We start from the raw sequence: 57,671 nt of genomic DNA on the forward strand, positions 1-57,671 counted from the left end.
CCCATTTAATTGCTTTTTATTTGGTTCTGGCTTTTGCTCAAGATTAATATTTTTTTCAGTCTTTTTTACATTTTCCTTTTCTTCCATCTTTTTCTCTTTTACTTTTTTTGTGAAATCAGACGTTTCTTGTGAGTGAGCATCTGGAAGAATTTCTTTGTTCGCCTGATCTCCTTGTTTCTTTTCAATATATTGCTCGACAGCCTTTTTCGTCTCTTCTTTAGAAGATGCTGGATTAATTGTTCCTCTTTCTTTCAAAGCTTCCGCTAAACGATCTTCTTGAATTAAATTGTAATCAATTGGCGTTGTAGACACATTCTCTTTCTCTTTTGCTGGCGTTTCTGCATATGCTAACGGCGCACTCATTACAGATGTGCATCCGATAATTGCTGCAATTGCTAATGATGACAACACTTTAAATGGGGCTTTTCTTCTCATTCCATTTCTCTCCTTTTATAAAACTTAAAATTCAGATAAATCGGTGCGTTTTTGTCGAAATCTCTGTTTACTACCCTCCCTATATAAAAAGACATAATTCTATAAACATTAAACTTTCTGTTATAGAATCATGCCCTCCAGTTTTCTGGTCAGACCCTCTATCTGTTTATCCCTTGGTTCAACTACTAATCAGTGTGCTGATGAACAAAGCCCCCACTGATTAAAGTTTCACTTTATATCGAAATATGAAAAATAAAGAGTTATGTGATATATATTAAATATCTTATATAACAAATTTAAAAGACAATATGCAAAATTGCATGAAAATTCTTTTAAATAAAAAAAGAATCCTAGTCAATTAAACTAGGATTCTTGATTTTCTATTATTTCTCTTGTGTTTTTTCCCAATCAGCTAAGAATTTCTCAATTCCTTGATCTGTTAATGGGTGCTTCACTAATGAAGCAATTACGTTTGCTGGGATTGTTGCAATATGTGCACCGTTTAATGCTGCATCAGTTACGTGAACGCTGTGACGTACAGATGCTGCAATGATTTCTGTTTCGATGCCATGAATTGCAAAGATTTCTGCGATTTGACGAATTAAATCCATACCGTTATGACCGATATCATCTAAACGACCTAAGAATGGTGAAACATATGTTGCACCAGCGCGAGCTGCAAGTAATGCTTGAACTGCTGAGAATACTAATGTAACGTTTGTACGAATTCCTAAATCTGAGAATGCTTTTACTGCTTTTAAACCTTCTGTTGTCATTGGAACTTTTACAACAACGTTTGGAGCAATCTTCGCTAATTCTTTTCCTTCTTCAATCATTTTATCAGCTTCTAAGCTAATTACTTCTGCACTTACAGGTCCTTCTATAAAGCTGCAAATTTCACGAATACGCTCATGGAAATCTACGCCTTCTTTTGCTACAAGTGATGGGTTTGTCGTTACTCCAGCTACTACGCCTAATGCATTTGCCTCTTTAATTTCGTTAATGTTTGCTGTATCAATAAAGAATTTCATTTGTTATTCTTCCTTCCTAATTTTCATTTTATATTTATTTATTTTTCTTAATAAGCTCTAATTCAATCGGAATAGATTTGTCCACTTTTTTACCTTGTGTTATCTCTTTTGCTGTTTGCATCGCCTTCTCTCCGATTAATTCCGGTTTTTGAGCGACTGTTGCAGCCATACGCCCATCGTTAACCGCTTTCACAGCATCTTCTGTTGCATCAAATCCAACAACTACCACATCTGTTTTTCCAGCAGACTTCAATGCTTCAAGTGCACCTAATGCCATCTCGTCGTTATGCGCAAACACGGCTTTAATATCACCATTTGCTTGCAAAATGTTTTCCATAACAGATAATCCTTTCGCTCTATCAAAATCAGCCGCTTGTTTTGCAACTACTTTTAAAGACTTATCGGCTACGTTATGGAATCCTTTCCCACGTTCACGAGCAGCAGACGATCCAGGGATTCCTTCTAACTCAGCAACGTTTGCTCCTTCGCCGACTAATTCACGAATGTAATCACTAGCCATTTGACCACCTTCGATATTATTAGATGCAATGTGAGAAACAACCTTACCTGAATTCGCAACGCGGTCTACTGTAATAACAGGAACATTTGCTGCATTTGCCGCACTTACCGCTGAAGCAACAGCATCTGAATCGGTCGGATTAATAACAATTACATCGACACCCTTTTGAATTAAATCTTCAACATCGTTCGTTTGCTTCGCTGCATCATTTTGCGCATCAACAGCAATCAATTCGATGCCGCTATCTTTCGCTTTCTTTTCTGCACCCTTTTTCAAAGTTACAAAGAAGGGATTATTTAAAGTTGAAACAGAGAATCCAACTTTAATAGTTTTATTTCGACCTTTATCGCTAGAATCCTTTGCCCATTCTGGTGGTTCCATTGAACAACCAGCAGTAATGACCATAATACATGCAACGAGTATAAGTAACCATTTCTTCATGAACTGTCCCTCCATTACGCTTCTTTTCGGCGATCAATTAATACAGCTAGTAAGATTACAAGTCCTTTTACAACTTGTTGGAAGAAAGAAGATACACCTAATAAATTTAAACCGTTATTTAGTACACCGATAATTAGTACACCGATGAATGTACCAACAATCCATCCTCTTCCCCCAGAAAGACTTGTTCCACCTAATACAACTGCTGCAATTGCATCTAATTCGTAAGAAGTACCTGCGGTCGGCTGTGCAGAATCTAGTCGTGATGTTAAGACAATACCTGCAAGCGCTGCCAAAATTCCGGAAAGACCGTAAATCATTACTTTAATTCTCGTAACATTAATACCTGATAGTGCTGCTGCTTCTTCATTTCCACCAATTGCAAATGTACGACGGCCAAATGTCGTTTTCTTCAAAATGAAGTACAGTACTGCGAAAGCGATCATCATTGTAACAGCTGGTACCGGAATACCAAGAAAATAACCGCGGCCAAACATTTGGAACATTAAATGATCACCAAGACCAGTGATCGGACGTCCGTCCATATAAACAAGCGTCAACCCACGAAAAATAGTCATTGTTGCTAAAGTTGCAATAAATGGAGCTACTTTTCCTTTCGCAATGATGATACCGTTTACAATTCCCATTACAAGACCTGCTAATAGTCCAACTGCCATTGCAAGGAACGGATCCATGCCACTTGCCATCATTCCAGCAACAAGTGCACTTGATAATGCTAAAATAGAACCTACCGATAAGTCAATACCCCCTGTTAAAATTACAAAGGTCATTCCGAATGCAATAAGCGCATTAATCGATACTTGACGCAGTATATTAAATAAATTTGGAATTTCAATGAACGCTGGATTTAAAGCTGTAATTACGACGATAATTAATACTAAACCGATTAAAGAACCGAGTTGTTGTAATACATTCCCCTTCTTAGCCATCCTTACTCTCCCCCTGTAGCTAGTGCCATAATAGACTCTTGTGATGCCTCATCTTTCCCTAAAATGCCGCCGACTTTTCCTTCATGAATAACAAGAACTCGATCACTCATCCCTAAAACTTCCGGAAGCTCAGATGATACCATAATAACGGCATCGCCTTGCTCAGTAAGCTTATTCATAATAGAGTAAATTTCTTTTTTCGCTCCAACATCGACACCTCTTGTTGGCTCATCTAAAATGAGTAATTGCGGATGAATGCCTAGCCATTTTGCGATTACAATCTTTTGCTGATTTCCACCAGAAAGAGATTTCACTGCCTGCTCTCCGCTAGATGCTTTCACATTAAGAAGCTTCATCATATCTTCTGTAAACTGTTGTTCTAGCTCGTTGCTTAGAACACTTCCCTTTGAAAGACTTTCTAAATTCGGTAACGATAAGTTTTCTCGAATTGAAAAATCTAACACTAATCCTTCAGACTTTCTATCTTCTGTAATGAAAGCAATTCTTTGTCTAATTGCATCTATCGGACTATCAATCTTTACTTCTTGTCCATTTATAAAAATTTGTCCAGAATCTAAAGGTTCATAACCAAATATCGCTTTCATAATATCAGTGCGACCAGCCCCCATCAAACCAGCTACACCAAGGATTTCACCTTTCCTCACTTGAAACGAAACATTTTCAAATTTCCCTTTCTTCGTTCCGTTACGCATTTCAAAAATGACATCACCAATTTGACTATTTCGCTCTGGGTAACGTTCACCAATGCTGCGCCCCACCATCATACTCACTACTTCATCAAATGATGTTTCTGGAATTAATCTCTTTCCGACGTATTCTCCATCACGCAAAATCGTAATGGCATCACATATTGAGAAAATCTCTTCCATACGATGCGAAATGTACACGAATGAAACACCTTCTTTACGTAACTTATTGATTACTGTAAAGAGCGTTTCGATTTCACGATCCGTCAGTGCCGCAGTAGGTTCATCCATAATAATAACGCTCGCGTTTGTCATTAACGCTTTCGCAATTTCGATAATTTGCTGTTGTCCAACCGATAGTTCCTCTGCTAACATAGCACCTCTTACATGCAATCCTAGCTCTGCTAGTTGCTGCTGCGCAATCGCGTTCATTTGTCGAGTGCGTAAAATACCTGTTTTCCCATACATTAACTCTTTACCAAGAAACATATTTTCAGCTACTGTTAAATTCGGCAATATATTTAGTTCTTGATGTATAAATGCGATGCCGTACTCTTCAGCTTCTTTCGCATTTTTAAAGGTGCGCTCTTGCCCATCAATCGTGATTGTCCCACCATCTTTTTTGTATACACCTGTTAAAATCTTCATGAGCGTTGATTTACCCGCTCCATTTTCCCCCATCAATGCATGGACTTCTCCTGTTTCAATCATAAACTGTGCATTCTTCAAAACAGGATTGCCATTGAACGCCTTTGAAATGTTTTTCATTTCAATATGCATTCCCATCACTTCCCTTTATTAAAAAATCACGCCTGCATGTAAAATTACATTTGCATAAGGCGTAGCCTCGCCTGTACGAATAATCGCCTTCGCTTTCTTTGTATGCTCTTTAAATTGTTCATGAGATACATACTCAAATGCTGGCTCTATTAATTTTTGCTCAATCTCTTTATTTACTTCCGCATTATTTATAATGACTTCTTCTGCTAACGTCACTTTTTCGATTGCCATATCATCAGCTACAACTTGTAACACCTCTAAAAAACTCGGTTTTCCAATCTCAACAGCTAAATCAATTCGTTTTACTCCATCCGGAATCGGTAACCCGCAATCAGCAATTACAACCGTATCTGTATGCCCAAGTGAAGCAAGGACTGCCGCGATTTCACTGTTTAATACACCATGCTTTTTCATCCAACAATCACCTGCACTTCACGTACTCGATCTCTCGTTGGCATACCGCCCTGTGCTCCAAGTTTCGTTACAGAAAGACCACCGGCAATATTCGCGAAACGAATTGCTTTTTGAAGTGTCTCTCCTTCAGAAAGTGCAACTGCTAACGCACCATTAAATGTATCACCAGCTCCAGTTGTATCCACTACATCAACAGCAATGCTAGGAACATGTACAATCTCCGTGCCATTATGGAAACGAACACCGTTAGAACCTTCTGTCATCAATAATTTATTTGGATACTTCGCCAATAAATCTTCAATTGGTGATGTAAAATCATCTAATACAATGCGGCACTCATGTTCATTTGGCGTAATATAAGTTGCTTTTTCTAAAATTTCTTCTGATAAAACTTGTGCTGGCGCTGGATTCAACATAACAGGAATATTATGTTCCTCACAAATAGCCAATACATATTTTACTGTTTCAAGTGGAATTTCTAGTTGAAGAACAACCATATCCGCTTTTACAAGAAGGTCTTTGGAGCGATCTACAACTGACTTATTTACAAGAGCATTTGCCCCTTGTACGACAACAATACTGTTATCTTCTTCTGCTAAAACGATATGAGCAATTCCTGTCGTTCTATCTGTAACCGGTACCACATAATCGATAAAAATGCGTTCGTTCTCTAAATTTTTTCTAACTACTGTTCCATAATCATCATTTCCTACCGCTCCAACCATTGCTACATTTGCTCCTAACCTAGCTGCAGCAACTGCTTGGTTTGCCCCTTTCCCTCCTGGGATTGTATGAAACGCTTCACCAATTACTGTTTCTCCTGCTTTCGGCCGTTTTTTTGAAACAGCCACTAAGTCCATTGAAATGCTTCCTACTACTGCAATATTTGGCATCTGTTTCATCTCCTTACTTCGTTGTATTTCGTTCTATAATTTCAATCGGCAAACGATAGTGTTTCTCTTCTAATGTATTTCCTTCCATTTGCTCTAACAACAACTCTGTTGCAATTTTCCCCATTTCATATATCGGTTGTGCAACTGTTGTAATAGATGGATACATCATTTCTGTTAAAGAAATTCCATCAAATCCGATAATTTGTAAATCATCTGGAATGGCAATCCCCTTTTGAAGTGCAGCCTTTACAATACCAATCGCAATTAAATCATTCCCAGCAACAATACCATCAATATGCGGGTATTCTTCTAATAATTCCATCGCTACACGCTCACTATTTGCTGGCTCAAACGTACTCTCCGCAATCATATACGAAAGGTTATTTTGCGTAATAACGTCTACAAAACCTTCAAAACGTTCATTTGCAGTACTCACATCACGTGGACCGCGAATATGCGCAATATGTTTACATCCTTTATCTAGTAACAACTTTGTCGCAGCCTGACTTCCTGCATAGTTATCTGCATATACAGTAGGAATACGCTCATTAAACATACGGTCAATCGCAACAACCGGGACAGATAAATTCATGTAATTAACACTATTTTGTGGATTTGTTGCTACAATAAATCCATCTACATTATTTTGTCTAAGTACATCAATGTATTGTTTCTCTTTTTCTAAACTTTCATCAGAGTTACAAAGGACAACTGTGTAACCTTGTTTATGTGCTACATCTTCTACGGCACGTGCAACTTCTGGAAAGAACGGATTCACGATATTTGGAACAACTAAGCCAATTAAACGAGACTTTTTATTATACAGTGAACGTGCTACTGTACTAGGCTTATAATCTAACATCTCAATTGCACGCTCTACCTTTTTTAATGTATCTTCGTGAACATATCCATTTTTATTTAAAACTCTGGAAACGGTCGCAACAGATACTCCCGCTAATTTCGCAACGTCTTTAATCGTACTCATTCTCTTTTCTCCTCATTTCATGTAACCGTTTACAGAAAATAATATAACGTATTTCTAAAAATACGTCAATCATTTCTCACTAAAAAGCTTTTAAGGTTATACTCAAAAAAGCACCGCCATAAGGCGATGCTTCTTCATTACGAGTATGATACAGTTTTTTCTTTTTCTTCTACAGCAGGCTCTTCAGCATCTTTTTTACGATCTGATAGTTTAATTTTTTGTAAGAAAATCGTAAAGATGGCACCTACTACGATAAATACTAATCCTGTTAAGAATACAGTATGAAGCGAGTCTACTAAAGAGTTTTTCAAAATAGGTACAATGCTGTTAGCAAACGCTTCTGGCATTTGTTTTAATGCCTCTGGGCTAAATAGCATCGAATATAAACCTTGTGGATCTGTGTGAATCATATCTTTAAATTTCGTTACCATTTGTCCCGCTTCTTTCGGGAATGTATCTAATACAGGTACTAATTTATTTGTTAACGTTGTACCTGAAGTGTTATTCATAATTGATCCTAAAATTGTAATACCAAATGTTCCACCAATTTGACGGAAGAACTGACTTGATGACGTTACGACACCAAGGTCTTTTTTCGGGAAGCTTTCTTGTAACGCTAATGTTAATGTCGGCATTACAAGACCCATTCCTAAACCGATAACCATCATATAAGAAGTAGCTGTAAGCTTCGTTGTGTGCATATCCATCGTTGTTAATAACCAGAAACCACCGGCCATAATAAGCATACCTGCGATAATTTGTGGTTTTACACCAACTTTTAATACAAGTTGCCCACCGATAATACTCATTACAATCATTGTAATCATCATTGGAGTCATAATTGTTCCTGATTCAGCAGCACTTACTCCTACAATACCTTGCATGAAGAATGGTACGAACATAATCGCGCCGAACATTCCAATACTCATAAAGAATCCAATCGCATTCAGTATTGTAAATGTGCGATTTTTAAAGAAATGCATTGGTAAAATCGGCTCTTCAGCTTTCGTTTCAACAATAACAAAGCTAACGATACCAATTACAGCTAGTGCGAATAAACCGATAATTTGCCAAGAATCCCATGCATAATCTTTTCCGCCAAACGTTAGCGCAAGTAATAAACTTACAACACCTAGAATCATCGTAAAGATTCCAGCGATATCAATTTTAATTGGTCCTGTTTGTTTATGTGATTTTAATCCCATTGCAATAAAGATTGTTGCTAAAATACCAACCGGTAAGTTAATGTAGAATACCCATCTCCAGTTCACTGCATCTACAATCCAACCACCAACTTGTGGTCCAATTACAGAAGCAAGACCGTATAACGCACCAAAAATACCTTGCCATTTCGCACGTTCTTTTCCCGTGAACATATCTCCAATAATAATCATAGCCATTGGCATCATAATACCGCCACCAAGACCTTGAATACCACGGAAAATAATTAATTCTGTCATACCATTCGCCATACCACATAACGCCGAACCAATCATGAAAATAACTAGCCCTGTTATATATACGTTACGACGACCAAGTAAATCCGCTAATTTACCTGCAATTGGTACAACTGTCGTTGATGTTAACATATAAGCTGTCGTTAACCATGTCATTAAACTTAATCCGCCTAGGTCACCGACGATACGTGGCATTGCTGTACCAACAATTGTTCCATCTAATGCAGCAAATAGCATCGCGATTACTAAACCGATTAACAACAACTTTCTATTTTGATTTTCTTGTTGCTCCATGTAATCTCCTCAATTCCTCTTAGTTATTCTCTTTTTTCTCTTGTGTCCCGCAAATAATGGTTTCTAACTTCTCAAAGAGACGTAATAAATCTTCTCTTTCTTGCAACTCTAAATGTGAAAAGTATTTTGCAATATGCTCGTTGCGAGCTGTCATTGCCTCTTCTACTCTAGCTTTCCCCTTTTTCGTTAACTCGATGATGACAACACGACGGTCATCTTTGTCGTGATAGCGTTCTACAAGTTCTTGATCGATTAGACGATCAATCATCACTGTAATCGCGCTAGGCTTCACATACATCTTTTTTGCTAATGTTGTCGCTCTTGAAGCCCCATAATGATCTAAAATCTTTAAAATATAAAACTGCGGTGGTGTAAGTCCTGTTGCTTGCATTTGTTCTAATAACTCCGTCTGCATTTTCTTTCCAATCGAAAAGGCAAGAGCTTGAATTTTATCGATATGCGTCATATCATTTGGCATGTTATCCACCTCTTATTTAAACAATAAAATATTTAACGTATTTAAATATTAATCCCACGAACAAAATCCGTCAATACTTTTATTCATAAAAACGTTTACATTTTTGTCACAAAGTTGTATAATTTTCGACGAAGTTAATATTGACAGTCACGGAGAAACGGAGTACACGGCTATGAATCATAAAAAAGGAAACTTTTTTATATTTCATGGCCTTTTTATATTCTCTGTCTTAAAACGCTTCGAATTAATTAGGGGAGGATTTTCATTTTATGTTTTTCACACAATTATTTAAACCTGCGCCCCACGCGGAACGCTTACCAGCTGATCGCGTTGATAGCGAATACCGTAAATTACGTTTACAAGTATTCTTAGGTATCTTCATCGGTTATGCAGGTTACTACTTTGTTCGAAAAAACTTTTCACTAGCAATGCCATACTTAATCGAACAAGGCTTTAGTAAAGGGGAACTTGGGGTTATCCTTTCAGCAGTATCTATCGCTTACGGATTAAGTAAATTCTTGATGGGTATCGTATCCGATCGTTGTAATCCTCGCTACTTTTTAGCAGCTGGGCTATTTTTATCAGGTATCATTAATATTATTTTCGGCTCATTTTCTTTCATTACAACGAGCATTATACTTATGTTTGTACTTCAGTTTTTAAATGGATGGGTACAAGGTATGGGATGGCCTCCTTGTGGTCGTACGATGGTTCACTGGTTCTCTATTAGCGAACGTGGTACAAAAATGTCTATTTGGAACGTCGCTCATAATGTCGGCGGCGCGCTTATGCCTTCTCTTGTAACATTAGGCTTATACTTCTTTGCAAATGACTGGAAAAGTATTTTTTACTTCCCAGGTATTCTTTCAATTTTAGTTGGTATTTATGTATTAATTACGATGAAAGATACGCCTCAATCTTGTGGACTACCTTCTATTGAAGAGCATACTGGAGAATATCCACCAGATGAGAAAATAAAAGATCGCGAACGCGAACTTTCGGCAAAAGAAATTTTATTTAAATACGTACTAAACAATAAGTTTTTATGGTACATCGCTATTGCGAACGTTTTCGTATATTTCGTACGTTACGGCGTTGTAGACTGGGCTCCTACTTATTTAGTAGAAGAAAAAAGCTTTACTCATAGTAGCTCACGTACTGCTTACGCTCTATATGAATGGGCTGGTATTCCAGGTACACTTCTTTGCGGATGGATGAGTGATAAACTATTTAAAGGACGTCGTGCACCTGCTGGTATTTTATTTATGGTTGGTGTATTTATCGCAGTTCTTGTTTACTGGTTAAACCCTCCTGGTAATCCAATGGTTGATAGTATCGCACTTGTCGCAATTGGATTTTTAATTTACGGACCGGTTATGCTAATTGGTCTACACGCTCTAGATTTAGCACCAAAGAAAGCTGCTGGAACTGCAGCAGGCTTAACTGGATTCTTCGGTTACTTAGGCGGAGCTGCTTTCGCTAGTGCCGCTATGGGCTTTATCGTAGATGCATTCGGATGGGATGGCGGATTCATCTTATTACTTGCATCTTGCATACTTGCAATGTTCTTCCTTGCCCTTACTTTAAATACAGGGTCAACAAAACAAAAGCAAGCTTAAGTACAAATATTATACTTATCAAAAAAAGAGAGACCATTCTTTCCAGAATGCCTCTCTTTTTTCTACATATAAATCTTTTTTCTTACAAAAGATTTATTTTCCTCTCATATATATGTTAGCGCTTCCAAATTACTTCAACACCTAATACAACTGCATTCCACTTTTATATAAAAAGATTTTTGAATATTTTTTCAACTTATCCTTGTCAAACATTGTCAATTTATATTAAAATAACAACATACAAAATATTTAGTCTTTTCAGAAAAGATGGAGGGATAGCCATGAAGAATTCACTTCTTCGTATTGAAAACTTGCAAACTTCCTTTCGTATACAAGATCAGTATCATGCAGCAGTTGATAATGTATCCTTAACTGTTCATGAAAATGAAATTGTTGCTATCGTTGGTGAGTCAGGATGTGGAAAAAGTGCACTTGCCCTTTCCATTATGCGATTGCATAATGAAGCAAATACAAAATTACAAGGGCAGCTTAACTATAGAGATAAGGATCTACTAACCATGTCCGCCGCAGAGATGAATAAAGTACGCGGATCAAACATCGGTATGATTTTCCAAGAACCTCTTACAGCACTCGACCCTCTTATGACAGTTGGAAAACAAATCGAAGAAAACTTAGACTACCACACAAGCCTTTCAAAAGTTGAAAAGAAAGAACGCACCTTAGAACTACTCCATCAAGTTGGTATTCCAAAACCAGAACTTACATATAAACAATACCCACACGAATTATCTGGCGGAATGAGACAAAGAATTGTTATCGCAATTGCAATTGCTTGTAAGCCTGGACTCATCATTGCAGATGAGCCAACAACCGCTCTAGATGTAACAATTCAAGCTCAAATATTAGACTTACTAAAATCCATTCAAGAACAAACAAAAATGGGCATCATCTTAATTACACACGATTTAAGCGTCGTTGCCGAAACCGCCGATCGTATCGTCGTTATGTATGCAGGACAAGTTGTAGAAACAGGAACAGTAGAAGAGATTTTTAATAATCCTCTTCATCCATACACTCGTTCCTTATTAAATTCAATCCCGTCTGCATATGCAGAAAAAGAAAAGTTACACGTGATTCAAGGGGTTGTTCCTTCGTTGGCGAAGATGCCTCGCACGGGTTGCCGTTTCCAAGCTCGAATTCCATGGATTAGACCTGATCACCACGAGGAAAATCCAATTTTGCATGAAGTAAAGCCAGACCATTGGGTACGTTGTACTTGCTACAAGCATTTCAACTTCCAAGATAAGAAAGGAGATGACGTAACTCATGGCACTGCTTAAAGTAGACGATTTAAAAGTACATTTCCCAATTAAAGGTGGTTTCTTCGGACGTACATTAGATTTCGTGCGCGCTGTCGATGGCGTAAGTTTTGAATTACAACCGGGTGAAACATACGGAATCGTTGGTGAATCTGGTAGTGGTAAATCAACAACAGGTAAAGCAATTATGCATTTAACGAAAGCGACAAATGGTAGCATTCATTTTAACAATAAAGACTTAACAAAGTTAAGTCGCTCTGAGCTACGTGAACAACGAAAAGATATTCAAATGATTTTCCAAGATCCCTATTCATCATTAAATCCGAAAAAACGTGTTCTCGATATTATTGCTGAACCTCTTCGAAATTTTGAGAAGCTCTCACCTGATGAAGAACGTAGAACCGTTCAAGAGTATCTTAGTATAGTTGGATTAAACCCAGAATCTGTTTATAAATATCCACATGAGTTTTCTGGTGGACAAAGACAGCGAATTGGTATTGCACGGGCACTTACATTAAAACCGAAGCTTATTATCGCGGACGAACCTGTATCTGCACTTGACGTGTCGGTACAAGCTCAAGTTTTAAACTTCTTGCAAGATTTACAAGCTGAACTCGGACTAACATACTTATTTATTAGTCATGATTTAGGCGTAATTCGTCATATGTGTGACCGTATCGGTGTTATGTATCGCGGACGCATCGTTGAAGAAGCAACAAGTGCAGAAATTTATAATAATCCACAACATATTTATACGAAGCGCTTAATATCAGCTATTCCTGATATTCGTCCTGAAAACCGCGAACAACAACGTAAATTACGTCGTGAAGTAAGCGCTGAATACGAAAAATCATACGAAAACTATTTCAACGAAAATGGTCGTGCTTACGATTTAAAAACAATCTCGCCAACACACCGGGTGGCATTACCTTAAGGGAGTGATAAAACATGTGGAAGTTTATATTACGGAGATTTTTAGTGATGATCCCGCAATTATTCGTGTTAAGTATACTTGTCTTTCTACTAGCTAAAGCAATGCCAGGCGATGCCTTAACCGGCAGAGCAATGAATCCAAAAGCGGATCCAAAAGTAATTGAAGAACAACGTGAAAAGCTTGGATTAAATGACCCAGTTACAACACAATATGTTCGCTGGATTAAAAATGCAGTCCAAGGTGACTTCGGTATTTCCTATGCACACAAAATGAAAGTAACCGAGTTAATTGGAGAACGCCTTGGAAATACAGTATCTTTAGCACTTGTTATTCTTATTCTTACTTATTTAATTGCCATACCACTAGGAGTTATAAGTGGGCGGTGGAATGATACATGGGCTGATCGACTCATTACCATTTACAACTATCTAGGTTTTGCTACACCACTATTTATATTTGCACTCGTTATGCTCTTCCTATTCGGATTTAAGTTTGCAATATTCCCAACCGGCGGTAGCGTAGATCCTCAAGTTGCAACAGGAACATTTGCTTACTATTTAAGCAAATTAAATCACATGCTACTACCAGCTTTATCAGGGGCATTAATTGCAACAGTTGGTACTGTTCAATATTTACGAAGCGAAATTATTGATACGAAACATAAAGACTTTGTGCGTACAGTAAGAGCAAAAGGTGTTCCAGAATCAAAAATCTATTCTAGACATATTTTACGAAATTCATTCTTACCAATTGCAGCCTTCTTAGGCTATGAAATTACAGGATTAGTTGGCGGTGCCATCTTCTTAGAAAGTATTTTTAGCTATCCAGGAATTGGACAACTATTTATACAATCTATTTCTCAACGTGATTTTAGTGTAATAACTGCACTCGTTATGTTTACTGGATTTGCAACGTTACTTGGAACTCTCCTTTCAGATATTATTCTAAGCATCGTCGATCCACGTATTCGTATTGATTAATGGAGGTGAAGAAACATTATGTTAGCAAAACCCGAAAAACAAACTGAAGTTATTCATTACGAAAAAAGCCCTTCCGGTTTCTCTATTATGTGGCGAGAACTTCGTAAAGATAAATTAGCAATGTTTTCACTTTTTTTCCTAGCAATTTTATTACTAGCAGTCTACGCAACATCTTTTATTATGAAACAAGAAGATATTGTACGAGTTGATTTATTCGCTATTTATGCTCCTCCCTCTGCTGAACATTGGTTAGGAACAGATTACGGAGGACGCGATATTTTCGGTCAACTTATTATTGGTACACGTAACTCATTTACAATTGGATTAGCAATTACTATTCTTTCTTGTTTAATTGGTCTTTCAATTGGATTAATTGCCGGTTATTTCGGAGGAACTATTGATAATATCATTATGCGCGTTATCGACTTTGTTATGGTTTTACCATTTTTAATGCTTGTAATTGTATTTATTACACTTGTTCCTACGTTCAATATTTTCACTTTCATTTTAATTATGAGCGTGTTCTTATGGACAGGAAAAGCCAGATTAATTCGCTCAAAAGTATTAACTGAAAAAGAACTCGATTATGTCTCTGCATCTAAAACTTTAGGAACACCAAACTGGAAAATCATTCTTTTCCAAGTACTACCTAACTTAAGTTCAATTATCATTGTTAGCATTACATTAAATCTTGCTGGAAACATCGGTATTGAATCTGGTCTAACTTTCTTAGGATTTGGTCTACCAGAAAGTACACCAAGCCTTGGTACACTTGTTAGTTATGCTAGAAATCCAGATGTATTACAAGAGAAATGGTGGATTTGGTTACCCGCATCAATCATGATTTTAACATTGATGCTGTGTATAAATTTTATTGGTCAAGCGCTACGCCGTTCGGCCGACGCAAGACAAAGAAAGGGATAAGGGGTGGAAGAAATGACAAATAAGCCAAAGTTTTTCAAAGTATTAAGTACACTTGCAGTTTCAACATTACTACTTTCAGCATGTGGGGGCAGTGGTGGTAGTGAAAAAACGAGCAGCACAAAAAAAGTAGATACAAATAAATTTAGTGCATCTGTTAAAAATGATAAAAAGGAAATTAAAGATGGTTCATTAACATATGGTCTTGTTTCTAACACACCATTTGAAGGACTTTTAAATTTCGCTGTATATGAAGGAGATCCTGATAACCAAGTCATTACAATTTTCGATGAATCTTTATTATCAAATGACGAAAACTGGGAATACACAAATGATGGCGCTGCTACATATGAAATTTCTGCAGATAAAAAGACAATTACACTAAAAATCAAAGATAATGTAAAATGGCATGATGGAAACCCTGTTACTGCTGAAGATTTAGAATACTCTTATCTAGTGATTGGTAGTAAAAAATATGCCGGTTCTCGCTATGACACTCAAATGCAAATGATTGAAGGTATGGAAGATTACCACAATGGAAAAGCCGAAAAAATTTCAGGTATAAAGGTAACGGATCCAAAAACAATTTCGATTACATTTAAAGAGCCGAATCCTTCAGTGAAAACTGGGCTTTGGGCATACCCTCTTCATAAGAAATATTTAGGAGATGTACCAATCGATAAATTAGCAGAATCTGATAAAATCCGTAAAAACCCAATTGGTTTCGGACCTTTTAAAGTGAAGAAAATTACTCCAGGAGAATCTGTTGAATTTGAACGTTTTGATGATTATTATGGTGGAAAACCAAAACTGAAAAGTATGGTTTTAAAAGTTGTTAACCCTTCCGTTGTTAACGCGTCCTTAAAAAATGGTGATATTGACATTGCTGAAGTAAGTGCAGATCAGTATCCAAATGTAAGTAAATTAAAAAATGCACAATTAGTCGGTAAAACCGATTTATACTATAGTTATATCGGCTTTAAATTAGGCCATATGGATAAAGAAAAAGAAGAAGTAGTGATGGATAAGGAGAAATTTAAAGATGTTCGTGTACGTCAAGCGATGGCGTATGCTATTGATCGAAAAGAAATTGGCGAAAAATTATATCACGGCCTACGTTATCCGGCTAACTCACCAATCCCACCATCTCTACCAAAATATCATAACAATAAAATTGGTGCCTATGATAAAGATGTAGAGAAAGCTAAAAAGTTATTAGATGAAGCTGGCTATAAAGATACTAACGGGGATGGATTCCGCGAAGACCCGAATGGTAAAGAATTTAAAGCTAATTTCTTATCAATGAGTGGTAGCGATGTAAGTGAACCACTTGCAAAATTCTTTATTCAATCTTGGAAAGACATCGGTCTAAAAGTAGAGCTTCTTGATGGTCGCTTACATGAATTCAACTCATTCTACGATATGATTAAAAAAGATGATCCAAAAGTTGATCTTTTTGCGGCAGCTTGGGGAACTGCATCTGATCCAGATCCTTCTGGTATTTGGGCTAAAAATGCAGCGTTCAATTACACACGTTGGGCTACTGACAAAAACACAGAATTATTAAAACAAGGTATTTCTCCAAAAGCTGCTGATGAAAAGTACCGTAAAGATGTCTACGATAAATGGCAAAAATTAGTTCATGATGAAGTACCATTAATTCCACTTCATTATAAATTTGACCTAAAAGGTGTAAATAATCGCGTAAAAGATTACAAATATACACCAGAAGATCAATATAAGTGGGGTAAAGTTAGCGTAACGAGCGATAAAGCAGAAACAGAGAAATAATAAAATAGCTCCTGGCACTGGGATACATGCCAGGAGCTATTTTTTATTTACAATCCTTTTCTTACTATTTATAACAACCAATTCCTTCCCTACTATAAAATCAAAAAATTTGATGAAACACCTTTATTAAAACAGCTAACGTAACAGATGCAGCAAATCCTCCTAGACAAATTAAACTTACCCCTTGACTATATGACAAATTTTGAAATGATTTCATTGCTTCCATCCTCCCTCTCTCCCCTTTGATACTTTTATTTTACCAATGGGAAAAATTTCATAACATCGATTTCTCTAACAACTAACTTACAAATTTGTAAGTTAACATCTTTTCAACTTATATATCTAGTATTTCCACAAATGAGAGTTATTTATACATAAAAAAGACCTCAGCTATACTAAGGTCTTCATTACATTCTTTTTTATTTTATAATCATCACCGGACATTTCACTCGTTTTGCTATTTTATGACTTACACTACCAAGTACCATTTCTTGCAGTGTATTTAATCCTCTACTTCCCGCTATAACAAGATCTATATCTCCTGTATTTACATATTGAACAATTGTATCTCCAGGATCACCATGTAATATCGTAATTGTATAAGATATGTTCTCTTTCTTTAATAAAACTTCAATCTCTTTTAATTTATCTTTTCGACTAGCCGATATTGTTTCTAAATCTGTTTGACCTTGTATAATATCTGATTTTGCCGTTCTATTATCTACTACGTACACAACTTCAACATTTGTTTCTTCGCTACATTTCGCAATATATGTTGCATGTTCCGCTGCTCGAAGTGCATGTTCAGAACCGTCACATGCTAATATAATTTGTTTGTACATATGCTGAATCCCCTTTTCGTTATCCTACTCGTATTATATAATAAAGCCTCCTAAAAAGGAGGCTTTTAACTAGCAATTCTTTTATTATAAGTAGCTAAATTTGCAACAAGTTTTGAGCTACGTTCATTTAATCCTGTTATACTTACTTTCACACCACTTTGCTCATACTTTATGATAACTTTATCAATTGATGCCACCGCTGAATCATCCCATACGTGCGCATGAGTAAAATTCATTTCAATTTCTTTTACATCTTCATTAAATGAAAAATTATTTATGAAATCGGCTGTGGATGCAAAGAAAAGTTGACCGTGAATTTCGTATATTTTCTTATTTTCAATATATAAATGTTTCACGTGAATCTTTGCCATATTGAATGCAAATAACACCGCACTAATTACTGTTCCGATAATTACACCTAATGCTAAGTTATGTGTAATTAGGACAATCACAACTGTTACGATCATAACAAATGCGTTTCCTTTTGGTACTTTATGAATCGTTGTTACAGAGTTCCAATCAAACGTTCCGATTGAAACCATAATCATAACCGCAACTAAAGCTGCCATCGGAATATGAACGACATAATCTCCTAAAACGAATAGTAATACGATTAAAAATCCGCCCGCTACAAATGTTGATAGGCGACCTCGTCCACCTGATTTAATATTAATAACAGATTGACCGATCATTGCACATCCTGCCATTCCTCCGAAAAATCCAGCAACGATGTTTGCGATCCCTTGTCCGCGTGCCTCTTTATGCTTATTACTTTCTGTATGCGTCATATCATCTAAAACTGAAGCTGTTAATAAAGACTCTAGTAAACCAATGATTGCAAGCATAACTGCATAAGGTAAAATAATCCCTAATGTTTCTAATGTAAATGGCACATCAGGAATACTAAAGAACGGTAATTCTTTCGGCAGGCTTCCCATATCCCCTACTGTTTTCAACTGTAATCCGCTCATAAGTGCAATGCTCGTCACAATAATAATTGAAATAAGCGTAGAAGGTACAACCGTTGTAATACGTGGAAATAAATATATAATTGCAAGTCCTAATACAACGAGTGCATACATTTGCCAAGTTGCATTTTTAAAATGCGGTAATTGCGCTGTAAAAACTAAAATTCCAAGTGAATTTAAAAAACCACTCATAACAGATTTCGGCACAAACTTCATAAATGAGCTCAGTTTGAACACGCCAAAAATAATTTGGACGATACCTGTTAATATTGTTGTAGCAAATAAATATTGCAAACCATGATCTTTAACAAGCGTTACCATTAATAATGCCATTGCACCTGTTGCAGCTGAAATCATTCCAGTCCTTCCGCCAACAAATGAAATGGTAACCGCAATACAAAAGGCTGCGTATAGTCCAACTGTCGGATCCACGCCTGCAATAACAGAGAAGGCTATCGCTTCAGGGATTAATGCTAAAGCAACGACAATTCCTGATAACACGTCCCCTCTCACATTAGAAAACCAATCATTTTTTATCGTTTGAAACAAAATACCACTCCTCTACTCCTTTATAATTTGATTTTCTCCATAAGAAAATCTAGCCGACTGCACGAAAGCAATTATATAACGAGTAGAAGATTTTTTGCTATGTAAAAGTTTCCTAAAGAAAAAGACGCTACCTTAGTAGCATCTTTTCTCATTTCATTAATGTCCACCGTGTCCTTGACCACTTTCCTGAACAATTTCTAACCTCTCATCTAGTATTCCTTGTGTTTCAAATGAAATATCACTCGTACTTCCTAATAAGAAACCGTGATTATATGGTCCAAGTGTTGGATCATCTTTAAACTTCGGCTGAATGCTTGCAAGGAAGTCATACACTGGTTGTGAAGCTTTACCTTCTTCTAATAATACAACAGGTGCGTGTTTACCCATATGTGAAAAAGGTGCCCCAGCAACTGCTAAATCTGGTGTTTTGCTTGAAACAAATGACACACCGTGACCAGGTTTTGTGAATCCCCAGCCAAATTTTGTTTTTTCATCTTTAAATTTAGCGAACGCAATCGAGTTTTCTGTAGGGGTCTCTCCACTAATACGCGTTATTTTCCCGTATTTGCTTAACTCTTTTTCTACTTCTTTTGAAACAATTTTTTCTGGCCCTAATACATATATATTTGCTTTATCTTTTCTCATTTTTAATGCCTCTATTGTCGCTTCTGGCACTTTATCCTTTTCTGTATAGAGTAGTGGTTCCGGCATATGAGAAATCCAGTTTACAGCGGGTGTTGTATATAAGCGTCCTTCTTCTGCAGATGAACCGATAATAACACTATTTGGGTAGCTTCCTGTTATATCGGCATACTCCTTATCAACATCTTTCGCAAATATAGCTGGGTCCGTTTCTTTTATTTGTTTTACTTTATAACCTTTTAATTGTTCAAGCGCGCTAGTACCTACATCCCCCATCACCATAATTTGTGTTCCATCTTTCGTTCCGATTGGATTTAATCGTTTTATTTCTTTTAACGTCATTTCCGGTATCTTTTCTTTTTCTATAAATAAAATCGGCCCGTTATTCGGATGATGAATAAGGTCTGCACTCGCAATACCTAATTGCCACTCGCTTGCTGGTACTAAAATAACAGCACCCGGCTGGTTCTCTTTATGGGTTGCTGGCCATATCGTTTGCGAAGTTAACACTGCCATTTGCAGGGGATCATTTGTATTTAACCTTGTTACATTTTTTAAACTTGTCGTTAATAAATCATTCGATGCCCCTTCGTTCATTTCTTTTGGCGCCGTTACCTCCTGATTCATTTTCATTTCCTTTTGCTCTGTTTTCTTCTCTTTTGTAGATTCATGGTTTTTATGGTCTGTATTCGTTTGTCCACATGCAGCAAGACCAACTGCTGTAATTATTGTTATCCCAAAAATTCGGGTCATTTTTTTCATTATACCGCCTCCGTATTAATCATTTTTGAGCCAATATGATTACCTAAAATGTAATTTCAACTCCACAATAACAAGCAATTCTGAAGAAATTATGCAGACACATCATAATCTGCACCATTTCTTCATGATTTTGCATTACACTTTAAGTAACGATTATAAATATGGAGGGCTCTCTATGATTGATATACTGCTCGTAGACGATGAACCGAGAATGCTTGAATTATTAACGCTTTATCTTACCCCAATTGGATATAACTGCGTATGTGCGACTTCAGGAGAAGAAGCTATTTTACATATAGAAAATCGAAACTTTAAATTTGTTTTACTCGATATTATGATGCCAAAGATGGACGGATGGGAAACGTGCAAAAAAATCCGATCTTTTAGTAACATTCCTATTATTATGGTTACAGCTCGTGATCAAACAGTAGATGTCGTTCAAGGATTAAAACTTGGAGCCGATGATTACGTAACGAAACCTTTCCATGAAGAAGAACTTTTCGCAAGAATTGAAGCCGTTTTAAGACGTACAAATGAACATAAACAAATCCAATATCACGGTATTGTATGGGATGAAACAAAACACTTCGTTTCTGTCCATAATGAAGAACTCCTTCTCACACCAATTGAATTTTCTTTACTCGGATTATTTTTACGCCATGTGAACTACGTATTAAGCCGTGATCAGCTCATCGAACGAATTTGGGGGTTAAACACAAATACAGAAGATCGCACAGTCGATTCACATATTCGTAATTTACGTGATAAATTGCGAAAAGCAAATTTCCCTATTGATCATCATTTAAAAACCGTGTATGGAGTAGGTTATCGATGGATTAATACTGAACAGTAAGGGGCAAAACGATGAAACGAATTTCAATTCAATTCGGATTTTATTTTTTAATTGTTACACTTTTAATTGAAAGTGTTCTCTTTATTTTGCTCTATTATAGTCTTGTAAACACTAGAGTAAATGAAGAAATGACAGCTTTATTAAAGCGAGGAAATAGTCACAGAGATGTCCTTGAAAAGTATTTTGATAAGCAAACAATCTCCCATGTTGCACTAATGGAATCCGAAGCCGAAACTACTGTTGTTATTACAAATGCAAATAAGGAGGTACTAGCTAAATCCAATGAAATAAATACTACTATAAAAAAGCATATTGAAAAGATGCAAACACGGACAGATCATGACGGAGCAATTATAGAGAATCATTGGAAAACATCTAATTATATATGTACAGTTAGCCCCATTGTAGTGGCTGGAAAAACGGAAGGCTACGTATATATGTTTCTCGGGACGGAATCAATCGAGGAAATGGTTAACGGGCTAACAAGACAATTCATTATTGCCGGAGTCATTACGTTTCTACTAACAGCCATCACCATCTTTCTATTATCACGTTTGTTAACAAAACCATTGTTACACATGAAACATGCAACTGAAAAAATGAGTAAAGGCGATTTGTCCGTTTCGTTAACAACTACTCGAAATGATGAAATTGGTGAACTAGCATCATCTATTCAAACGCTCGCAAATGATTTACATTATATGAAAACAGAGCGAAGTGAATTTCTAGCAAGTGTTGCTCATGAATTACGAACACCGTTAACATACGTAAGAGGTTATGCTGACATTGCTTTAAAAGAAAGCACCCCTCCTGAGCAACGTTTGCGATATTTATCGATTATAAAAGATGAGTCTGATTACATTACGAACTTAGTTCAAGATTTATTTTCACTTGCACAAATGGAACAACATAACTTTTCTATTCAAGTAAAGGAAGTGCATTTACACACCTTCTTTACTCGCATAGCTGAAAAAGTAAACGCCATGTATAAAGAAAGATATATTAAAGTTTCTTTCTCTTGTCCTCCTACACTGCTAGTAAACTTAGATGAACAGCGATTTGAACAAGTTATAGTAAACATTTTAAATAACGCTTATAGACATTCAAAAGAACATTCTCATATAAACATTTCTATTACAGAAGAACATAAACGTATCTCCATTACAATTGAAGATGAAGGCGAAGGTATTCCACCTGAAGACCTCCCTCACATTTTTGACCGCTTTTACCGTGTCGATAAAGCAAGAACACGATCTACAGGCGGAACTGGTTTAGGGCTATCTATCGTAAAAGAAATTGTAGAACTACACGGCGGAAATATTACTGTAACGAGCGAAGTCGATTACGGGTCTTGCTTTATAATTTCATTACCATCCATAAAAAAACACGACTATCATCAATAGTCGTGTTTTTTTATCACTTTACTTTATAATATAAATTTACAAATTGCCCAAAACGTTTCGTATCCGTTAAAGTTAAATTAATTTCCGGATTCTTCTCTTGAAATAACGGAACTCCAGAACCTAATATGTGAGGGGTAATCGTGACAACATATTCATCAATTAGATTATTCTTAAAGAACTCTCTCAGTAGACTCCCTCCACCGACCATCCATATTTTAGATCCTTCTTGCTCTTTCAACCTTTTCGTAAACTCCACTACCTCTTCATTTACAAAATCCACGTGTTCATTTGAACCTTTTTCTGAGTTAGAAAAAACATAACATTTTTTATCTAAATACGGGAATGTTTCCATATGCTCTACTACATAATCATACGTTCTTTTTCCCATAATTATTGTATCAATCGTTTCGTACATTTCTGTATAACCGTTATCTCCCTCTCCTTCCGTTTCCATTAACCACTGTAAATCATCATTTTCTTTCGCAATGTATCCATCTAAGCTCGCCGCAATAAATAAAACTATTTCACGTGACATATCTTTTCCTCCTTGCATCTCATCTTGATAACATATGATGTAAACAATATACTAACAATAAAACACGACAATTTATGTCATGTTTAAAAAGAAAAAAGGTGATACATTTGTCAAAAGCTAAACGCTTATTAGATATTCTTATATTTGCTTCTGCCAAAAAGACATTTACAGCGCAAGAAATAGCTGATGAATTTAATATCTCCGTTCGTACTGTCCATAGATACATTTTAGATTTAAGTGATATGGGGTTGCCCATTTACGCAGAACAAGGTCGTAACGGCGGCTATAAAGTATTAACGAATAGAGTAATTCCGCCTATTTTATTTACGGAAGAAGAAGCAGTCTCTATCTTTTTTGCTTTTCAATCTTTAAGTTACTATCGCGACTTACCTTTTAACACAGAAATCAATTCCGTTACACATAAACTGTATAGCTCCCTACAACATGATGCAAAAACGAAAGTTGATAAAATACGTTCTTATATCGCCTTTTGGAATCCGAAGAGAACAATTGAGACCCCACTTTTAAACGAAGTGTTAACAGCGGCTATTGAAAATAAAAATTTACACTTTCAATACGAATCTAAATCAGGGATAAAAACAAAACATGTTCATCCGATTGGTGTATATGCTCACGACGGGTTATGGTACTTACCGTCCTATGACTTCGGTAGAAAAAAAGTATTACTGTATCGCGTTGATCGTATTCTCTCAATATTATCGATGGAAGAAAATACAGATACATTCATGAATTTAGAAGAGTGGTTTGCCTCTAACTCTAACGTAGTACACAATCCTACTCAGTTACATGTTTTACTGACAACAGAAGGCGTACGCCAATGTAAAAGCGTTCCTTATCTTGAGGAATTCGTTATAGTAAACGAGGATGGGACAGGATATATAAATTCAACAATTAATAAAGGTGAGATTAACTTTATTACTCCTTTATTTTATAGACTTGGAAAAGATGCAAAAGTTTTAGAACCGAAAGAATTGACAGATGGTTTACGTATACGTGCGAAAGAAATTTTACATATGTATGAAGACGAAAAAAGCTGCTAAATATAAGCAGCTTTTTTCGTCTAGTTGTTTCTATTTTTTTGACTGTTGACGAATGAAGAAGTAAAGAAAAGCCCAATTCCTCTATTTCAACTGAAAAATTTGGCTTTTTAATATTAAGATTTCCCTAACATTATAAATCCGCATTTTCCTTACTGTACCCCATCCCTATCAAGCTAACAAAATAAAATCCCCCTAAAATGAAAAAATACGCTATTCTTTCTGTAAAATCATAGGAAAAGATGGCGTTTTTTATGTCTGTTTCTAACGAATTACAACAATTTGCTCAAGAGATTCAAAGTGCCCTATCTCCAAATGTCTTACGGGATCTTGCTAGAGATGTTGGCTTTGTACAACGAACCAGTAAGTACCAAGCAAAAGATTTAGTCGCTTTATGTGTATGGGTGAGCCAAAATGTAGCTATGACTTCTTTAACTCAGTTATCTAGCTGTTTAGAAGCATCAACAGAAGTACTTACCAGCCCTGAGGGCTTGAATCAACGATTTAATAAAGCGGCTGTTCAATTTTTACAACACCTATTAGCTGAACTACTAAACCAAAAACTGACCTCATCTATGCCAATTTCTTATCCATATACTTCTGTTTTCAAGCGTATTCGTATTTTAGATTCAACTGCATTTCAACTTCCGGATACATTTTCATCAATTTATCCTGGTGCGGGAGGATGCAGCCATACAGCGGGAGTAAAGATACAGCTTGAGTATGATTTATTAAGTGGACAATCCCTTCATATTCATACAGGTCCAGGTAAACAACATGATCGAACCTACGGTTCTTTGTGTGTCCCAACTGTGGCAGCGAATGATCTATGTATCCGAGATTTAGGGTATTTTCATTTGAAAGATCTTCAACATATACAAGATCAAAAGGCTTACTATATCTCTCGTATCAAATCGAATACACGTATTTATCAAAAAAATCCCAATCCTGATTATTTTCGAGATGGAAGAATCAAACAAGGTACGGAGTATATACAGATAGATATGGAGGTCTTAATGAACTCTCTTCAGCCAGGACAAACGTATGAAATATCCGACGCTTATGTAGGAATGACTGATAAAGTACCAACTCGTGTGATTGTTCATCGACTAACAAAAGAACAACAACAAAAACGATTAGACGATCAAACGGTAAGAGAAAAAAAGAAAGGAATGAAGTATTCTGCTCGTAGTAAACGACTTAGCGGTATCAATGTATATATGACAAATACCCCTATAGATATTGTCCCGATGGGACAATATCTATAGGGGTATTCTTTACGTTGGCAAATCGAGATTTTATTTAAAACATGGAAATCATTCTTTCATATTCATCATTGTAAAAAGATAAAACGAGAACGATTGGAATGCCATTTGTATGGGCAACTGATTGCCATTCTACTTTGTTCTTCTACCATGTTTCAAATGCGGCAATTACTTCTTATGAAAAAGAAACGAGAACTGAGTGAATATAAGGCCATATATATGATTAAAGATTACTTTTTTCTTCTTTTCCAATCGATACAAAAAGACACCCAAGAGCTATCAAAGGTGTTACTTCGCCTGTTCAACCTCCTACAGCAAAACGGGCGAAAATCTCACAGATATGAGAAGAAAACAGTCTTTGATATATTAGGTGTCGTTTACAATTGTACCATGTCAGATAATCAAGCGGCTTAAATCAAAAAAATGAAACCCGTTAGGGTTTATTTCGTATGCAAATCTTTAAATTGCCTATACGTAGCCTTTAGAAAAAAAGAAACAACCTCTACTATGATTGATGTTGTATGACCTTAGCTTGATAGTGATGGGGTACTGCCAGCATTTCGGAAAAACTCCACGCTAAGAGCATGTAGGATTTTATATAGTTTTTCGGCTAATCCAGTAACAAATGAAAACCTTAAAACCCATGCTAAGATAGGAATATATATATAATGAATAGAGTCATAGAAAAAGGATGTTCCCTAATCTCACAAGGAATCTGCTTTTTCTACGCTATCAATAATGAAACGTTATGTTAACTTTACATGAATATCTTATTTATCCAAATTTGTACAAATTTTCCCTTATTAATGGTACAATTAAATTCACATAAGAATATTATGGGATTTATTTTATATTTTTTTATGGAGTACTGTTTCTTATAATTAGTACAGCATTATTTTTATTTATTATGACTGTATTACCAAAGATTAAGAATAAAAATCTATCATTCGTAATGCTCGGTTTAGAGATAAATATACTTGCCATTCCATTGGCTTTTTTTATAGGAGGGATGTCAACAGATCCACCAGGTAGTACTATGCTCGATTTTTGGGACGGATTTCTCTTTATTCAAGCAATACCCCTCTTTTTACTACTTCTAATTTTGGTTTGGTGGTTTATTCGTCAGAACAAAGAAAAAGTTCGCATGTAGAATTTTAAAATTCCTTAGAATATCAAACAACAAATAGTTATAATGCATAAACTAAATAATATATTTATGGAATTATGATTTATATGGATATTTTTTGTAAAAAAAAAACTTAACTACCTTTTTTTTCTTGATTATGGTAAAATATGAAATGTTATGTTCTTTAATTTAAATAAAAGGAGGAAATGATATGAAAAAGTTTAATTTCAAAAAGATTTTATCTGCTACTTTAGTTGCAGGATCTTTAGCCACAATTGTAGGTGTTCAGACAACACAAGCGGCTTATGACTATAACTATGTTTTTAATGCTATGGGTGGAGCTGATACTACTTATTATGCAAAAAAATACTCTGCTTCTTCTGTTCAGCAAAATATTAATAGCTGGACTAATAGAGGAGAAAACTTTAATGCATGGGTAACTGCAAGAAATAGTTCGAAAGCTATGTCTAAGACAGTAAACTTTGACGATAGTGATATAGGTAAGGCTTACTACTTTAGTAACTATGTTTATGAAAACTATGGTATTACAGATTGTAGAATCAATGCTACAATGTCATCTAATTGGGCATCTAGTACAGTATACGGTACATGGAAACCTGACCGATAAAAACTATATAGCACTATATAATTTTATTAAATAATTTCTTATTGTTCTAAGGTCATAAAATTATTATTGGTACGTTTTCATAAAAAAAGTGCCAATAATAAAAGGAATATAATATGAAATACACTCACATAAAATTTTAAGAATATAACGTTTAAAAAAGTGGTGTAATTTTAACATCACTTTTTTATTTTTTAGGAGTGAAAAAATGAATAATATATTAAAATTTGAATTAAAAAGATCTTTTACTAATTATAACTTTATAATTATCTTTGTTTTACTCACCTTATATGGGCTTTACAATATTTTTTTTCAAATTATACCTGTGTCAAAAATTCAATTTATGACTGTTGAATATAATACTCCCACTTATTTATGGCTTAATACACTTATTACAGATACGTTCTCAAGGATTTTTTTATTTTTAACCCCTATTATAGCTGTTTTACCATTCAGTTGGTCATATGGGTCAGATTATAGTACTAACTATGTTTATTTTATTTATTCTCGATCAAAAAAAATCAATTATATATTCTCTAAATTTATAGCGACCTTTTTATCCGGAGGTGTATTGTTTGTATACCCTTTTATTTTACAATTTATTATTCTAACATGCCTTTATCCTAATTGGCCTTCTTATTATGGAACTTATCCAATACCTAGTGGCTCTATGCTAATTGACTTGTTATATACTAATCCAAATACTTATGTATCTGTATATTTCTTACTCATGTTTTTATATGCTGGCTTGTTTGCAGTAATTGGTTTGATTATAGGTTTATTTGTGTCTAAGAAATTTGTTATCTGTTTAATTCCCTTTTTATTGTGGATTTTTTCTAGTATTGTTTTGGAATTTACTGGTTTTAATTATCTATCACCAGAGCGTTTCCTGAGACCAACTGGAATCTCAGGTTCATCTCTTATATTTGTTATCAGTCTATGGATTATTTTGATGAGTATATGTTTTGGATTATTCTTAAAGGTAGGTACAAAACGTGAATTGGTTTAGAAGAAAATTATATGAACTGAATATGGTTATGATTAATCTTATTTCTGTAATTATTATGTTTCAGGCTATATCTCTTACTATGATCTATCTTATGGAACAAATAAGGAATTCTGATGAATCCACATTTATATTTTTAACAACTAATGAAAATATTGTTTCCTTATTGTTAGTTCCAATCTTTTTATTTTTTATAGCATTATTAATTAGTACCTATCAGGAAGATGTTTTTATTATTCGTTTTAAAACAAGGTACAAATTTTGGAGATCACAATCTATAAAAATAGTTTTATCTTCATTTATATTTACTAGTTTATATGGTATTACCATAGGGGTATACTCTTTACTCTTAAATTTAAACTTTGATGAGAATAACATAGATAATTTATTTCGACTATTTCTCCTTTTCATAGGTCTCACAGCTGTGGGATTATTTTTCTTGTTTATGAAACTATTTATAAATCAAGCTATACTTATTGTTATGATAATTGTTGGATGGTTTATGAGTGAATTATTTATGGTGAATCCTCTAAGATTTTTCATATGGCAAATGACTTTACAAGAAACTGAAAAAGGAAATATAACAACATTCATTCTATCTTCTATATCACTTATATGCCTATGTATTTTCTTCTATATTGTTGGTTCATATATCATTAATAAAGTTTCATTTATAACTAAAAAAATAAGGAGTGAAGAGTAACTATGAATAAGAGAACAATAACAATATCTATTATTATTCTGATTTTAACTTCTCTATATATTTTTCGTTATATGACAGTTAATGTAAATACACCTAAAAAACTCAATGTGATAACCCATAAATCAGGTGATTCAATTGATTTTGAAAATACTACTGTTACTGTAAAAAATGAATCTTCAGATACTCGAATTGATAATATGTTTAGTCATGTTTCTTCTTCAAATGTTCATAAGTATATAAAAGTAAGTATTACTTTTAAGAATAATGGTCAAAAAGAACTAGATCTTAAACCTTTTTTTGACAATGAAGATTTAGTTATAGGAAATAAATTACGAACCATGAGTTTCAAAGATGATAATGAAAAAAACATGAAAGTTCTACCTGATGAAACTAAAACTTATGTGAAATATAGTTTTATTAACAAAGATGAAATAAAATATAAAACTTCTTATATTATAATTCCTACACTTAAACCTCTTGGGTTTATAAGTGAGGGAGAACAAAAAGAGATACTTATTAATCGTCATATATGGCCAATAATTATTAATTAGATAGAGAGGGAATAAGATATTGTGGAAGTTACTTAGGTATGATATACAAGCTGGTTTTTATTTAAACCGTTGGAAATGGATAAGTGTTATTTTTATATTTAGTCTTATAACTATATTATATTCTAGATTAAACCCAAACATAACTAGTAGTGATTTTATCTATAACTTTTTCAGAGGAGCAATAAGAACAGATTACAATATTGAAATACCTTATATGTTCTTACTATTACAAATATATTGCATATTTCTAATCGGTCACTTTGTATACGATGATTATATGACATTTGGAATTTACGTAATTACTAAAGCAGGAACAAAAACTAAATGGTTATTTAGTAAAATATGTTGGACATGTTTTAATATTACTCTATTTTACATATTAATTTTTTTGATTTTTATATCCATTACGGGTTTTAAAATAGAGTGGGGTATATTTACTAACCTTAATATTTCACCATTGAATGCAATATTAAGTATTATGCTTTTATTATATTCGACATCTTTATTTATGGGCCTAGCACATGTCACTCTAAGTTTTATATTAAAACCAATTTATAGCTATATTATTATTTCAGTTTTATACATACTACCGATATTTAGTGATTCAGTTTACATACCTGGTGCTCAAGCAATGTTGACTAGATATTCACCGTTTACAGTTATACCTATATATGAATCCTATATTTTTAGTTTTTTGTTATTTGTTTTTTCTTCGTTCATTTTGTTTAAAATTATTTACATTAAAGATATTATAAGAGAACATGAATAAGGGGGATATAGAATGAGTTTCTTTGTAGAATTAAAAAATGTTACAAAGACAATTAGAGGTCATAGAGTATTAAATGATATAGAATTAAAATTACCTGCAGGTAAGATTTATGGATTTCAAGGAAAGAATGGATCAGGTAAAACAATGCTATTACGTGCGATAAGTGGTTTAATTAAACCTACTTCTGGAGAAGTTTATATAAATCAAAAAAAATTGCATAATAACTTTCCAGAAGATATGGGACTATTAATTGAATACCCAGGTTTTTTACCATCTTACACGGGATTTAAAAATTTGAAAATTCTAGCTTCAATTCAAAATAAGATAAATGATCAAAAAATAAATGAAGCTCTTAAAAATGTAGGATTAGATCCAAATGATAAAAGAAAAGTAAAAAAATATTCATTGGGAATGAAGCAAAGGTTGGGTATAGCACAAGCCTTAATGGAGGATCCTGATTTAATAATATTAGACGAACCTACAAATGCCTTAGATAAAAGTGCTGTAGAACTAGTTAGAAGTTTATTGCTTCATTTAAAAGATAAGGGGAAAACAATTATTATTGCTAGTCATGACCAAGAAGAATTACAAGCATTATGTGATGAATTGTTTACAATCGAAAATGGTGAAATTATTGAGAAAAAAACTATAAAAATATCAGTCTAAATTAGATTATAAGGTAGAACTACATGCCATCAAGCTAAAGTTTTATTAACCCCCAAAACGATAAATAAGCTTTTTTCACAAGAAAGCTTATTTATCGTTTTGGGGGTTACCTGTTTTCTTAAGTTGATGGCCATATGACTGTGCCCCTAGAAATCCCTCTTACGCCTCTTCGGTAAGCAACATTTGCTCTATCGCTTCTTTTAACAAATTCTTTGTCTCTTCAAAGTTATGATTCTTCTTTTCCTCCGTTTGCACCGTATAAAACTCAGCAAACGAACGCTCTTTATATCTTGGTACGACATGCATATGGTAATGTGTTAACTCGCTAAATACTCCACCATTTTGACAAACTGTAATTCCATCTGGTTTATATAATGCCTTAATCGCTTTTGCAATCAGCTTAGAAGCATCCATAATTGATCTTGCTACAACGTCATCTAATTCGTCTACTTCTACAACATGCTGCTTTGGCACAATTAAAGTATGTCCTGGGTAGAAAGGCGCATGATCTAAAAAGCAAGTTACATAATCATCTTCATATACTTTATATATTTTTTTCTCTTCGTTTGCTAATTTACAACCTAAACAGTCCACTACACTTTCCCCTCTTTCTAAAAACATAAAAACGTGAGAATACGGCTCTCACGTTTTTATGTTTCATTTTATTAGTTCAATTGTTTCTGTAACTTTTATACTATCTTTTACAGATTGAACAATCGTGCAATTCTTCACTGCAAGCTGCAATGCTTTGTCCAACTGCTCTTCTGTAATGTTTTCCGCTTTAATTTTATAGTGCAAATGAACACTTTCAACTGGTTTGGATAAAGCTTCACTTCTACCAATTTCAGTTTCGATCGTAAACGTATCGTATGTAATACGTTTCTTTTCTAAAATTGTTCGAAAGACAATTGCACTACATCCTGCGATAGAAGAAACGAGTAATTGTAACGGTGAATACCCGTTTTCTTTTCCAATCGCTAATTGAGCGTACGATAAATCTGCCTTTATATCATCGTGTTTGATTATTAGTTTCATTTGTTTTGTCCATCTCCACTTTCATCGGTTTCTGCTGTTTCTTACTCATATAATAATAATATATATAGCAGAAAATGATAAATGGAATACCGCAGTATAACGCCATTCTTTGTTCAGGAATAAACGCTAAACTAATAACAACGATGCTATTTGTAATTAAAGCTAAAATTGGAACAATCGGATATAGTGGTGTTCTATACTTTAAGTCCTCTAACTTTCCTCCGCCTTTTATATACTGACTTCTAAAGCGAAGTTGCGATAGAGCAATAATGATCCAACTTGAAACAGCCGATAAACCAGCTATCGATAATAAGTACATGTATACTGTATCTTCTGCAAGGAAACTTGTGAATAGGGATAATCCAGCTACCGCAATCGTTACGACTAGCGCTGTAATTGGAATACCACGTTTATTTACTTTCTTGAAAGAAGTTGGTGCCATTCCTTCATTTGCAAGTGACCATAATATACGTGTCGCTGCATATAATCCAGAGTTCGCTACAGATAATAACGCAGTAATAATAACGAAGTTCATAATATCAGCTGCATATGGAATACCGATTTTATCAAATACAACTACGAATGGACTTTCAATTACGCCTGCTTCCTTCCAAGAAATTAATCCTACTAAAATTGTCATTGTTAAAATGAAGAATAACATAATACGCCATACTGTATTACGGATCGCACGTGGAATTGTTTTTTCTGGATTTTCACTTTCTCCCGCTGCAATTCCGATTAACTCTGTTCCTTGGAACGAGAAGTTAACTGTAATCATTGTAAGTAATACGGCAGCTAGTCCATTTGGGAAAAGTCCACCATCGCTTACAAAGTTAGAGAAAAGAGGTGCTGCTTCTTTTCCGTCATACGATATAAATCCTAATAATGCACTACCACCAAGAACAACAAATGCAAGGATTGTAATTACTTTAATACTAGAAAACCAAAATTCTAATTCGGCATAACTTTTTGCCGAAATTGCGTTTGAAGCATATAAAATAACGCCGAATACAAGGCACCATACCCAAACATCAACATTTGGAAACCATCTTTTCATCATTAAACCGATTGACGTTAATTCTAGTCCTACTGTTACTGCCCAGCCAAGCCAGTATAACCAGCCAATCATAAAGCCCGTTCCTGGTCCAATAAACTTCGTTGCATACTTTTGGAAAGATCCCGAAACCGGCATTGCTACCGTTAACTCTCCAAGACAAAGCATTGTTAAATACATAATAAATCCGCCTACTAAATATGAAAGGATGGCTCCCCCTGGTCCAGCCTGATTAATAGTGTAACCTGAACCTAAGAAAAAACCAGTTCCGATTACACCACCTAGTGCGATCATAAATAAATGTCTACTCTTCATCGTACGATGTAATTTCTCATTCGTTGGTTGCTGCATCTAAATCCTCCCCCTACCATACCCCTATGTCTTGTTAAAATTTTCTGATAATAAAAATATACACGAAAGCGATTACATTTTCTATATAAAATTAAAACTTTTCTGATAAAATAATATAAAAAATCTAATTATCGCAAGATTTAGATTCTATTTAGAGGAAAATAAGGATAAACAAGGAAAAAACTCTTACATATATTGTAAGAGTCAACGAAGTTCTAACCTTCTCGATAAAATTGATAAACTATAATTTACGATAAAATACATACAAGCAACTACTATAAACGTCGGAATCATATAATTTACATTTTGCCCGCTAATAATTTGAGCATTATGAATAAGCTCTGGTAGTGATATAACGACTGCTAGCGCTGTATCTTTCAGCAATGAAATAAACTGACTGACAAGTGGCGGGACCATTCTTCTTAATGCTTGTGGCAAAATAATATGCCACAGCGCTTGAACATACGTTAATCCGGAAGACCTCGCTGCTTCGATTTGCCCTTTTTCGATAGATAATAGACCACTTCGAACAATTTCAGATATCATTGCAGCTTCAAATATTGTTAAAGCAACAATTGTAGCTGTTATAATTTCTAATTTCAAGCCTGCTTCTGGAAGTGCAAAATACGTGAAAAATATAATTAACAGTAGTGGTAAGTTTCGAATCACTTCAACGATAATTCCTAATATTTGTGAGACGACAGGTATTTTCGTGTAGCGCAATATTCCTATTACACTACCGATAATAAAGCTAAGTACAATTGCTACGAGCGCTACCTCTAACGTTATAAGTAATCCTTTTAATAAAAATAGAATATGATCCCCTGTAATTGCCCCCTTAAAATCCATTTACACCGCCTCCTTTGCCAAGCGTTTTTCTAAATAACGCACTAGCATACTGAGCGGAATTGTTAATATTAAATAAAACATCCCGACAAATATATAAACATCAAACGTAACAAACGTCTTCGTTGAAATTAAATCTCCTTGATACATTAAATCAGTACCAGCGATAATTCCGAGTATGGAAGAGTTTTTTACTAAATTGAGAAATTGATTTCCTAGAGGAGGAATTACGATTTTCATCGCTTGAGGTAAGACAACATAATACATCGCCTGTACATACGTTAACCCTGAAGACCTTGCTGCTTCCATCTGACCTTTCGCGACTGATAGAATACCAGCGCGAATGACTTCCGCAATAAAAGCTGCCGTATATACCGTAAGCGTAACTGTTCCTGCTACAAAACCATTTAAAGTAATTCCTATTACAGGTAAAGCGAAATAAAATATAAATGCAATTAATACGAGTGGAATATTTCTTACAAACTCTACAAAAGCTGATCCTACCCAATTTAAAATACGAATCGGTGCAATACGCATTACCGCCAAAATTACTCCTAAAATAAAGCTTCCTATTAATGCAATTACACTAGACATAACTGTATACTTAAAGCCTTCTAAATACATATCAATGTTATTCGTTAGTATAGAAAAATCAGGCACATATTCTCCCCTCTTTCTTTACAAGAAGAGGATGAGCATCCCTCATCCTCTCACTCTTATTATTTATTCCAATTAAGTGTCACTTTATTTTTCTTGTTTTTGACCAATCCATTTCTCATACAATTTATCGTATTCTCCATTCGCTTTCATATCTTTTAGCAAGCTATTAATCTCTTTCGTTAAATCATCTGCACCTTTTTGCACTGCAATTCCGTACGGTTCATCCGTGAAAATTTTCCCTACAACTTCATAATTTGAATCTTGTTTTGCCATGCCGTAAAGAATTGCATTATCTGTCGTTAAAACATCACCTTTTCCTGCTTTTAACGCCGTAAACGCCTCACTGTAATTTTCAAATTCTAATACAGTCGCTTCTGGTGACTTTTGACGAATGTTATTTGTAGATGTTGAGCCTTTTACAGCTAATACTTTCACACCTTGTTTTATATCATCAATACTCTTAATATTGCTTCCTTTTTTCACAAGTAACGATTGCCCTGCTTTAAAATATACATCTGAAAAATCAACTTCTTTTTTACGTTCTTCCGTAATTGTCATTGTTGCGATAATTGCATCAATGTCACCGTTTTTCAGTAGTGGAATACGCGTTTTAGACGTTACTTCTTTTAATTCTAGTTTCTTTTCATCTCCAAGGATTTTTTTCGCAAGCGCCTTTGCGATATCAACATCAAATCCTTCTACCTGCCCTGTTGAAGGATTTTTCAAGCCAAATAAGTTCGTATCATTCTTCACTCCAACTACTAGTTTCCCGCGCTTCTTAATTTGTTCAACAGCCCCGCCTTGCTTCGTATTCGTTTCTTTCGCCTCATCTTTTTTACTTCCGCACCCAGCAACGACAAGTACGAATAAACATGAAAATACGATTAACGTAAACAACTTTTTCATTTTAAGCATGAAATTCCTCCTCTAATGATTTAGCACCCGACTTAAAAATAAACGAGCTCTTTCTTGTTCAGGATTTGCAAAAAATTGCGCCGGTGTTGTATCTTCGATAATTTGACCATCATCCATAAATAAAATCCGATCTGCTACCTCACGTGCAAATCCCATCTCATGCGTGACGACGACCATCGTCATCCCTTCTTTAGCTAGCGTTTTCATAACATCAAGTACTTCCCCAATCATCTCCGGATCAAGAGCAGACGTAGGCTCATCGAATAGCATAATTTCCGGCTGCATCGCAAGTCCTCTAGCAATTGCTACCCTTTGCTGTTGTCCTCCGGATAGTTGATGCGGATATACATTAGCCTTCTCCGGGATTCCTACTTTCTCTAAATAAAACATTGCTGTTTTTTCTGCTTCTTCTTTGGAAACTTTATTTACTTTAATAGGTGCTAGTGTAATATTTTGAAGAACCGTTTTATGCGGGTATAAATAAAAATGCTGAAAAACCATCCCGATATTTCGGCGTAATTCATTCATATCTGTTTTTGCATTGTGTACCTCCGTATTTTGTACGATTAATTCTCCGTCGGTAATTGTCTCTAGCTGATTTATACACCGAAGCAACGTGCTTTTTCCTGATCCTGAAGGACCAACTACTACTACCACTTCGCCTTTTTTCACTTGCACATTAATATTTTTCAAAACTTGAAAGTTGCCATAATATTTATTTACGTTACGAAACTCTATCAACATACTCACCCCTTCCCCTAACAAAGCATGTACATTCTTTTTATATTCAAAAACAGTCCCAAAAATAACTTTTAGCTTCAATTTGTCCATAAAAAAAAGCAAAGAGTTTCCCCTTTGCTTCTTCATTTCTATTCTGTTAAGATACTTCTTCTTTCTTATCTTTCCCGTATTCATGCTCCCAGAAATCAGCATTTTTAATTCCTAATTCCTGCGGATCAAATACTGGATCTTTACCTTCTTTTTTCTGCTTTTCATAGTCTTTTAATGCGATCAATGCTGGTTTTTGTAGTAGTAAAATCGCGATAATGTTAACCCATGCCATAATCCCTACACCAATGTCACCTAAAGCCCATGCTGTTGCAGCTGTTTTTACACAACCATAGAATACGACTCCTAAGAATACAAATTTTAGTACGATGGACATCCAAGGACGGTCTTTATCACGATTTAAGTATGCAATATTCGTTTCTGCAATGTAGTAATACGCCATAATTGTTGTAAACGCGAAGAATAGTAAAGAGATTGCAACGAAACCATTTCCAAATCCAGGGAAAACAGATTCTACCGCTGCCTGTGTATAACCAGGACCCGGCTGTGCACCATTTAATTTATTGACGATAAAGTTTTTTCCGCTTGCATCAAATACGTTATACATGCCTGTAATAATCATCATAAATGCTGTTGCTGAACAGACGAATAATGTATCAATGTAAACGGAAAATGCTTGTACTAACCCTTGTTTAGCTGGATGTGATACTTCAGCAGCTGCCGCCGCATGGGCCCCAGTTCCTTGCCCTGCTTCATTGGAATAAATACCACGTTTTACTCCCCAAGAGATTGCTAAACCAATAATTCCACCAAAAGCTGCTTCTAATGCAAATGCACTTTTTAAAATTAACATGAAAGCATCTGGTAATTTTTCAATATTCATAGCAACAATGACGCAAGCTACTAAAATATAACCAAGCGCCATAAATGGCACTACAACTTGCGCTACGTTAACAATTCGCTTAACTCCACCAAAAATAATAAGCGCTAATGCCACTACTAATACCGCTCCAGATACAGAAGTATTAATACCGAAAGCTGTTTCCAAACTTACAGCAATACTATTTGCCTGAACACCCGGTAACAGCATCCCCGTTGCAAGAATTGTTGCTGCAACGAATACTAATGCATACCATTTAACCCCTAACCCTTTTTCAATGTAATAAGCTGGACCACCACGGAATTGGCCTTGATGCTTCGTCTTATATATTTGTGCAAGTGTCGATTCTACATAAGCAGAACCTGCTCCTAGAAAAGCTACCACCCACATCCAAAAGACAGCTCCTGGACCACCAAATGCAACAGCCGTTGCAACACCCGCAATATTTCCTGTTCCAACGCGCCCTGATAAAGAAAGTGCTAACGCCTGGAACGAAGAAACACCAGCATCCGATTTTTCTCCTTGAAATGTAAGCTTCACCATTTCTCCTACATGCCTTACTTGTAAAAACCTCGTTCGAATGGAAAAATATAAACCTGCTCCTAAACATAAATAAACAAGTGCTGGACTCCAAACAATATTATTGATCCAACTTACGATAGCTTCCAACATTCCCCCTCCTCTTTTTATAAAGAATATTCAGAATATATATAAAATTATAAGTGTATACCGAATCTAGGACAATATTATTTTAATAAAGTAAACATATTTTTGTATAAAAAAACAAAGTATATATTTGTTTTATATACTTTGTTTTGAACTAAATGTATTATATATTCACAATTGCTTCTTTTTTGATAATTCTTCCGTATAGCTCTTCCGATAATTTCAAGAAATTATCAGGCATATCTTTCCCTTTAAACTTCTTTTGAAGCGTTCCATATAAACCTATATCACGTAAGCGTAAAAATAGTGGTAACGATTCATACCAACTATCCGCCAGCCTGTGCTCATATTCGTATCCTTTTCTTAACACTTGTAACTGTTTACGAGCGAATGTCGTCTTCTCCTCCACTGTCCACGGTGTAAAAAGGACCGAGTAATAAAGAACCATTGCCAAATCATGAATGAAGTAATTATAGGCCGCATCATCAAAATCAAAGATTGTAAGCTCTTTCCCATCATAATGGAAATTACCTGGATGAATATCGCCATGCATAAGGCCGAATGTTTCTCTTCCAATTGGAAGAGTCTTTATTTCCCCCATTAATACAGCAGCAACCTCTTTCACTTTCTCATCTTCTAATTCATTAACAATTCCACTTTCGTCTTCTTCCCACGTTTCACGGTAGTCTGTTTTAGGATAATCCATTGTAAGTCGATGCAGTTGTCCAATCGCTTTTCCCCACGCTTCAAAATAAGCATTTCCCCAATAAGGCGATTCTTCTCCTTTTACTTGCTCACCTTTTGCATATGTAAATAAGGAAGCGAAAAAGAAAGTCCCATCCTCTGCTGCGATTTCTTCTACAAGATTTTGAGACGTTGAATAAAGAGGTCCTGCTACCTTTGCCCCATTCTCCGCAACATATCGTAAAAAATCTAGTTCAGCCTCTACCTCTTGTTTAGAGCGATGAGAAGAATGTGTTAAACGTAATACGTAATCTTCATCATTATCACCCTTCGCCTTAAAAATATAATTCTCAAAATCTCCAAGTGGCTTTTCTTCCACTGTTACATGAAACAAATTCGCTGCTGTTTTTAAAATCTCTTTTGTAAAAACACGTTCTACAGCTATTTCCATATGTATCCCTCCTATATATCTTCTTAATTCGACACAAAGGTGAGAAGTACTGCTATGAATAATCTAAAAACAAAAAAGGTTGATTCACTAAATCAACCTTTACATTATTAAAAGTTTTATTTATCAATTCTTCATCAATTGATTCTCGTATATAACATTTATTTTTATTTCTCTTCACCTTTTGTCTGCATTGAATTGAAAGTCCAATTTAATTTTAATGAATCTCCTTGAAATACATTTTGCTCTGCATTATTATCTACAAATGTGAACATTACATAGAAAGTATCATCATCACCAGGAGCAAGTCCATTTCCTTCTCGGTCTACAACACCTTTTTGTACAAGATCAGGAATACTTCCATTTTGCGTAGATACCTTTAATTCAGATAATGTAGTAGACCAAATTGGAACCTCATTTTTATCCAAATTCCACAAGAAATCAACACGGATATGATCACCAAAATCAGCATTTCCATTATCTCCTTTAGCATCGATTACACTGTAATCTGTCAGGAGTTTCACATCTCCTATTGCTAAAGTTCCTTTGTTTACTAATTGAAAACCACGCTCCATTTCATCACCTGGTTTAATATTATCGACATTAATAACAACTTCAGGGTTCACACTCAAATCTAAAGTACCCGCTGCAAAAGTGTTTTGTGACACTTCCTTATCACTAAAATACGCATATGTTCCCCCGCCAATTAAAGATAAGCCAAGTGCTGCAGTTACAACACCCATACCAAGTTTTTTCTTAATACTCATTTCACAAGTCCCCCTATTTTTAAAGTTCAAACTACAAACCTTATTTCCATCCCACAAAATAATTTAAGCAACTACCTTGTCCCACAGCGAAAGTGAACCAAATTTAAACTAGTTACTTCATATATCAAAACGACTATTACTTTTAAAATAACCGGTAATGTTACCGTAAATCATTACCGGTTATTTGTTAGCCAATCTCATTTCATTTACTATTCATTGTCTGATTGCATTATTTACTCTAGAAGTTTGCCCACTTATTTTTTTGGTTCTAAGCCAATAGAGCGTAAGATTTTATCTAATGTCACTGGACCTACATTTTCTTTCGGTTTCTGATTTTCTTTAGCATCTGGACTCTTTTTCAAGAAGTTTTTCTCAATAAAACGAATATCTGTTTCATCTACAACACCATCTTGATTTATATCTCCATCTTTTACAGATACTTTTCCTTTTCCATACGATAAAGCTGCTATTCTAGCATCTTGAATGTCTACCATTTTATCTCCATTTACATCACCTGCAAGGTTATCATCCATGTCAACTCTAAAGTTTTGTCCCACTAATTCACCGTCTTGCACCTTCCCTATTTTTGTTGTTAATTTACTATTTAAATGACCTGGCATTTCTACGAAAATATCATATTCTTTATCGCTTACTGGGACACTATGAATTTCAAATTGCCCGTTATCACCAATCGTTCCTGTATATTTCTTTCCATCCTTGCCAACTGCGTACACTTTTGCTCCTAGTTTTGTATAGTCTTTCTTACCTAAATACCCCTCTTCATTCAAGAAAGCTTCCGGGCCAATATACCCTGTAATCGTTGAATGTTTCGAAACAATAGCAAAAGATTTATCTTTAAACGCAGGAATCTCAATGCCTTCTGATGCAACAGCTTTTGTATAAGAGAACTTCTCTACTCCAAATGCAGTTAAATCATTAAAGTATTCATCGTTCGTCATCTCGAATGTAACATCTAAAAATGGTGTATCTCCATCTAATCCTTTAAATTCTTTTCCTTCTAATGATGCCCCAACTTTCACCTTGTTTTCCCAAGCTCCTTCTTCACTTATCTTCGGATCTTCTAATTTAAGGTTCAGTCCATGTTGTTTTACATATTCCGTAAGTGCTGGATTTGGTTTCACATCTGTAAATTTAAAGAGCTGCTTGTAATAAGGAATTTCAAATGTACCTGACATAAGCTGTTTTACATTATTAAGATTCAAAGTTAATGTAATTTTCTCTCCTAATTTGATTTTATCTTTGTCATAACTTGGAACAGCGTATTCTGTCCCTTCCTTTACAAAGACGTAATCTTTATATCCAGTTGCCATATTCCCTGCAGTTGCAAGATCATATCCAAATAATTTTAAATTTAACGGCTCGTTTATTTCCTCTGGAAGTACTCCAAATTTAAAATCACCATTTGCTTGAATTGTATTCAGCCAACCTGATGGAAAGGCTGAGTTTTGATAATATACAATTTGGTTCGCTTTTTGATCATACTGCAAGCCTTTTGCCTTCAATGCATCTACTGTAGAATCATAAATATTACCATGCACCCATAATGCACGTTGGCCGTCTTCTTCTTTAAACATAGAATCATTGACTTCATGTATACCAGGTTGTACATCCTTAAATTTCATTTCCGGTATAACATTATCAATGATAATGCTATCGCCTTTTGTATACGATTTTCCTTCTTTATCATATCCAACGAAGTTCAATTCGTAATCTCCATCAGGCAACATAACAGGTTTATCCCCAATTGGATGAGCTGGATCTCCTGTGAATGGAAGTACATACCCTCCCATACCAGAAAACATCATATATTCAATATTCGGTGTTAGACTACTTGCATTAAGTGTACCAACGACTCCTAATGCCTTTCCTGTCTTTCGGTCCTTCACAACTGCATCAATAGTTTCAAGAGGACTATTTAGTTTAAATGTCAAAGGCGAACTTGGTCTCTCCATAAACGGATGGAATTTAGATGCATCTGTTGCCATTGCATCTCTCAGTAAATCTACAGACGCAATCCCTTTTTCTGTGAATTTAACTGCAAATGGTACTTGATATACTTCTTTTTCATTGTTTTTATTTGAAATATGAATATAGCCCTCATATCTACCAAATTCAGCGTTTTCTGGAATGATAATTTCAGGGCTAATTTCCTCTGATGTACTAGGAGCTACTTTAATAGAATCTGGTACATTTAGCTTCACACCATTCTTCGCTGCATCTTGCACACCTACACTTGTAGATGAAAACTCTACTTCTAATTTAAACTCTTTTCCATCAGTTTTACTGCTGTTCTTAATTAAGACTTTTCGACTATCTTTAATAGGCCCATTTTCAATTTGATTTTTATACCCAAACGCAATAGAACCTGTTTTTTCTTCAATTTCTACTTCTTCATCATCTACAACGTTTGATGTTTTATCGATAACCTCGATAGATGTATCTGCATGAACTGCACGATATGCATCAATTCGTCCAGAGCCCACCTCAAATACAGAACGCTCTTCTTTTAGGTCAACTGCGGTATTCATAAGTGCTTCTTTTACTTCAAATGGACTATAGTTTGGATGTTCTTGTAAAATAAGTGCCGCTACCCCTGCAGTATGAGGAGTTGCCATAGATGTACCTGACATACGTCCATACGCTACCGGATAATTTTCTCCATCTTTTGGATCATTAATATATTCAGGAACAGTTGAGAAAATAGACACACCTGGTGCTACAATATCTGGCTTAATATCATCTGTTTTAGTTGCAGGACCACGGGAGCTGAAATCAGCCAAGTGATCTCCCTCTGTTTTTATATTACTAAGTTCTCCAAATGCTAACGACACATCTCCTTGTACAGCTTTTGCTTGCAATTTCTCACCATCTACTTTTGTTAAGCGGAACGATGGAATAGATGAAGTACTTTCCCCAAGATAACTTGTAATTTCCCCATCTACATTGTTGTATACAATTACCGCCTTTGCGCCTGCTTCCTTAGCATTTTTAATTTTTTCATCAAATGTAATCTCACCACGTTGGATAAGAGCTAACTTCCCTTTTACATCTTTCCCTGTAAAATCACCTGATTTCCCAAGCCCTGCATATACAACCGATAAGGATTGTCCTTTCAAATCTTCAATCTTATCAGTAAAGCTTTTTCCAAGTAGCATCATCTTATCTACATGTACATCACCTGCATCGGCGGAAAACGTTGGAATATTCACTGCAGCGTCACTGGCTCCAACTGTAATTGGAAGTGCTGCTGCACTAGGTGATCCTATAGTACCTTCTTCCGGACCACTATTACCAGCTGCTACTACTGTAACAACACCTGCTAACATCGCATTGTTCACTGCAACAGAAGTAGGATATAAAGGATCATTAATAGACGCTCCTAGTGATAAATTGATAACATCCATATCGTCTTTCACTGCTTTATCAATCGCAGCAAGAATACCGCTTGTTTGTCCACTTCCATATGGACCTAATACGCGATATGAATATAAGTCTACATCTGGAGCAACGCCCTTCACTGCATAATCCACACTATTCTGTTTGTCTGCAGCAATTGTCCCAGCTACATGCGTACCGTGGGATGTATAATATGCACTTCCCTCATAAATCTCAGGATATCCTCCAGAATTTTGCCAATCCTTATACGTTGTCTCCATTGGATCAGCATCATTATTAACAAAGTCCCATCCTTTTATTGAGTTCGGATCTATTTTAGTTGGATCTTCACCTTGTTTTGCACGATACCCTTTATATGCATCTTTCAAATCCGGGTGGTTGTAATCAATACCTGTGTCTAGTACACCTACCTTAATTCCTTTTCCTGTTATTTTTTCATCATGTAGCTTGTCTACACCAATTTGTGGTACACTATCTGCCATTTTTGGTTCAACAGCAGTCTTAGCTGTTTCTTTCGGCAAATCAATTTTAACCTCATGATCTTCCCATACGCGCTTAACGATACCGGTACGAACTAAGTCTTCGATTATATTTGCTGGTAAAGAAATCGCTACACCATTAAAAGCATTCTTATATTCTCTTGTTATCTTTGCAGATTTTACATTTGTCCCTTTCTCTTTATTCTTTTGAAGCTGTTCAAGCTCTGCTTTAAACCCTTTATGTGATGCCTCTACCTTTTGTTCCGCATTTGAAAGAGCTATCTTTTTCCCTTTAGCCGCTTGTTTTAATACCTCAATTTTGCTAGGCGCTTGCTTAAATTCTATAATCACATTTACATTATTAGGACTTGCTGTATTGATACCTGGCGAAATAACAAAACCTGGTTTTGTATCTAACGTTTTTAAGGCATTACGTTGTTCCTTTGTAAGGCCTTTTAAGATAGCATCTGCATCATCAATTCCAGTTAAAGTAGATGTATTTACCTCTTCCGCTAATACGTTATATGGAATCCCTTGAGACAATAACATTCCAACTGTTAACGTTCCAATAAGAACCTTTCCAAATTTCCCTCGTTTCATATTGCATCTCCCCATTATTAATATTATTTTTTGAAACAAATTGATTCTTAAATTCCCATGTAGCATCGGAAACTCTATCAATCTCAATCTTTTGTATCATGAAAGATTTCCAACGCCACTACCATCCCCATACCTCATATAGCTAACCACTCACTTTACTCTTTTTATAAGAGCCCCCCATCATTTATTTCCAACAAAAGATTTTCATAAAATGAATTATTAACAATATTAAAATGTAATTCTATTTTTATTATTTCACATTTTGATTATTCTGAAAATTAAACAAAAGGAGTATCTTTTCTCTAAGGATTCTATGCCTACATAGTACAAAAGAACTATCTTGTCCTTTATTCTTTGTGATACAGAATAAATCGACACGATAGTTCTTTGATAGATTTCTTATTTAATCTAGCGGAACCAATTGATTTCGAACTGCATAAATCACTGCTTGCGATCGACTTTTCACATTTAGTTTTTTAAAAATTTTATTGATGTGTATTTTAACTGTTTTATCACTAATATATAAAACTTCAGCAATTTCTTTATTACTAAGTCCTTTTACTAGTTCAAAGAGAATTTCCTTTTCACGTTCCGTCAGTTCATTTTCATTTGATTCTACTTTCATTTTTTGCTGATGATATGTAATTAATTTTTTAGTCATACGCGGATGAATAACTGAATCACCTCGATATAACATTCGAATTGCTGCTACTACCTGCTCTGATGAGGAATCCTTCAATAAATAACCATCAGCACCGGCCTGAAGTGCATCCATTAAATACTCATCATGTTCATACATTGTAAACACAAGTACTCGGCAACTCGGATAAATTTTTTTCACTAACTCTGTAGCTTCAATCCCATTTTTCCCTGGCAGGTTAATATCCATCAAAATACAATCTGGTCCGCATTCTTCTACTTTTCCCAATACTTCATCCCCAGAGCTAGCTTCTCCAACCACTTTCATATCAGATTCATCTTCTAGTATGCTCCGAATTGCATCCCGTAAAAAAGCATGATCATCTACTACTAATATTTTAATCATTTTACGCACCCCTTGTTTGTGAATCTGGAATTAACAGTGTAATTTCTGTCCCCTTTCCTATAGAACTATCAATCTGTAAAGTAGCCCCTAATTGGTCAGCTTGTTCATTCATATGTAATATACCATAATGTGGCTCATTCTTTGTTTTAACCATAGACTCAAATAGTGAAAATCCAACTCCATTATCCTTAACCCTTAAAAGAACGTGTTCACTTTGATAACTGAGTAAAACATCAGCCTTTTTTGCTTGTGCATGTTTTACAATGTTTTGCAAACTCTCTTGTAATGTATCAAATATAACTCTTTCTTTTGAAAAACTAAGCGCACGTGCATGACCTCTTTCATGATAGGTAATGTCTAGTTCATATTCTCGTTTTAAAGATTTTATTTTACTTGCTATTGCCTGCTTAAGGCCTAATTGTTGTGTCGGATATGGTTTTAAAGCATAAATAGAATAGCGAACTTCTCCTAGACTTCCTCTTAAATCTTTTATGCTTTTCTCAACTACTTGCTGCATATCTTTTGGTTTATCATGGTATTTTTTCCGTGCGGATTCTAGTTGGAATATTACCCCCGCTAATGTTTGCGCAATACCATCGTGAATTTCACGGGCAATTCTATTTCTTTCTTCTAAAATCATCCTTTTTTTCTGTTCAGAAATCAATATCCTTGTTTTAACAACGTTAGCTAATTGGTTAGAAAATGTAGCTAACGACTGTACATCTTCTGGAAAGAAACCCGCATTTCTACTTTTCCCTGCAACAAACATTCCGACTAATTCATCATTTACTATAAGAGGAAAATATACAAGTGAGCGTATAACACTATCAAATATTTCATCTCCAGGAGCCGTACCAATTTTCCAATCATTAAATACAAGATTTTTAGAAAGTTTCTCAAACGCCCTTGATATTTCTGAATCATCAGAAATATGAGAGCGCACTTTCCCATCTTTTAATAGAATACTCCAGTTCCCATCATCTTTTGTCCATATTACATATGCTTGTATGCCAAAAAAACCTTTAAGTGCTTGTTTAATATGTTTCAAATTTCCTCCAGTTAATCCTCGACTAATTTCGGTCGTAATAAGAAATAACTCATATAATCGTTCCTTCTCCATCCTTATCCGTACAGAAAAAGAACTAATAACTGAAGCTGCTACAAGTGGAAAAAAGAAAAACAGTACTGTAATCTCGTTTATTTCCACACTATATATACTAATTAATACATGCATCAGGGCCGCATAAGAGAAACCAAAAGTTTCGCAAAGAAATACCGTTACAGTTTTTTTATACCACTGATATATTGAATATGGCTGTGGAAGAAGTATCATCAACAAATCGTAAAAACGATTGTTGAAAAAACAAAAAAACACGCAAAATAATAACAAAGATATTAAATTTTCATATAGAACTGACATAACTATCTTATTAAGTAATAAGGACATACATTTGTTTGAAAACCATTCGGCCAAAATCAAACTAAGTGCATGCTGAGTACTATTAAATAACATTCTTTGTATCGGTGAACGACGATGCAGGTGAATAATTAGCGTTACGAGTACAATAGCAGTAATAGTTATATGGATTCCAAACTGCCAACTCATAGCATAGATTATCGGAAAAGTAAGCGAGCTAGTTCCTCTCCAAAATCTTACAGGAAAATACTCTGCAATCCCCATAAATAGTAACAACATTATTAGTATTGTTGAATGAGAAGGGATTTTAATTTCAAGTAAAGATATAGTTATAGTAACCAAACCAAGAAAAGAAATAAAATAAAGATAAGAACTAGCAATCTTTTCTCTCATAAAGATAGAATTTACATCCTTCAAAACAACCCCTTCTTTCTTTATAAAAACTTCATTTTCCCTATTATCCAATAAAAAACCGGCACTGGCAAAATGGAAGAACATCCACTAGCCAATCACCGGCTGTGTACTGTACCTAAAAAGGCAAGACACAATACTAGTATTATAAATCGCTTTTCTTAAATTTCCTATTCATCAAATGATGTAATTATGCATCCCGCTAGATTTACTCTCCTATAGTACAAAAGATATATATTAATATCGCAAATATATACGTTCTTTCCATTTCCCTACTTTTCTAAAAAATCCAAGCATAATTTTCTCACAAAAAACAAAAATTAACAGAAATAATTTCAATGTAAAGGAGATGGAAAGTATGACCGAACAGAAGCACTCACAACAAGATAATAACAAAAAGCATATGTTTCCATCACTTCCGGAGAACATTAATTACATTGAAAATAAGCTTTCTCATTCTGATGATATAAAAAAATTAGATTTCCCTTTTCAAAATGGAAAAGGAACAATCTTATATATCGAATCTTTAGCAGATCCAAATCTAATTCATCAGTTAGCTCTTGAGCCTTTATTGACACGGTCAGACTTAGCTTTAGATAAAGCTTTTTCTACATTAAATATGAAAAAAGAAACGAATTTAAATTATGGTGTGCAGCTTTTATTACAAGGTAAATCATTATATTTCCATGAGCAAGTCGAAAGCTTTTGTATTTTTGAAACAGCTCTATCTTTAAAAAGAGATATAACAGAGCCTGATAATGAAGGTATTGTACGTGGACCGCATACTGGTTTTGTAGAAGATTTAGCAACGAATTTAGCCTCTATTCGTAAACTCATTAAGAGTCCAAATGTAGTTGTTAAATATTTTACACTCGGTGAAGAAATGCACACGAAAGTAGCTATTGCTTATATGCAAAACATAGCTAATGACGATCTCGTTACTGAAGTAAAAAGAAGGTTAGAAACTATAAAAACCGATTCCCTTATGGCACCAGGTTATATACAAGAATTTATAGAAGATAATTCTTTCTCACCATTTCCACAACAATTAAATACAGAGCGACCAGATAGAACTGTCGCTAATTTAATGGAAGGCCGAGTTGCTATTTTATCTGACGGAGATCCAACAGCACTTATCGTTCCTGTTACGTTATTCGCTTTCTATCAATCACCAGATGATTATAATAACCGCTGGATTGTTGGATCTTTCGTCCGAATGATTCGCTTAGTGAGTTTCTTAATTGCTTTTCTCTTACCAGCTATATATATCGCAACCGTAGCCTTTCATCCTGATGTATTGCCGCTTGAACTTGTGTATACAATTAAAGCTTCATTAGAGAAAGTACCACTTCCTCCTATTTTTGAAGCTCTCTTAATGGAATTAATCTTTGAATTATTACGGGAAGCTGGTATTCGCTTGCCAAGCCGAGTTGGACAAACAATCGGTATTGTAGGTGGTTTAGTAATTGGTGATGCGATTGTAAAAGCTGGACTCGTTTCTTACACAATGATTATCGTTGTAGCTTTAACTGCAATCTCATCTTTTCTCGTTCCATCAAACGATATGAGTTCAGCAGTTCGAATTCTTCGTTTTCCATTAATGCTCCTTGCTGCCATATTTGGATATGTAGGAATATCATTCGGTCTAATTATAACTTTCGTTCACCTATGTCAGCTTCATTCTTTCCATACACCATATCTTTCTCCTGTTGCACCAATGCGGATTAAAGATATGAAAGATTCTTTTGTAAGACTACCAATTTGGTCATTTTGGGAACGACCACATGATCCAAAACCGAAAAAAATGCAACGCCAACATGTAACGAGAGAGGATGAGGACGGTGACAAACACGCAAAGTAAAATTTCACTTGTTCAATTTACCTTTTTCGTTATTCAATGCCAAATTGGGGTCGGTATACTTTCTTTACCTAACCGTCTTCACCCAATAGCAAAAGGTGGCGGATGGATTTCTGCTCTCATCGCTGGGTTTGCGATTCAGCTTATTATTTTACTTATGTGGCTTTTCTTAAAACGATTTCCTGATGCAGATATGTATGAAAGTGTTTGTATGCTATTTGGTAATAAGTTTGGAAAACTATTAGGCTTTGCTTATGTTTTTTATTTCACACTTATCGGTATGACCGTTATGTTAAATGCTTGTAATGTCATTAAAGTATGGGTTTTGCAAGCAACCCCTTGGTCTGCAATTCTCATACTATTTACAATAGCTTGCTGCTATGTAGCCTATAATACATTTAAAGTAATTGTAAGATTTTATGTCATGGCTTCTATTCTCATTTTGCCCATGGCTCTTTTAATTGCACTAGGGTTTTCACGAGCTGATTTTTCTTATATTTTTCCAATTACAGAAGCCGGATGGTGGAATATTATTCAAGCTTCAAAGGAAACCATTACAGCTATGTATGGTTTTGAAATTATTCTGATCGCTTTTCCAAAAGTAAATGGGAATCCTGTTGCACGGCTAAAGGCCATTTCTATCGCTAATGGATTTGTAACTCTTTTTTACACTTTTACCGTTTGGATTTGCTTTATTGTATTTAGTCCAAAACAAGTTGAGCTTATTCCGGAACCAGTTGCTTACTTATTACGCTCTCTCCATATTGGGATTATAGACCGAACAGACCTAATTTTCATTCCAATTTGGATGATAACTGTTGTAGCCTCCATCGCTAGTTATTATTGTGCTGCTTCAATAGGAATTGGACATATATTCAATCTTGCTAATCATAAAAAAGCTGTTCCAATCGTTGGTATTATTGCTTTTAGTGTAGCCTTATTTATAGATACACCTGAGGAGCTTAAAGTACTTGCTACATTTACTGATAAATTCACCTATATTTTTATAGTAATTCTACCTTTTTTATTTCTTCTCTATTCCTTATTCAGAAATAAGAAAGGAGCTCCATATGCACAAAAAAACAATTAAATTATGTAGCATATTGTGCGCTGGCTCACTTCTTTCTGGTTGTTGGGATCAAGAACCTTTAAGAGATGCGAGATTAGCTTATAGTATTGGCTTTGATATTACAGAAGAAAATAAACTGCAGCAAACCATTGAGCTCGTAAAGAGTTCGAGTGGGGATCAATCTTCATTTAAAAATGAAGTACATTCAGCAACTGGCTATAACATACGTGATACAAGTGATTCTTTGAGAAAAAACGTTACTGGTAATATTCGTTATTTTAAATATGGAGTAGAACTATTGGGAACGAAAATCCAAAAGAAAGGCATACTCCCTTATTTAGACGTTGGATTTAGAGACCCAACAAATCCAACCGCATTAGTAAAACTTATATCAGTAGATGGGGAAACGGATAAAATACTTGCCCAAAAGAAGGTAGGAAATTTATTAATTGGAGACTTTTTAAAGAAAAAAGTACAGAGTTTAGAAGACATGAGTATATTTCCAGAGGAAACTTTAGAAACGGCCGCTACAAAAATGTTAGATCCCGGAAAAGATTTCACCCTCCCATCTATAAAGCTAAAAGGAAAAGAAGTTGTAACCAATGGGATAGCTTTATTTAACAAGGATAAATTAACTGGACTTTTACCTTTACGCCAATCGGTACTCTTCGTATTACTAACTGATAAAATGGGGAAAAGCGCTCGCATAACCCAAAAACTTACAAATAACGATTCATCTAGTACATCTGACTATCTTACAATTGAAGTAAGCAATCGAAAGTTAAAACGAGACTTAAAAATAACAACAGATAAAAAAGGAAATGTTTATGCTCACATTAAGCTCCAACTAAAAGTTATAGCGCTTGAAGCTCCGAGAGATAATCTTTACAAAATGGATGAAAGAAAAAAACTAAATAAAGAATTGTCTAAACAACTTACGAAAGAAGCTAAAAAGATAACGAAAAAGTTACAAAAAGCAAACTGTGATGCTTTCGGTATCGGCAGACACCTTATCGCCTACCACCCTGACTTATGGAAGAAGAAAAATTGGAATAAAGATTATGCAAAAGTAAAATTCAAACCTGAGGTAGAGGTAAACATTTTGTACAGTGGTGTCCTAAAATAAAAGGTTGTATGCCCATGCGGCATACAACCTTTTTATTTCGTATATCGATACACAATTGATTCATATGGTCTTAAGCTAAGTTTTGTAATATCCTTGCTAGCATCTTTATAATTCGACAGTAGTATTTCTTGTTTCATTCCATCTAATTGAACTTGCGCTGGTACAGAGTACGTTATTTCTTCTCCATAGAAGTTATTTATAACAAGTAGTACTTCACTTCCTGTAGTACGAGTATATGCCCAAATTTTAGGATCATTTTTATCCAAAATAGCATATTCTCCTTCTGTAATTACATCATATGTTTTTCTAAGTTCTATTAACTTTTTATAATGATAAAATACGGACTCTTTATCTTCTAATGCCTTCTCTACGTTTATTTCTTTAAAGTTTTCAGCCGCTGAAATCCAAGGTGTACTTGTTGTAAAACCACTGTTCATCGCTTCATTCCACTGCATTGGAGTGCGCGAGTTGTCACGAGATTTTTGCTTTAAAATCCCTATAATCTCTTCTTTTGATAGCCCTTCTTTTAGCTTTATATCGTATATATTTAACGATTCCACATCACGATATTGCTCGATGGACTCAAATTTAGGATTCGTCATACCGATTTCTTCCCCTTGATAAATATAAGGCGTTCCTTGCAGCATGTGCATGGCTGTCGCTAACATTTTTGCAGATTCGTTTCGGTACTTTCCATCATCACCAAAGCGTGACACGATGCGAGGCTGGTCATGATTACACCAAAATAACGCATTCCATCCTCCGCCTTTTTGCATTTCAATTTGCCAGTTAGACATAATCTCTTTTAATTTAATAAAATCAAACTCTGCTTTCGTCCATTTATCACCATTCGGATAATCTACTTTTAAATGATGGAAACTAAACGTCATGCTTAATTCATTACGCTCAGGATTAGAATATTTAATACAATTATCAATTGTCGTAGATGACATTTCTCCAACTGTAATTACATCTTTTCCTGCAAAAACATTTCGGTTCATCTCTTGTAAATATTCATGAACACGCGGACCATCTGTATAATACTTGCGTCCATCACTTGTCGCAGTACTACCTTCATCGTTTAAGAAGCATTGGTCTTTTGAAATTAAGTTAATGACATCTAATCGAAATCCTGTTACTCCTTTATCCAGCCAAAAACGCATCATATCATATACTTCTTCACGAAGTTTTTCATTTTCCCAATTTAAATCAGCTTGTGTTTCATCAAATAAATGTAAATAATATTGCTCCGTCTTCTCATCATATTTCCAAGCAGATCCACCAAACTTAGACTGCCAATTATTTTTTTCATCACGCCAAATATAGTAATTACGATATGGACTATTTTTATCTTCCTTCGCTTCTTTAAACCACTTATGTTCAGTCGAACTATGATTTACAACAATATCAAGCATAATCTCAATGTTACGTACTTTCGCTTCTGCTAAAAGTTCTTCAAACTCTTCCATCGTTCCGTAAGATGGATCAATGCTGTAGTAATCACTTACATCATATCCATTATCATTTTGTGGTGATTGGTATATCGGTGTTAACCATATATAATCCACTCCGAGTTCTTTTAAATAATCTAGTTTCTCTGTAACACCTTTTATATCCCCGGTTTCTCTATTGTAATAACTATTAAAGCTCTTCGGATAAATTTGATAGACTACACTTTTATGCCAATCCTTCATGTTTAACTTCCTCCTACTTCTGTTTGACTCTTTTTGCAAATAACCATGTTAAAGTAAATGGGATTACAACTGCAATAATCATTCCTACAATAAACATTGGAATCGATTTCGGAATGATAGAAATAAATGCTGGCAATCCGCCAATTCCGATAGCAGGTGCTAATACACCATTTAATGTAATGAATATCGCTGCCACAGCAGACCCTATAATCGCTGCATAGAACGGGAACTTATTTCGTAAATTCACACCAAACATCGCTGGTTCTGTAATACCGAAGTATGCTGAAATGGCTGATGTTGATGCCATACTTTTATCATTTTGATTTTTAGAAATCCAGAACATCGCAAGTGCCGCACTACCTTGCGCAATGTTAGAAAGAGCGATCATCGGCCAAATAAATGTACCGCCATGTTGTGCAATCAATTGTAAATCAATTGCAATAAACATATGATGCATACCTGTAATTACGAGCGGTGCATATAACGCTCCAAATAATACTGCTCCAACTACTGGTACTGTTTCATATACACCTACTAATCCTACTGTTAATAAATCTCCAATATGACGTGTAACCGGACCGATAATTCCTAATGCTAACACACCTGTCACAACGATTGTTGTAATTGGTACAACTAATAATTGAATTGCATTTGGTACATGTTTCTTTAAGAAAATTTCCACTTTACTTAATACAAATGCTGCTACTAAAACAGGTAAAATTTGTCCTTGATATCCTACCTTCTCAATTTGGAACAGTCCTAAAATATTGAAGTACTCAATCTTTTGACCCTCTAAACCAGTCGCTGCTTTTCCATAGTCCCAAGCGTTTAATAAGGCCGGGTGCACAAGCATTAATCCCATAACAATCCCTAGTATTGGACTACCACCAAAACGCTTCGTTGCTGACCACCCGACAAGTGCTGGTAAGAATACGAATGCTGTATTGGCCATCATATTAATTAAATCCCAAAGCCCGCCTAAGTTCGGATAAACATCTAATAAATTTTTCCCATCAAAAAATAAGTCCTTTGCCCCTAATAAATTGTTAATACCCATTAGTAAACCAGCTGTTACGATCGCTGGTAATATCGGCATAAATACATCCGAAAATATTTTTACAAACTTTTGAGCTGGATTTAACTTCTGATTTCCAGAGTCTTTTACGTCAGCTACAGTCGATTCTTTCATACCTGCAAGCGTTATCAATTCAGCGTAAACACGATCTACATCCCCTGGACCAATTACAACTTGAAATATACCAGCGTTATGAAACGCTCCTTTCACTAATGAAACAGACTGTAATTTATCATTATCTATTTTACTTTCATCTTTTAAAGCGATACGGAGCCTCGTCACACAATGTGCAGCTTGTTCAATATTGTCTTTCCCACCAATATACTGCAACACTTCCTCTGCTGTTTTACGATAGTCTTTCCCCATATTCCCGTCCCTCTTTTCTTTTTTTGATACCGTTTACAATTACATATTAACTCGTATATATAAGTTAGTCAACACTCGTATATACGAGTTTGTGTTTTTTTTATAAAAAAAAGAGATGAAACAATATTTTGTTCCACCTCTTTACTTCCTGCGTGCCACATCCGAAAAGTGAAAAATATCTAAACGGTGGCGTGATTCTGTATATTCAAACTGACTTCCATCATACAAATGTGTAAAGTTTTTCACAACGACAACATAGTCTGTTCCATTTAAATCTAAATACTTTCTGTCATCCTCTGTACATGGCTGTACTTCTATTACCCTCTGCGAATAACTAATATGTAGCCCAAGCTCTTTCTCGATGTATTTATAAATCGATGCAGTTGCAATTTCTTTCGTTAATCCTGGAATAAACTCAGATACAAAATGATTTATATCTAAAATTACTTTTTCTCCATCAATATTTCGTACACGTTTAATATGGTCAATCTCTGTTTTTTCTTTTACATTTAATAATTTCGCAATTTCTTTTGTGGCTTTTTCTTTGTCCATTTCCACAACTTCCGTAATACAATGACGTCCCAAACGTTCATTTTCTTCTTGGAAACTTACAATACCGCCAAAATTAAATTCAATATTTTTTCGCTTTAAAACAAAAACACCTTTTCCATGAATTTTTTGCACATATCCACGCTCTTGCAGTAAATCTACAGCTTTTCTTACCGTTCCTCGGCTTGCCTCATACTGCTTCATTAATTCTGTTTCTGATGGGATTTTGCATCCCTCTTTTAATTGTTTATTATCAATAGATTTACTGATTTCTGTATAAATTTGTTCATACTTACTCATCATCTACAATAGCCCCTTGTCACCTTCTAATTCTATATGTATTATAACATGCTTCACTCTTCTGCCAATCTCTCACTTATTTTCCAGTACAAGAAAAATATAGGTAAATATTTAATCTTTAAAACGTATTTTTATAAAAATTTTTATATTTTTCTTTTCATTCAAAAAAACATGTAGTATACTAACTTCAAAATCAGAGGAGAAAGGGAGCAAAGAACTATGCTTACTTATACAACAACTGTAGTTACATTTGCACAAAAACATCATCATCATACGTAACCCTTGAAACCTAGCGGAAAAATTACGCGTAGGTACAAGGGTTATTCCCGTTGTACCTACGTTAGGCAAAGAGCCATGTAGGTATTTTTTATCTACATGGCTCTTTTTTTATTGTCAAAAAGCTAGTAAAAAATGATGTTTAAGCAAAACTTACTACAAAGGAGTTAACAAAAATGGAAACGAAAAAATGGGGATTATGGGTTTTAACAGCATTTGTTATCGGGAATATGGTTGGCGGTGGCGTATTTATGCTTCCAGCAAATTTAGCACAAGTATCAGGTCCGATGGGTTCTACACTCGCATGGAGTATTACAGGACTTGGCGTATTTATGATTGCACTTGTATTTGGAAATTTAGCGATTCGGAAACCAGAATTAAAAGCTGGACCACAAAGCTATGCTCAAGCTATGTTTCCTTCAAAAAAAGCTGGTAAAGTTGCAGGATATAGTATGGCATGGGGATATTGGGCTGCTAACTGGGCTGCAACAGCATCTGTTATTATTTCCTTTGCTGGATATTTATCAACATTCTTTCCAGTTTTACAAAGTAAGCAAATTCTTTTTTCAATAAATGGATTTTCACTGGAACTCGGAAAAGGGTTAACTTTCCTCGTATGTAGCCTTATGCTGTGGGGAATTCAATATATTCTTTCTCAAAATATTGATCGAGCTGGAAACATGAATCTACTTGCTACCATTGCAAAAATTATCGGATTTACAATGTTTATTGTAATTACATTATTCATTTTCAACGCCTCTAATTTCGGAGATGGTCAAACCTTTATGAATGAAGCTGGACAATCAATCTCATTAGGTGGACAAATCAATTCAGCTGCTATTGCAACACTCTGGGCATTTATCGGTATTGAATCAGCAGTTATGCTTTCTAATCGTGCAAAATCACAGCGCGATGTAAAAAAAGCTACGATTTTCGGATTAATTATCGCTCTTCTTATTTACATGTCAATTACTTTACTTACAATGGGAGCTCTTCCGCAAGATGCTTTAAAAGAGTCTCAAAAACCTTTAGTAGACGCATTAAATTTAGCAATTGGAAATAAAGGTGCATATATAATGGCTTTACTCGCTCTTATATCTTTATTTGGATCTACAGTTGGCTGGATTGTTGTTAGTTCAGAAGTACCTTACCAGGCAGCAAAGAATGGACTTTTCCCTAAGTTTTTCGGGAAAACAAATAAAAAAGGTAGTCCTTCAAAATCATTATTGATTACAAATGTAATGACGCAAATCTTCTTATTTTCAACGATTTCTGGTACTGTTTCAGAAGCGTATAGTTTTGCTATCGTCGTAGCAACATTAGCCTATTTAATTCCATACCTTGTTTCTACTCTGTACCAATTCAAACTGGTTATTACAGGAGAAACGTATGATATAATGCCTGGTTCTCGAATAAAGGACGGGATCATCACTACATTAGCATTTGTATACTCAATTTGGGTTATCAAAACAGGAACTGCTGACTTAAAAACGTTCTTCTTAGGAATTGGATTGTTCGTATTAGGTCTTATTCTTTATCCTGTACTAATGAAAGACTCACAAAAAACGGATTAAATAAAGAGAAGCTGCTGGCTTCTCTTTTTTATTAAAAATCTGTAATTAACTTTTCTTTTAGCTCTCCTACAGATAAAGGTTTCGCAT

The 57,671-nt window shown here is 35.0% G+C and carries 51 protein-coding genes and 1 pseudogene (2 of these 52 cut by a window edge); 20 read left to right on the forward strand and 32 right to left on the reverse strand.

The features are described from left to right. From inhA2 to IBT51_RS19200, 10 genes are all read right to left on the reverse strand, one after another. A protein-coding gene (gene inhA2 / locus IBT51_RS19155; RefSeq protein WP_075719438.1) for a M6 family metalloprotease immune inhibitor InhA2 crosses the window boundary here: on the reverse strand, window positions 1-435 show its 5' end (the start). Its footprint begins 1,965 nt before the window's first position; 435 of the gene's 2,400 nt are visible here — the first part of the coding sequence; the start codon lies at window positions 433-435; its stop codon lies beyond the left edge, outside the window. 383 nt (window positions 436-818) lie between these two features. Next, window positions 819-1,466 (reverse strand): fructose-6-phosphate aldolase, encoded by a 648-nt coding sequence (fsa, locus tag IBT51_RS19160; RefSeq protein ID WP_000667666.1) that lies wholly within the window; start codon window positions 1,464-1,466, stop codon window positions 819-821. Window positions 1,467-1,500: 34 nt separating this feature from the next. Beyond that, window positions 1,501-2,427: a ribose ABC transporter substrate-binding protein RbsB gene (gene rbsB / locus IBT51_RS19165; protein WP_088022991.1), complete on the reverse strand. Its 927-nt coding sequence runs from the start codon at window positions 2,425-2,427 to the stop codon at window positions 1,501-1,503. Window positions 2,428-2,441: 14 nt separating this feature from the next. Continuing rightward, complete coding sequence (locus IBT51_RS19170; RefSeq protein ID WP_001074641.1) at window positions 2,442-3,377, reverse strand: ABC transporter permease subunit; 936 nt, start codon at window positions 3,375-3,377, stop codon at window positions 2,442-2,444. Between the two features lie 2 nt (window positions 3,378-3,379). Continuing rightward, a complete protein-coding gene (gene rbsA / locus IBT51_RS19175) occupies window positions 3,380-4,864 on the reverse strand; it encodes a ribose ABC transporter ATP-binding protein RbsA (RefSeq protein WP_088022994.1) in 1,485 nt (494 codons plus the stop codon). Window positions 4,865-4,882: 18 nt separating this feature from the next. Next, window positions 4,883-5,278, reverse strand: coding sequence for a D-ribose pyranase (gene rbsD, locus IBT51_RS19180; RefSeq protein WP_000716151.1), 396 nt, complete (start codon window positions 5,276-5,278; stop codon window positions 4,883-4,885). Then, on the reverse strand, window positions 5,275-6,171 hold the full coding sequence (rbsK, locus tag IBT51_RS19185) for a ribokinase (protein ID WP_001132865.1): 897 nt from the start codon (window positions 6,169-6,171) through the stop codon (window positions 5,275-5,277). Before rbsK ends, rbsD begins: the two co-directional genes overlap by 4 nt. A 13-nt stretch (window positions 6,172-6,184) precedes the next feature. Next, window positions 6,185-7,156: a ribose operon transcriptional repressor RbsR gene (rbsR, locus tag IBT51_RS19190; RefSeq protein ID WP_000104051.1), complete on the reverse strand. Its 972-nt coding sequence runs from the start codon at window positions 7,154-7,156 to the stop codon at window positions 6,185-6,187. 137 nt (window positions 7,157-7,293) lie between these two features. Beyond that, window positions 7,294-8,907: an MDR family MFS transporter gene (locus tag IBT51_RS19195; protein WP_000437647.1), complete on the reverse strand. Its 1,614-nt coding sequence runs from the start codon at window positions 8,905-8,907 to the stop codon at window positions 7,294-7,296. A 19-nt stretch (window positions 8,908-8,926) separates the two neighbouring features. Further along, window positions 8,927-9,385, reverse strand: a complete 459-nt coding sequence (locus IBT51_RS19200; protein ID WP_001132365.1) for a MarR family winged helix-turn-helix transcriptional regulator — start codon at window positions 9,383-9,385, stop codon at window positions 8,927-8,929. Window positions 9,386-9,654: 269 nt separating this feature from the next. Between IBT51_RS19200 and glpT the strand changes: the two genes are divergently transcribed. The 6 genes from glpT to opp4A all read left to right on the forward strand — a co-directional run bounded on the left by glpT (window position 9,655) and on the right by opp4A (window position 16,910). Further along, window positions 9,655-11,004: a glycerol-3-phosphate transporter gene (glpT, locus tag IBT51_RS19205; RefSeq protein ID WP_000466388.1), complete on the forward strand. Its 1,350-nt coding sequence runs from the start codon at window positions 9,655-9,657 to the stop codon at window positions 11,002-11,004. 281 nt (window positions 11,005-11,285) lie between these two features. Beyond that, window positions 11,286-12,305, forward strand: coding sequence for an ABC transporter ATP-binding protein (locus tag IBT51_RS19210; RefSeq protein ID WP_053565238.1), 1,020 nt, complete (start codon window positions 11,286-11,288; stop codon window positions 12,303-12,305). Continuing rightward, complete coding sequence (locus IBT51_RS19215) at window positions 12,292-13,218, forward strand: ABC transporter ATP-binding protein (protein WP_064532047.1); 927 nt, start codon at window positions 12,292-12,294, stop codon at window positions 13,216-13,218. The genes IBT51_RS19210 and IBT51_RS19215 overlap by 14 nt, the downstream gene beginning before the upstream one ends. A gap of 14 nt (window positions 13,219-13,232) precedes the next feature. Next, window positions 13,233-14,198 (forward strand): oligopeptide ABC transporter permease, encoded by a 966-nt coding sequence (gene opp4B / locus IBT51_RS19220; protein WP_064532045.1) that lies wholly within the window; start codon window positions 13,233-13,235, stop codon window positions 14,196-14,198. An 18-nt stretch (window positions 14,199-14,216) separates the two neighbouring features. Further along, window positions 14,217-15,122 (forward strand): ABC transporter permease, encoded by a 906-nt coding sequence (locus IBT51_RS19225; protein ID WP_064532043.1) that lies wholly within the window; start codon window positions 14,217-14,219, stop codon window positions 15,120-15,122. A 12-nt stretch (window positions 15,123-15,134) separates the two neighbouring features. Next, window positions 15,135-16,910: an oligopeptide ABC transporter substrate-binding protein gene (opp4A, locus tag IBT51_RS19230; protein ID WP_095691411.1), complete on the forward strand. Its 1,776-nt coding sequence runs from the start codon at window positions 15,135-15,137 to the stop codon at window positions 16,908-16,910. Window positions 16,911-17,010: 100 nt separating this feature from the next. Here the strand turns inward: opp4A and IBT51_RS19235 are convergent, their stop codons facing one another. The 4 genes from IBT51_RS19235 to IBT51_RS19250 form a co-directional block, all read right to left on the reverse strand. Beyond that, window positions 17,011-17,127 (reverse strand): DUF4027 family protein, encoded by a 117-nt coding sequence (locus IBT51_RS19235; RefSeq protein ID WP_000834733.1) that lies wholly within the window; start codon window positions 17,125-17,127, stop codon window positions 17,011-17,013. Between the two features lie 202 nt (window positions 17,128-17,329). Continuing rightward, window positions 17,330-17,752: a universal stress protein gene (locus tag IBT51_RS19240; RefSeq protein ID WP_000278001.1), complete on the reverse strand. Its 423-nt coding sequence runs from the start codon at window positions 17,750-17,752 to the stop codon at window positions 17,330-17,332. 65 nt (window positions 17,753-17,817) lie between these two features. Continuing rightward, the gene (locus IBT51_RS19245; RefSeq protein ID WP_000487918.1) at window positions 17,818-19,269 is read right to left on the reverse strand and encodes a SulP family inorganic anion transporter; all 1,452 of its coding nucleotides are present in this window, start codon (window positions 19,267-19,269) and stop codon (window positions 17,818-17,820) included. Window positions 19,270-19,425: 156 nt separating this feature from the next. Continuing rightward, window positions 19,426-20,673 carry a cell wall-binding repeat-containing protein gene (locus IBT51_RS19250; protein ID WP_200458531.1) on the reverse strand — a complete coding sequence of 416 codons (1,248 nt, stop codon included), beginning with the start codon at window positions 20,671-20,673 and terminating at the stop codon, window positions 19,426-19,428. A 175-nt stretch (window positions 20,674-20,848) separates the two neighbouring features. On the opposite strand from IBT51_RS19250, the gene IBT51_RS19255 reads away from it, so the two are divergent. Further along, window positions 20,849-21,526 carry a response regulator transcription factor gene (locus IBT51_RS19255; protein WP_200458532.1) on the forward strand — a complete coding sequence of 226 codons (678 nt, stop codon included), beginning with the start codon at window positions 20,849-20,851 and terminating at the stop codon, window positions 21,524-21,526. Window positions 21,527-21,537: 11 nt separating this feature from the next. Beyond that, complete coding sequence (locus IBT51_RS19260) at window positions 21,538-22,929, forward strand: sensor histidine kinase (protein ID WP_200458533.1); 1,392 nt, start codon at window positions 21,538-21,540, stop codon at window positions 22,927-22,929. Window positions 22,930-22,942: 13 nt separating this feature from the next. Here IBT51_RS19260 and IBT51_RS19265 read toward each other — a convergent pair whose 3' ends face one another. Beyond that, window positions 22,943-23,464, reverse strand: a complete 522-nt coding sequence (locus IBT51_RS19265) for a dihydrofolate reductase family protein (protein WP_166695359.1) — start codon at window positions 23,462-23,464, stop codon at window positions 22,943-22,945. Window positions 23,465-23,538: 74 nt separating this feature from the next. On the opposite strand from IBT51_RS19265, the gene IBT51_RS19270 reads away from it, so the two are divergent. The 8 genes and pseudogenes from IBT51_RS19270 (at window position 23,539) to IBT51_RS19305 (ending at window position 31,233) form a co-directional block, all read left to right on the forward strand. Continuing rightward, on the forward strand, window positions 23,539-24,525 hold the full coding sequence (locus tag IBT51_RS19270; RefSeq protein ID WP_200458534.1) for a helix-turn-helix transcriptional regulator: 987 nt from the start codon (window positions 23,539-23,541) through the stop codon (window positions 24,523-24,525). Between the two features lie 251 nt (window positions 24,526-24,776). After that, window positions 24,777-26,201: pseudogene (locus IBT51_RS19275) on the forward strand (IS4-like element IS231Y family transposase). 427 nt (window positions 26,202-26,628) lie between these two features. Next, on the forward strand, window positions 26,629-26,937 hold the full coding sequence (locus IBT51_RS19280) for a hypothetical protein (RefSeq protein WP_046946747.1): 309 nt from the start codon (window positions 26,629-26,631) through the stop codon (window positions 26,935-26,937). Between the two features lie 187 nt (window positions 26,938-27,124). Continuing rightward, on the forward strand, window positions 27,125-27,541 hold the full coding sequence (locus IBT51_RS19285) for a hypothetical protein (protein WP_046946746.1): 417 nt from the start codon (window positions 27,125-27,127) through the stop codon (window positions 27,539-27,541). 205 nt (window positions 27,542-27,746) lie between these two features. Then, the gene (locus tag IBT51_RS19290) at window positions 27,747-28,547 is read left to right on the forward strand and encodes an ABC transporter permease (RefSeq protein WP_046946745.1); all 801 of its coding nucleotides are present in this window, start codon (window positions 27,747-27,749) and stop codon (window positions 28,545-28,547) included. Further along, the gene (locus IBT51_RS19295; protein WP_046946744.1) at window positions 28,534-29,247 is read left to right on the forward strand and encodes a hypothetical protein; all 714 of its coding nucleotides are present in this window, start codon (window positions 28,534-28,536) and stop codon (window positions 29,245-29,247) included. The genes IBT51_RS19290 and IBT51_RS19295 overlap by 14 nt, the downstream gene beginning before the upstream one ends. Window positions 29,248-29,249: 2 nt before the next feature. Then, window positions 29,250-29,798 carry a hypothetical protein gene (locus tag IBT51_RS19300; protein ID WP_046946743.1) on the forward strand — a complete coding sequence of 183 codons (549 nt, stop codon included), beginning with the start codon at window positions 29,250-29,252 and terminating at the stop codon, window positions 29,796-29,798. 781 nt (window positions 29,799-30,579) lie between these two features. Next, entirely contained in the window at window positions 30,580-31,233 is a 654-nt protein-coding gene (locus IBT51_RS19305; RefSeq protein ID WP_046946741.1) for an ATP-binding cassette domain-containing protein, read from the forward strand. A gap of 159 nt (window positions 31,234-31,392) precedes the next feature. Here IBT51_RS19305 and IBT51_RS19310 read toward each other — a convergent pair whose 3' ends face one another. The 13 genes from IBT51_RS19310 to IBT51_RS19370 form a co-directional block, all read right to left on the reverse strand. Beyond that, complete coding sequence (locus IBT51_RS19310; protein WP_200458535.1) at window positions 31,393-31,827, reverse strand: HIT domain-containing protein; 435 nt, start codon at window positions 31,825-31,827, stop codon at window positions 31,393-31,395. A 63-nt stretch (window positions 31,828-31,890) separates the two neighbouring features. Next, window positions 31,891-32,268 (reverse strand): OsmC family protein, encoded by a 378-nt coding sequence (locus IBT51_RS19315; protein WP_053565250.1) that lies wholly within the window; start codon window positions 32,266-32,268, stop codon window positions 31,891-31,893. Beyond that, window positions 32,243-33,673 carry an amino acid permease gene (locus tag IBT51_RS19320; protein ID WP_001187093.1) on the reverse strand — a complete coding sequence of 477 codons (1,431 nt, stop codon included), beginning with the start codon at window positions 33,671-33,673 and terminating at the stop codon, window positions 32,243-32,245. The genes IBT51_RS19315 and IBT51_RS19320 overlap by 26 nt, the downstream gene beginning before the upstream one ends. A gap of 204 nt (window positions 33,674-33,877) precedes the next feature. Further along, the gene (locus IBT51_RS19325; protein ID WP_000345978.1) at window positions 33,878-34,522 is read right to left on the reverse strand and encodes an amino acid ABC transporter permease; all 645 of its coding nucleotides are present in this window, start codon (window positions 34,520-34,522) and stop codon (window positions 33,878-33,880) included. After that, the gene (locus tag IBT51_RS19330; protein ID WP_001112682.1) at window positions 34,523-35,179 is read right to left on the reverse strand and encodes an amino acid ABC transporter permease; all 657 of its coding nucleotides are present in this window, start codon (window positions 35,177-35,179) and stop codon (window positions 34,523-34,525) included. It abuts the gene before it with no gap. A gap of 84 nt (window positions 35,180-35,263) precedes the next feature. After that, complete coding sequence (glnH, locus tag IBT51_RS19335; protein ID WP_000916477.1) at window positions 35,264-36,094, reverse strand: glutamine ABC transporter substrate-binding protein GlnH; 831 nt, start codon at window positions 36,092-36,094, stop codon at window positions 35,264-35,266. A 12-nt stretch (window positions 36,095-36,106) separates the two neighbouring features. Then, on the reverse strand, window positions 36,107-36,835 hold the full coding sequence (locus tag IBT51_RS19340) for an amino acid ABC transporter ATP-binding protein (protein WP_176549488.1): 729 nt from the start codon (window positions 36,833-36,835) through the stop codon (window positions 36,107-36,109). 136 nt (window positions 36,836-36,971) lie between these two features. Beyond that, window positions 36,972-38,432 carry an alanine/glycine:cation symporter family protein gene (locus IBT51_RS19345; RefSeq protein ID WP_200458536.1) on the reverse strand — a complete coding sequence of 487 codons (1,461 nt, stop codon included), beginning with the start codon at window positions 38,430-38,432 and terminating at the stop codon, window positions 36,972-36,974. A gap of 160 nt (window positions 38,433-38,592) precedes the next feature. Beyond that, the gene (locus IBT51_RS19350) at window positions 38,593-39,564 is read right to left on the reverse strand and encodes a phosphotransferase enzyme family protein (RefSeq protein WP_098235145.1); all 972 of its coding nucleotides are present in this window, start codon (window positions 39,562-39,564) and stop codon (window positions 38,593-38,595) included. Window positions 39,565-39,728: 164 nt separating this feature from the next. Then, window positions 39,729-40,328 (reverse strand): TasA family protein, encoded by a 600-nt coding sequence (locus IBT51_RS19355; protein ID WP_000023366.1) that lies wholly within the window; start codon window positions 40,326-40,328, stop codon window positions 39,729-39,731. Window positions 40,329-40,582: 254 nt separating this feature from the next. After that, window positions 40,583-44,824 (reverse strand): S8 family serine peptidase, encoded by a 4,242-nt coding sequence (locus IBT51_RS19360; protein WP_000820243.1) that lies wholly within the window; start codon window positions 44,822-44,824, stop codon window positions 40,583-40,585. 403 nt (window positions 44,825-45,227) lie between these two features. Beyond that, window positions 45,228-45,869, reverse strand: a complete 642-nt coding sequence (locus IBT51_RS19365; protein WP_000590668.1) for a response regulator — start codon at window positions 45,867-45,869, stop codon at window positions 45,228-45,230. Between the two features lies 1 nt (window position 45,870). Next, window positions 45,871-47,703, reverse strand: coding sequence for a GAF domain-containing sensor histidine kinase (locus IBT51_RS19370; protein WP_069356605.1), 1,833 nt, complete (start codon window positions 47,701-47,703; stop codon window positions 45,871-45,873). Between the two features lie 352 nt (window positions 47,704-48,055). On the opposite strand from IBT51_RS19370, the gene gerKA reads away from it, so the two are divergent. The 3 genes from gerKA to IBT51_RS19385 are packed head-to-tail and all read left to right on the forward strand — an operon-like array spanning window position 48,056 to window position 51,750. Continuing rightward, entirely contained in the window at window positions 48,056-49,558 is a 1,503-nt protein-coding gene (gene gerKA, locus IBT51_RS19375) for a spore germination protein GerKA (protein WP_200458537.1), read from the forward strand. Further along, window positions 49,539-50,645 carry a GerAB/ArcD/ProY family transporter gene (locus tag IBT51_RS19380; protein WP_088022957.1) on the forward strand — a complete coding sequence of 369 codons (1,107 nt, stop codon included), beginning with the start codon at window positions 49,539-49,541 and terminating at the stop codon, window positions 50,643-50,645. The genes gerKA and IBT51_RS19380 overlap by 20 nt, the downstream gene beginning before the upstream one ends. After that, the gene (locus IBT51_RS19385) at window positions 50,626-51,750 is read left to right on the forward strand and encodes a Ger(x)C family spore germination protein (RefSeq protein ID WP_098678234.1); all 1,125 of its coding nucleotides are present in this window, start codon (window positions 50,626-50,628) and stop codon (window positions 51,748-51,750) included. Before IBT51_RS19380 ends, IBT51_RS19385 begins: the two co-directional genes overlap by 20 nt. 32 nt (window positions 51,751-51,782) lie before the next feature. On the opposite strand, the gene treC is transcribed toward IBT51_RS19385, so the two are convergent. The 3 genes from treC to treR all read right to left on the reverse strand — a co-directional run bounded on the left by treC (window position 51,783) and on the right by treR (window position 55,737). Further along, entirely contained in the window at window positions 51,783-53,444 is a 1,662-nt protein-coding gene (treC, locus tag IBT51_RS19390; RefSeq protein WP_053565259.1) for an alpha,alpha-phosphotrehalase, read from the reverse strand. Window positions 53,445-53,457: 13 nt separating this feature from the next. Then, entirely contained in the window at window positions 53,458-54,885 is a 1,428-nt protein-coding gene (treP, locus tag IBT51_RS19395) for a PTS system trehalose-specific EIIBC component (protein WP_000513942.1), read from the reverse strand. Window positions 54,886-55,026: 141 nt separating this feature from the next. Continuing rightward, window positions 55,027-55,737, reverse strand: coding sequence for a trehalose operon repressor (gene treR / locus IBT51_RS19400; protein ID WP_000987242.1), 711 nt, complete (start codon window positions 55,735-55,737; stop codon window positions 55,027-55,029). 449 nt (window positions 55,738-56,186) lie between these two features. Here treR and IBT51_RS19405 point away from each other — a divergent pair, with 449 nt between their 5' ends. Next, on the forward strand, window positions 56,187-57,584 hold the full coding sequence (locus IBT51_RS19405) for an amino acid permease (RefSeq protein WP_000448446.1): 1,398 nt from the start codon (window positions 56,187-56,189) through the stop codon (window positions 57,582-57,584). A 31-nt stretch (window positions 57,585-57,615) separates the two neighbouring features. Here IBT51_RS19405 and IBT51_RS19410 read toward each other — a convergent pair whose 3' ends face one another. Then, window positions 57,616-57,671, reverse strand: the 3' end of a protein-coding gene (locus IBT51_RS19410) for a putative bifunctional diguanylate cyclase/phosphodiesterase (protein WP_064532017.1). The gene runs 1,648 nt beyond the window's last position; the window shows 56 of its 1,704 coding nt (coding positions 1,649-1,704); the start codon falls outside the window, past its right edge — the gene reads right to left on this strand; it ends in the stop codon at window positions 57,616-57,618.

Origin of the sequence: Bacillus sp. S71, assembly GCF_016625265.1 — a bacterium.
GTDB lineage: Bacteria > Bacillota > Bacilli > Bacillales > Bacillaceae_G > Bacillus_A > Bacillus_A cereus.

Excerpts from the sequence above, each read along its gene's own strand:
- fsa (WP_000667666.1), bottom strand. The coding sequence starts at position 1,466 with ATGAAATTCTTTATTGATACAGCAAACATTAACGAAATTAAAGAGGCA.
- rbsB (WP_088022991.1), bottom strand. The coding sequence starts at position 2,427 with ATGAAGAAATGGTTACTTATACTCGTTGCATGTATTATGGTCATTACT.
- IBT51_RS19170 (WP_001074641.1), bottom strand. The coding sequence starts at position 3,377 with ATGGCTAAGAAGGGGAATGTATTACAACAACTCGGTTCTTTAATCGGT.
- rbsA (WP_088022994.1), bottom strand. The coding sequence starts at position 4,864 with ATGCATATTGAAATGAAAAACATTTCAAAGGCGTTCAATGGCAATCCT.
- rbsD (WP_000716151.1), bottom strand. The coding sequence starts at position 5,278 with ATGAAAAAGCATGGTGTATTAAACAGTGAAATCGCGGCAGTCCTTGCT.
- rbsK (WP_001132865.1), bottom strand. The coding sequence starts at position 6,171 with ATGCCAAATATTGCAGTAGTAGGAAGCATTTCAATGGACTTAGTGGCT.
- rbsR (WP_000104051.1), bottom strand. The coding sequence starts at position 7,156 with ATGAGTACGATTAAAGACGTTGCGAAATTAGCGGGAGTATCTGTTGCG.
- IBT51_RS19195 (WP_000437647.1), bottom strand. The coding sequence starts at position 8,907 with ATGGAGCAACAAGAAAATCAAAATAGAAAGTTGTTGTTAATCGGTTTA.
- IBT51_RS19200 (WP_001132365.1), bottom strand. The coding sequence starts at position 9,385 with ATGCCAAATGATATGACGCATATCGATAAAATTCAAGCTCTTGCCTTT.
- glpT (WP_000466388.1), top strand. The coding sequence starts at position 9,655 with ATGTTTTTCACACAATTATTTAAACCTGCGCCCCACGCGGAACGCTTA.
- IBT51_RS19210 (WP_053565238.1), top strand. The coding sequence starts at position 11,286 with ATGAAGAATTCACTTCTTCGTATTGAAAACTTGCAAACTTCCTTTCGT.
- IBT51_RS19215 (WP_064532047.1), top strand. The coding sequence starts at position 12,292 with ATGGCACTGCTTAAAGTAGACGATTTAAAAGTACATTTCCCAATTAAA.
- opp4B (WP_064532045.1), top strand. The coding sequence starts at position 13,233 with ATGTGGAAGTTTATATTACGGAGATTTTTAGTGATGATCCCGCAATTA.
- IBT51_RS19225 (WP_064532043.1), top strand. The coding sequence starts at position 14,217 with ATGTTAGCAAAACCCGAAAAACAAACTGAAGTTATTCATTACGAAAAA.
- opp4A (WP_095691411.1), top strand. The coding sequence starts at position 15,135 with ATGACAAATAAGCCAAAGTTTTTCAAAGTATTAAGTACACTTGCAGTT.
- IBT51_RS19235 (WP_000834733.1), bottom strand. The coding sequence starts at position 17,127 with ATGAAATCATTTCAAAATTTGTCATATAGTCAAGGGGTAAGTTTAATT.
- IBT51_RS19240 (WP_000278001.1), bottom strand. The coding sequence starts at position 17,752 with ATGTACAAACAAATTATATTAGCATGTGACGGTTCTGAACATGCACTT.
- IBT51_RS19250 (WP_200458531.1), bottom strand. The coding sequence starts at position 20,673 with ATGAAAAAAATGACCCGAATTTTTGGGATAACAATAATTACAGCAGTT.
- IBT51_RS19255 (WP_200458532.1), top strand. The coding sequence starts at position 20,849 with ATGATTGATATACTGCTCGTAGACGATGAACCGAGAATGCTTGAATTA.
- IBT51_RS19260 (WP_200458533.1), top strand. The coding sequence starts at position 21,538 with ATGAAACGAATTTCAATTCAATTCGGATTTTATTTTTTAATTGTTACA.
- IBT51_RS19265 (WP_166695359.1), bottom strand. The coding sequence starts at position 23,464 with ATGTCACGTGAAATAGTTTTATTTATTGCGGCGAGCTTAGATGGATAC.
- IBT51_RS19270 (WP_200458534.1), top strand. The coding sequence starts at position 23,539 with ATGTCATGTTTAAAAAGAAAAAAGGTGATACATTTGTCAAAAGCTAAA.
- IBT51_RS19285 (WP_046946746.1), top strand. The coding sequence starts at position 27,125 with ATGAAAAAGTTTAATTTCAAAAAGATTTTATCTGCTACTTTAGTTGCA.
- IBT51_RS19290 (WP_046946745.1), top strand. The coding sequence starts at position 27,747 with ATGAATAATATATTAAAATTTGAATTAAAAAGATCTTTTACTAATTAT.
- IBT51_RS19300 (WP_046946743.1), top strand. The coding sequence starts at position 29,250 with ATGAATAAGAGAACAATAACAATATCTATTATTATTCTGATTTTAACT.
- IBT51_RS19305 (WP_046946741.1), top strand. The coding sequence starts at position 30,580 with ATGAGTTTCTTTGTAGAATTAAAAAATGTTACAAAGACAATTAGAGGT.
- IBT51_RS19315 (WP_053565250.1), bottom strand. The coding sequence starts at position 32,268 with ATGAAACTAATAATCAAACACGATGATATAAAGGCAGATTTATCGTAC.
- IBT51_RS19320 (WP_001187093.1), bottom strand. The coding sequence starts at position 33,673 with ATGCAGCAACCAACGAATGAGAAATTACATCGTACGATGAAGAGTAGA.
- IBT51_RS19325 (WP_000345978.1), bottom strand. The coding sequence starts at position 34,522 with ATGGATTTTAAGGGGGCAATTACAGGGGATCATATTCTATTTTTATTA.
- glnH (WP_000916477.1), bottom strand. The coding sequence starts at position 36,094 with ATGCTTAAAATGAAAAAGTTGTTTACGTTAATCGTATTTTCATGTTTA.
- IBT51_RS19350 (WP_098235145.1), bottom strand. The coding sequence starts at position 39,564 with ATGGAAATAGCTGTAGAACGTGTTTTTACAAAAGAGATTTTAAAAACA.
- IBT51_RS19355 (WP_000023366.1), bottom strand. The coding sequence starts at position 40,328 with ATGAGTATTAAGAAAAAACTTGGTATGGGTGTTGTAACTGCAGCACTT.
- IBT51_RS19360 (WP_000820243.1), bottom strand. The coding sequence starts at position 44,824 with ATGAAACGAGGGAAATTTGGAAAGGTTCTTATTGGAACGTTAACAGTT.
- IBT51_RS19365 (WP_000590668.1), bottom strand. The coding sequence starts at position 45,869 with ATGATTAAAATATTAGTAGTAGATGATCATGCTTTTTTACGGGATGCA.
- gerKA (WP_200458537.1), top strand. The coding sequence starts at position 48,056 with ATGACCGAACAGAAGCACTCACAACAAGATAATAACAAAAAGCATATG.
- IBT51_RS19385 (WP_098678234.1), top strand. The coding sequence starts at position 50,626 with ATGCACAAAAAAACAATTAAATTATGTAGCATATTGTGCGCTGGCTCA.
- treC (WP_053565259.1), bottom strand. The coding sequence starts at position 53,444 with ATGAAGGATTGGCATAAAAGTGTAGTCTATCAAATTTATCCGAAGAGC.
- treP (WP_000513942.1), bottom strand. The coding sequence starts at position 54,885 with ATGGGGAAAGACTATCGTAAAACAGCAGAGGAAGTGTTGCAGTATATT.
- treR (WP_000987242.1), bottom strand. The coding sequence starts at position 55,737 with ATGATGAGTAAGTATGAACAAATTTATACAGAAATCAGTAAATCTATT.
- IBT51_RS19405 (WP_000448446.1), top strand. The coding sequence starts at position 56,187 with ATGGAAACGAAAAAATGGGGATTATGGGTTTTAACAGCATTTGTTATC.